Raw genomic sequence first — 55698 nt, forward strand, 5'->3', positions numbered from 1 at the left:
TCAGCCGTTTCCGCGCGCTGACGCCGGAGCAGGAATCAGTTCTTCTTTCCGCCAGTAAACTGTCGGGCTGTTATACGGAAGGCGTGGTGCTGGCGAAACGGATCGAAGCGCTGTTTCGTGCCGTGCCGCCCAGTCTCTTCCTGGCACTGGGCATGACGGAAAAAGAAGAGAAAGCTGAACGCCGGGCGCTGATGAATGAATTTCACTGCAGCGAACTGGAGGCGGCAAAACGCGTCGCGCAGAATCTGGACCGTCTGCGCGGTCTGACGGAGAAAGAACAGGAGCCTGCCACGGTATGATGACTCTGAAGTACCCTGAACCCGCCATTCATGAGCACAGTGGCGGTGCGCTATTCACCCTGTCGCCTCAGGGAGAGCCCGGCGTGCTCCCGGCGACACATCAGCACCTGGTGAGGCTGCGGGCGATGCTCAGGCAGCGCCTCACCGGGCCGGTTAAAATGACCTGTCACCCGCACAGGGTGGGACTCAGCAGCAGCGTGGCCATCTATCTTGAAGGAAAGCTGAAGCAGGCGGTGAACATCCTTATCACCGTGACGGGGCAGACAAGCTGGCCGCAGGAAGAGGAGTATGCGCATCCGCGCTGGTATATCACGGTGCCGGATTCGGCTGACCTGGTGTATCTGCTGCTGTGGATTAACGGGCTTGACGTGTAACGACAGACTTGCCTTCACCAGGGGCATGATTACAAAAAGAAAATAACAATATTGCATACCGGCTGCCAGGGCCGGTTTTTTTATGCCCTGTTAGTTTTTTAGTAAGGCCGTAATGAGCAAAAAGCTGCTTTTTGTAAAGGGGGGGGTACGAAGTCACAACTTACCCTTACAGAATATGCCCAGCAAACCCCCTTTGTCGCTCGGTAAAACACCTATCAGTGGCTTGATCATTTTCGAGTAATGACGTAGATTTATTCAACTAATGACGAATCCGTCAATAGTAAATGTAGACCTACGCATACTCGTAGCCTTTTCTCCCTAGCTGGAGAACGCCGGAGAGGTGAATTACACCCACGGTTTAGTTGACCGCAGCAACTGAAGAGCTCGCGGTTTTCGCTGTAGAGGCCAAAGCGCCCACAGCTAAGGTGGACACATGCACGACGTACTGAACGAAAAGCGTTCAATTCAGACAATTCGTGATCATACCAGCATCATTGCCACGCACGCCTTCAAGCAGCATTTGCTCCAGGTGCGCACTCTTGACAATGTAGGCATGGTTGCGCCTGAAGACTTTCACTTCATCGTCACTTTCAAGGATGATGTGGACAACGCTGATGCCACAGTTAAACCGCTAGCAGAAGCCGTTCTGCTCGGTGATCGCGTCCGTTTCATCGTTAAACCTGCAAAACAGTACCCAGAGCTGACTAAAGCAATGGCCGGCTTTGTTGAGGTTATTGAACATTCTATTCGTCGTTTCTTTGATACTAATGGTAGAATCATAAGCACCAGAAAAGTTAATGGTTCTGCTGAGAGATGGCACCTACACTGATAGCATCCTACGCTAAAGATTTAAGAGAGTGGCCTCATACTGGAGCCACTCTCTTTGTTCGTTCTGGCTTCCTCCTTGCCTCCACCTCTCTTTTCAAAGTTTCAGAGCATGAAATCCTTGCTCCTGAAGATGACATTGTTCGATATATTCTTATTGAGCGAGTGGGCGCACGCATCGGGGATGTAGAGCTGAGCAACCTCATTTTAGATCATGAAGATGACGGTTTGGATGAACAAAGCACCATTCAGGAGCTTTTTCGCGCCGGGATTATTGATCAGACCCAGAATGTCACCGCTGGTCGGGTAGGGCTTCGAAACTACAGCTTTGTAGAGGGCGGTCAGCGCATAGACTGCTTTCAAGTCGCAGGGGCATACATTCAGCCCAAAAGCCATCGCAAGGGCATCATGAGCAGGACTTACCTTTTCTTGCTTAACTGGTATGAGCATTTGGTTTGTGATGATATGCAGACCATAGCTGGCGCACAAATTTGGGCTGGCCCGATGGTTCGTGCTGGCGAGGTGCGGATCTACAACGAGAAGGGTGAATCGTTTGAAGATGTTCTTGGTGAGAAGGGGATTGGCAGACATACCGGTTTCTTACCATGGAATAAAGGACGTATGTTTGACACATCTCCTTGGGACCCGAATAAACTTCAGACTACAGTACAAAAATTCATTGTGCTAATCATATCCCGCGACTCCTGCCAGAGAATTGGTTTCATGCCCTGAATAAAAATTACTGTATGGCCCGCTTCGGCGGTTTTTTATTGTTCATAGAAACCTCCCATTTAGACTGATAATTCCGTAAAGCTTCCTGCTTTAAACCGAGTATAAAGCTCGGTTAATAAACTCTCTGATTAATTTTTGAGTCAGCATAGTGAGTTTATTACGGCTTTTGTGAACGACCACGGGCACGCTGTCAGGCGATTCAGTCTGACGGAGTCCCGATTCATGAAACTGACCTCCCTTGTTTTCCTGCCGGCTCTGCTGCCGGCATCCGTACTGGCCGGCACGGTCGTCTTCACCGACAGTCAGCATCTGCCGGCAAACCTGCCGCCGGACGTGCCGGTGGTCCTTCTTGATGGTCCTGACCGGCTGCAGTCCGAGATGTTCGGGGAACTGCCTGCAGACCCGCAGCAGGCCGAAGCACAGGTCAGGCAGGTTATGACATATCCTGCCTGGCAACAAAAACAGCTGCAATTAAACGATTCTTATCGGCAGGTGGTCCGGGCCTGGGAACTGGGCATTAAAAAAGTGCCGGCCGTGGTGTTTGATGACCGCGATGTGGTGTACGGCACCACGGATGTGGCCGTGGCCACTTCCCTGCGTAACCGGGGAGGTGGTCAGTGAACACAAAACCTTCCCGCGTTCGGAGCACGCTGTGCTCGCTGGCGGTTGCCACGGTACTGGGTACGGCAACCGCGCCGGCTGCTGTTGCCGCACTTAACACCGCGCAGATTATTGCCAGCGCCGTGTCGCAAAACTGTATCAGCTGGCGTGTGAGCGGCATCTGTTACTGGCTGTTCTGCACACCCTTTGGCTGCAAGGTGCGCACGTCTGTCAAAGTCACCCACTTCATCCCCCAGACAGTCGTTTCGACCTATGTCGCTCCGGGCGGCAACCCGTGGCAGGAAATGTCATTTGTCAGCCAGACCGCCGGCGGGCTGGAGAGTGCCGTGACCAGCGGGCTTTCCGGTGTTTCTGCCGGCGGAGCCAATCCGGCCGACATGAAAAATCCCGGCCAGCGCAAGTCCGCCGTGCGTTTCAAGTATGCCGATGCGATTGGCCACCCGGCCACCTCCCTCATTGGCGGCAGTATTCCGGGCTATTCCTGTGATACCGCAGCCACCCCGTTAATGCCTTACTTCCTGAGTACGCTGGATTCGGCGGCCTGGCGCACGGGCGTGCCGGAGTCCCTGTATCCGGAAGCGCTTGTGCCCGGCCAGCGGGAAATCGGCAGTCAGGCAGCAGCCAATATGTGGGGCAACATCTATCCCCGCTCCGGGTTTATCAGCCAGACCGATGATGACAAAGCCTCTGCCGTGGTGGCGCAGCGTGTGGCAGACATTATCACCCGCGTCGGGCAGCCCCATGTTTATCAGGTGCTCAAAGGCAACCGCCATGACGGGTACTGGCCACCGGGCGAGGTCACGGAAAACACCGGCACACGCAATCACAAATGGCAGCGGCTTGCCCCCCATATGACACAGTCATGTGCCGTCTTCCCGGACGGGAGCTATACCGCCGCGAGCGATAACAATGAAGCCTTTGCGCTCTGGCAGCCCTACAGCTGCTGCAAAAAGCGCGGGCAGAAATTTCTGGGCAGCACTGATATCTGATGAGGAAAATCGTGAAAAAATCACCTTCATTTTCAGCCGTTCGCGTAAGCCTGCTGCTGACCGGCTCCCTGCTGACTGTCCTCCCGGCCGCGCACGCGGCCGATGATGACAATACCATCCTGGGCATGTCCCTGCCGCAGGTGAACAACAGCGCTATCGGTTACGGCAAGTCCGTCGATGGTGCGGTGTCTGACAAACTGTTCTACACCCTCGGGGGCGGCTCGGTCATTTCCCAGCCGGCCACGCGCGGCAATATGCAGAAGCTGGGGCTGAATACCGGCTGGAGCAGTGACCTGATGTGCGGCAACTTTGACCTGAAAACCACCGTCGGCAACCAGCTCAACGGCGTCACATCCGGCTTTAAAAACCTCATGGGCGACGTGATTCAGGGGGCCACCGGCGCGGTGGCCAGTCTGCCGGCGATGGTCATTCAGCGGGCCAACCCGGGTTTGTATGACATGCTCACCAACGGCGTTCTTCAGGCCAATGTGTCATTCGACAAGGCACAGCTCAACTGCCAGAACATGGCGAAAAAAATGATGGACTTCAGCGACAGCAGTAACTGGACGCAGCAGGCCATGATGGATGAATACAAATCCATCGTAAACAGCGGTGATGCTGACGCAGTTCGTGTTGATGACGCAGGTCGTAAGGCCAGCGGCGCTTCAGGCAGTAACTGGGTTGGCGGCCAAAAACGTGGGGGAGCGGGGCAGCCCGCAATACGTGTCACCCATGACCTTGTCGCTGCCGGCTACAACATGATGAACGGTCTGCCCGTCACGTCTGATTCGACCGTGGGCGAAAGCAGCTGCAACGGTGGCGCATGCTCTAAATTCGGCAGCGCGGAAGAGGCGGCGGCCATGACAGTGAAGGTGCTGGGCGATCGCTCGATGCGCACCTGTGCCAACGCGAGTGAATGTACCAGCGGTGATGCGGATGACCAGCCCGGCACGACCGTTGCCGGGACCGGCTTTGCCCCACTGCTGGAAGAGGCAACCAAAGCCAACGCTGAGCAGCTGGTCAGGCTCGTCAACGGTACGGAAAAGCCCACGGCCGCGAATCTGGCGAAGCTGAAAACCGGCGGACTGCCGGTGACGGCCGGCGTGATTAAAGCCCTGCAGCGTGATCCGGATAACGCTGCCCTGACCGCCCGCCTTGCAGGCGAACTGGCCATGTCTGACACGGTGGAAACTGCGCTGCTCATGCGCCGCATGATGGTTACCGGTATGTCGGAGCCGAATGCTGCTGCCCAGCCAAAGGCCATTGATACAGCCGGTCAGCGTATCGAGGCGCTGGATCGGGAAATCGCGGCGCTGAAAAACGAGATGGAGATGAAGCGTGAACTGTCACGTAATTCGGTGCTGACCATTATCGACAGGGAGAACCAGCGCGTCGAAACCAACCCGCAGACCCAGTCTGATGACAATACCGACAGCCGCTTCAACCAGATGGCTGCGCCGCAGTCGGCTGAATGAGGGAATAAGGATGCGTAATAAAACAACTGTCAGGAAAGTCCTTACCCGTGCCGGCATCTTCCTCGCCTGCATGGCACTGTTCATGGTGGTCTCGCTAATGGTGGCTGACACCGCCATGAAACACCCGGGGGAGGCTGCTGCATTCCGGAGCTGGATGCAGTCGACGCGCTACGGCTGGCTGATATGGCGGCTGGCGCTGTATGCGCTGGTTGCCTGGGGGCTCTGGAAAATCCGGCATGCGCCGGGTTTTCGGGAGGAATACCGGCGGCCGCTGCAGCGCATCAGCGTGGCCAGTGTGCTTTTTATCGCGTTGTGTGAGTACGCGATGCTTACCGGTCCGGGAGCCTGACGATGACGACAAACAGCTATCTTGAGTATTTTCTCACGCTGCTCGGCTGGGTGATCAATAACGGCCTGTGGAATGTCCTGCTTGGCACCGGCCTTTTTGTCCTGCCACTGGCGTTTAAGGTGGTGGGTATCTGGCTCAGGGTCCGTGAAGAGGGGGAGGATGAAGGCAACAAGGGGATGCTGTCGCTGCCCCGTATCGAGAACGCGCTGTATGCCGGTTTCCTGGTGATGATTGCCTGCTGCGTACCGCTGATTAATGTCAGCCTCAGTACGATGCAGTACGACACAACCCGGGCAAAGAGCTGTGGCGTCTGGACGCCAAAAGCGCCGGATGAAAGCGGCTATGCCGGTGTGGTCACCAGTCTCAACGACCAGACGGCCGCAGCACCGGTGTGGTGGGTGCTGATTCATAAACTCTCAAAAGGGGTCACCCAGGCGGCCGTGGCCACCATTCCCTGCCGCCCTGACATGCGGCAAATCCGCTTTGAAGTGCAGCATACGCGTATTGACAACAAAGCGCTTGCGCAGGAGCTGCAGGACTTCACCAACGACTGCTATTCGGTTGCGCTGTATCTGTGGAAGCAGCAGGATCAGGGCCAGACAAAGGACAAAACCACGCTGCGTGATATCGAATGGATTGGCAGCAGTACATTCCTGGGCCGGTATTATCCTTCACTGCAGTCCAAACTGCCCCGGGCAGCATTCCCGTGGAGCGACAGCCGGGACAGCGGCCGGCCCAATACCGGAAGAGGAGGCTACCCCACCTGCAGCGAGTGGTGGAACAGTGCTGATACCGGACTGAAAGCACGGGTGAAGGACCAGGCCGACCCCGATATGTGGCTGCGTATCTCGGCCGCAATGAAAATGTCAGGCTTTAACGACAGTGACTATCAGGAAGCCGTCATCCGTCGTCTGGTCAGCCCGGAAAGCCTGACGGTTTCACAGAATGGTCACGTATATGCCGGCTATGGCGGCAACGCCGATTTTACCCTGGATAATGCCGCGGCGCGCGTGGCCTCCATTGGCGGTACGGCCCTCGGCAGTCTGGCCGCGTTCCCGGCGTTCGATGCGATGCGGCAGGCGCTGCCAATGGTGCAGGCCATCCTGCTGATGGCAATATATGTCATGCTGCCGCTGATTCTGGCATTTGCGGCTTACGAATTCAAAACCGTTATTACGCTGACCTTTGTGATATTTGCCCTGAACTTCCTGACGTTCTGGTGGGAACTGGCGCGCTGGCTCGACAGCTGGCTGTTAACCGCATTGTACAGTTCGGATACACACAGTCGGTTCAATATGGCGGGACTGCAGAACAGTACCGATGACCTCATTATGAATCTGGTGATGGGAGCGATGTTTATCGTACTGCCTGCTGTTTGGCTAGGCGCTTTATCATGGGCAGGAGTCAATATCGCTCAATCGCTAAGCAATGCTTTTGTAAGCGGTACGGCTGAAAGCAAAAACTCAGGAGGGAAGTTAGGCGAAGCGGGCGCAAATTTGGTTGTTAATAAAGTAGGAAAATAAAAGATAAGACGGCGACTGATGCTTTAGTCGTCGTCTTCAAGTTTTATACCAGAAGCATACCATCCAGAACCTGCATCTCCATGAGTCCTGTATTCCATAGTTGGCTTTTGACCGGATATGGGATTGTTTTCATCCATATCCTTAGTTGTTGATGAACTAGATAAGTGAGCTGAGCCAACAAAAACTAGCCCTCCCAAAAGTAGTGCCGATCCTGCGATAAGTATTCCGCATAATATAAACGCTAAAATAACCAGGGAAAATAATAAAACCGCCGGGATATTTCCAACCCAGCCGGGCATATTATGGTTAGCGGCCCATGAGACAAGCTTATGATTCAAATGGAAGAAGTTTCTTTTTAGGGACTTCCAATAAAACGCAATACGTTCGCCTCGGCAGCTGGCTCGTTCCTCTTGGTTCAGATGCATTTTAGGCTCCTGTCCTGAGTTAGAGAATTATTGTGCGACTATAGCGGATTTTTTGAGCAATTACTAATTACTGCTTCAGTACCCAGAGCTACCTAATAAATTCTCTAAAAATCATCAGGTTAATTTTTTCCGATGCGTTACGACTTGTCATCACTAAAAATGCATCATTATACTGTTTTTATATACAGTAAAATTTGAGGGGCGAACCATGCCGATTCCTTTAGAGCAGACGATGTGTTGGGATAAAACTTCGCAGAAAAATTCAGCCATCACACCGGTTTTGATGATGGCGGCGATCGCCAGACTTACAGGTCGCAATCCGTCACTGGCATGCGTTCCGTTGTTTGGCGATGGGGTTTCATGTGGCTTCCCTTCTCCCGCTCAGGATTATGTCGAAAAGCGTCTTTCCCTGGATGACCTTTGTATCCGCTATCCAGAAAGTACCTACCTGGTGAGAGCAGAAGGTGACTCAATGCGTAACGCCGGTATCAGAGACGGTGATTTACTTGTAGTTGAATGTATTCGTGAGGCTAAACACGGTGACATTGTCATCGCAGCTGTAGATGGAGAATTTACCTGTAAGAGGCTACAACTACTGCCATCGCCGGCCCTGGTGCCGGCTAATCCCGCGTATTCAGCTATACCACTGAATGACGATATTGAAACAGTAGTCTTCGGTGTGGTACGCCATCTTGTGCATTCATTCAAGTTTAGAGATGCTTGACAGTGTTCGCCCTTGTCGACGTTAACTCATTTTATGCTTCCTGCGAGACCGTTTTCAGACCCGATCTCCGTGGCAAACCTGTGGTGGTGCTATCTAATAACGATCTGAATGGTGAGAAGTGTTAGTTAGTTTCGAGCGTTCAATTCTTCAGGTTTGAAGAAATAAATGGTCCGTTATGAGCGAAAAGCGGATATTCAAAACTTTGTTACTTAGCGCTACCTAAGTCACGGTCACTTTCCAGACCTTTAAGCATCATTGTGGCTTCTTCGATACGAATAAATCGTCCTGAATCATCAGTTTCAGCGAACATATAAACCTCCATTTCTACCTTTTCACCATTGCGCTTAATGCAAAATACACGATGCCTGGTAGCATAGAGATTGCCTTCGCGAAGTTCGTCGTGAACCACAATTCTGCCGGAAGCTATGATTTCCCGAAGTTTACGTGCATGGCGGGCAAAGCTATCTAAGCCCTCCCATTTGTTATCAGTGCGCTGCCGATAATCGGGACTAAAATGGCGATTGAGAATCCCCTCAAGTGCTATCTCCTGTTGGTTGATAATCTCATCCAGTACGTTAGCAATCGAAATCATATTCATGGTCATTCCTCATTAAAAGTTATGAGTATTCTACAATTGACCCAATGACCTCAGTACGGTATATAAGACAAGAAATACCTCAAATACGCCAATATGAACGATCCATTGATTCCATTCGCTCGGGCTCTTTCTTCAGATGGACCCACTTTGATTGTCGCGGCTCGTCAGTCTGCGGCAATAAGGGAAACACCACGGCATCATCACATACGCGGACAGTTACTCGGCGCTGAGCATGGGCTGCTTACGATCGATGCCGAAAATTGTCGCTGGGTTGTACCGGCAACGCATGCCGTATGGATACCTCCAAATGTTCCGCATGGTCTTTGCTCGCACGGCCCATATTCAGGATGGAATGTTTATATATCTGCCACGGCCTGTGACGAATTGCCAGATAAGCCTGCTGTCCTCTCAATTACAAATCTGCTACGTGAGGCGATAATACGAGCAGCCTCATGGGAAAATGCAGAGCTTAATGCACCTCAAAAACGTTTATCTGGCGTTATCCTCGATGAAATAGGAACTCTTCCTAAGGTTAATCTTGGGCTGCCAATGCCGCAGGATTTTCGGCTCCTCAGAGTTGCACAGGCGCTGTCAGTTAACCCAAACGACGGTCGGAGAATGGAGGAGTGGGCAGACTGGGCGGGAGTGTCATCACGCACACTCACACGTCGATTCAGCGCTGAAACCGGTTTTAGCTTTAATGAATGGCGCCAGCGCATACGGTTACTCAAGGCTCTTGAACTTTTGGCTACGGGTAAGCAAGTGACGACGATTGCGTTAGAACTTGGATATGACAATGTGAGTGCATTTATTGCCTTATTTCGAAGGGTATTTGGTACCACACCCGCGCGGTTTAAAGTTTAATATGCATGGCAATATTTAACGTCCACTTCTGGCAAACAACGGACGGTGACTGATCATTTCCTTTTGAAGATGCTTCTCATCGGATTCGCTCTAAAAGTTGCTAACTGATGTAGCCCTCCGAGCCTTAACACACAGAAAAAGTTAGTAATTCAATACTCATAAAAATCATGACGTTACATGTTACTAACTGTTAGCGCCATTCAGATACAACGATGGCTGCATAATAGCCCGTTCAGCAGCTGCGAAGTCACTTGGATTAAAAATGGGTGACCCTTGGTTCAAGGTTGGCCGCGAGGCGGAAAAAAGAGGAGTTGTTGCCTTCTCAAGTAATTATAGCCTGTATGCTGACATGTCTGACAGAGTGATGACTATTTTGCAGATGTTAACCCCCCGCGTAGAGATATACAGTATTGATGAAGCTTTTTGCGATCTTGCGGGAGTAAGCAATCTTTTATCACTTGATGCTTTTGGCCATCAGATACGTGAGCAGATCAGGCGCAGGACTCACCTGACTGTAGGGGTAGGTATAGGCCCAACCAAAACGCTGGCGAAACTGGCGCAATATGCAAGTAAACGCTGGCCAGCTACGCGAGGAGTAGTGGACCTCAGCAATATAGGGCGACAGCGAAAGTTGATGGCTTTAGTGCCAGTGGAAGAGGTCTGGGGAATTGGCCGAAGGCTCGGTAAAAAATTGCAGTTGATGGGTATCAACAATGCACTACAGCTGTCCGAGTTGTCTCCCGCATTTATTCGTAAGCAGTTTTCCGTGGTGGTTGAACGAACGGTAAGAGAACTTAACGGCACGCCCTGTCTGGGCCTTGAAGAGTTCACCGCACCCAAGGAACAAATCATATGCTCCCGCTCTTTTGGAGAAAAACCTACAGATGAAGTAAGCATTCATCAGGCCGTCTGCGCTCATGCCGAGCGTGCAGAGGAAAAGCTACGCGCTGAGCACCAGTTCTGCAAACGGGTAGCGGTGTTCATCAGTACCAGTCCTTTTGCTGAAAATGAAACATTCTATAAAAAACAGGCTGTGACGGAGCTTGCTGTTCCGGCCCGTGATTCCCGGGATATTATAAAAGCGGCAGTAAGAGCTCTTGATACAATATTCATACAGGGACATCGTTATCAACGTGCAGGTGTGATACTCACCGATTTTCGCAGCGCAGCAGTGTCTCAACTTACCCTGTTCGATGACTTTCAGCCTTATCGAAACAGCGAAGAATTAATGACACTCATAGACAGCATTAACAGTTCTGGTAAAGGTTCAGTCTGGTTTGCAGGGCAGGGCATAAAGAGTGACACCACAGGCTGGAAGATGCGAAGAGAAAGGCTTTCGCCCGCTTTTACAACAAGGCTGGCAGATATTATTAGGGTCAAATAATCTCCTCCTTGCAAATTTAAGCGTGGCAGAATCATTGACATTACAGACTCTATCCGGCAGGGTTTACAATCTGTTACATGGTGAATAAAACCAAACATACTGTTGCAGTGCTGGGTATTAAAAAAAATCTTGGAGGAAATGGATAGTGAGGAGTTTGACCGCCATATTGATACTTCCTGCTTTTATTACAGCTTGTAGCATGCAGGAAATAGCAGATACAAATCAGAAAATCAGTGATGGTGCTTCAGGTATAATGAGCTCTCTGAGAGGGCACTCTGACACATCAGGCAATGGCATGAAATCAATGCCAGTGTCTCAGTCATTAAAAAAAGAATCCAAATCTAAAAGTTATACTGTGGCTGTTGATGTTGATACCGCTGCCGCCAGAATCAAGAGGCATTATAAGTTCATGTCAAGTCAGGAGTTGGATAGTCTACGTAACAGCTCAAACGACGGGGACTGGAAAGCAGCTGCTGAAGATGATGCACATCCCGTTTGGGAGGCTATGCCTGGTAGCTATTACAAAATGGGATCTGACTGGAATAATAACGATCACTTAGATGTGGAAATAGAAAAAAATGGGAGTGGGAGTAAACTCTATATAACATATTCTTCGGCATCTCCTGAAAGACTATCGGGTACAGGTGTTAAGAAATTGATGAAGGAAATTCATTCCGTGGCTATTGGCGAATAATGTTTGTCGGTAAAAGGTAGTTATCATCATATGTTAACGATAACTACCTTTTCAAGTGAGTTTATTTTAACTCAATATAGAGGCCAAGCGCGATACAAAAAGCATGCAACAGAATTGGTAAAAGAAGTCCTCCGCTTTGATATCTGGCTCCGCAGAATACTACAGAGAGTGCAAACATTTGAACTTGCGTGGGCAAAGAATATTGTGTGTGTATAATTGCAAATAAAAAAGAAACAGTCAGCCCACCAATAATATAGCCCGTCTTTTCACCAAGAGCGTTAAGAAAAGAACTCAGGATAATGCCTCTGAAAACTAGTTCCTCCAGAAGTGGGAAAATAATAATAGTGGCTGCAATTTTTACAGCTGCCATTTCGTGTGACAAACCTTTAGTAAAATCTGTAACGAAGGGTTCTTTCGGCGTAAGGTAGTATGAAGCAGCGTAAGTAATAATTATGAGTGCAAGAAAAACAAATGACTGCTTACTAGGTTTCCCCCAGCTTAATCCTTGATAAAGCGAGGTGTTATTTAATAAGTGAGCTATGGATAAAAATATTAAAAGCATGATTAGAGGCTTAATTATCTGCAAGTGTAGTATTGAGAAGTTAAGTCTGCTCATTAAGAATATATTTAGATCAATAGAGGTTAATAGTAAATAAAAAAAGAGAAAGTTAGATAATCCGAAAGTCAGGATCAGAAGGCGCTGCTTTAAAATATCCATATCAACCACTTTTAACGGAGAAAACTACATGTTAATCACCAAAAAAAACGGTGTCTACATCCATTTGACGTCGTATTTCCCTGTTGGTACTATCAAATTGTTGTACTGTCGCACTGTCGACCACCAATGCTCTTGTAGCCTGTGATGAGCGCCTTCGGGTGGCTACAGTCGCACTTAAGCTGCGACCACCAATGTTCCGGCAGTCTGTGAGGAGCGCCTTCGGGTGACTGCACAACAAAACTCTCTAAGCCTGAAAGGGAGTACATCAAAAATGTGGCAAATCTGCTCACCTTTGAAAGCAGATATCGTCTATGAAAGCGCACTATGACGCGGCGATGAAGGTTTACTGTGTAGCAATGCTGCCAGTTTCAATTCACTTCCGTTCTGTGAACGGCATCAGTTCAACGTCTTCTCAATTTGCATTGATACGCCCTGAGTTTCGTATGACTTTTGCACCGACGTATAAGGCCATTTGCTACATTTGGCCGCTTACGGAGTTGCATTAGGAGCACGAAACTGCGCGGCGTCACTTGTGAAGTGGCGAAGACACTACCAAGTGACGCGCGCAGCGCATAACGACCAAACCCACGTACAGTGCGGTTTTCAGCATGCTGGCGAAATCTGACGTGCACGTATTACGTGTTTTTAGATGCTCGACTGGCTATTTATCAACCATGACGCGACGTTAACGAACAACCCGTTAAGGGCGTTTTATCAGAAGGAGAATGATCGACTCGGTATCGATGGCGACATCAGGAAACTGGTGTACGGAGGCAGACTGACTGACGTCAGCACGGCGCAAGCCGCAAACAGGTCAGAGACCTGGGGAGCCTCGCAAGAACTCAACATTTCGCCGCCCCGATGCACAGATACCAGTCGAGACGCAGGAAGCGCAAAAGCAACCGTGTCGTCGGGGAAGAGATGTACAGATTCAGAGTCACACTGCTGTGGGGTTGTATGCCTACAGCAGTGGATTCTGAAAGGAGATATGCAGTGTCTGGAAAATTAGGTAAACAGCTCGTCACGCTCGCACGTCAGGGCGGAGGAAGTTTTAAAACGGTTTCTGATCGTTCAAAGATTGCCAGTCGCTTTTCGGAGCGACTGGCAACCCTTAATATTCAGATTCGGGACGTAAGCCATATTAAAACCAAACATGTCGAAAATTATATTCGTAGTCGTCAGGATGAAAATATTTCTTCACGCACCCTGCAAAATGAAATGGCCGCTATACGTTCAATCCTGTCACAAGGCGGCCGTCACGTTCTGGCTAATCCCGCGCATGATAAATTGAGTAATCAGGCGCTGAATATTTCCGGAGCCAGTCGGGAAGGCACTAAAGTTGCCATTTCGGACGAGCGTCTGAGAGAAATTGTTTTAACGGTATCAGAAAAAGACAGGGGGGTTGCGCTAGGGGTTCAGCTCGCCAGATATATCGGGTTACGTGCAGAGGAAACCGTTCAGTCGGCAAAGTCACTAAATACCTGGCGAAAAAGTTTAGAAGACGGAAATAATAATGTGCGCGTTGTGTTTGGTACTAAAGGTGGGCGTCCACGTGATGCAACCATTTTTGAGAAGCAGAAGGTTGTTAACCTGTTAAATGAAGCTATCCGGCACATTGAAAGAAATAACGGAAAGCTAATCGATAAACCAACACTTCATCAGGCACTTGGCCGCTACCATAGAATATTATTTGAAAGTGGAATGACTGGAATTCATGCCCCGCACAGTCTCAGGTATGCTTATTCACAGGATGCCGTAAATCATCATTTAGAAAATGGCATGAGTCGCAAAGAGGCTGAGGCTTTAGTTTCAATGGATCTTGGACACGGTGATGGACGTGGTGCTTACGTTGCCCGGGTTTACAACCGGATAGATGAGTCAGATGAATAAAGGGCTCTTGTAATTTGCCTTAAGCAAACGCTATTATTAAAACGCTTCTTACGTTGTCCTCGGACAACCACCAATGGTCTGTAGCTTGAGATGACCGCCTTCGGGTAGCTGCAAACAACACTCCTGTAGCCTGAAAGGGAGAACACATCAGTGTGGTAAATCTGCTCGCCTTTGGAAGCAGATATCGTCAATCACGGCTCCTACTGCCTGGCGATGAAGGTACATTCAACCATCCGGCTCCGGCCTTCGTCCTTCGGGGAAACATTCCCGACAGGGCAAATGTTTCTCTTTTTTTCTGGAGAAACTATGTCCATAACCCGCTCGTTTCTGAATGAGTTGCGTACGCCATTCGATCTGGTCCTTTCCGTTGCAACCCGCGTTGCATCCGAATGTCCAGACCTTAAGGCTGCACTCAGGGGAACATCGTGGCTTGCTTCACCTTCCGGTCATTATGAGTTTCGTTCCCGCGTCTGGTTTGACGATCAACGTTATCACGCCATTGTTATGGCAAGAACGTTGATTGCAGGCCAGCCAGGCGATGAGTTCATTTTCAGCCGGCACGGTGAGCATTTTACACATAAAGCTGCAGCGAAAGCCGCTCAGCATGCCGCGTCTGATGCTGCGACTTTCAGGGTGTTCACCGCTCAGAAGTAACAGCACGGTCGTCTTAACCATACATTCGCTATGCGAATGCCCATCGGGAAACATCTTCCCGACAGGGCAGGTGTTTCCCGCTCGACAGGAGAAACACCATGCATACCCTTTTATTACCAACCTCCCTTTCCATAAAAGGCATCTTTTCAGCAGTCTCTGCTGCAGCGTCATCCCTGCGGGATCGCGTCGCGGCCGGCAAAAAAAAAGAAGAGTGGATAATGAACCGGGCTGGCTCACTCAGCTTTAAGGTTCAGGTTCATCAGTTATCGTCAGGAAAATGGACGGCCGGCATACTTACACGTTCCGGCACGTTTTACGGTAATCACCGGTTTGGATCTTTGAAAAAGCCGGATGAGGTATTCCGCTCTTACCGTCAGGCTCGCCGTTTCGCACTGAAGCTGGCGAATCAGATGGCAAACCTGCGTTATGCATATCAGTAAGGGAAAATGGAATATGACTATTTCAACAAACCTGACAGATATGCTGCAGTTAGCTAACTACGAGGGCGACATGCTGACGGCACTAGCCTATCAGCGATTTGGTCTGGACGACCTTGACGAGCAGGTGCACCTCTGTGGTGAGCTGCCAGTCACTATGTCCGTTCAGATTAACGTTATTTACAACCTTGAATTCGGTATGGTTCAGGACCGTTTTCTCAGTCCTGGCTGTGCTGATTTGGTTGAATCCATCCGTGCCATGAGCATCAGGCTCGACCGCGCTTTACATGAACGGATTTCCTTAAATGGACGTTCTGAAGGCCTGGGCGATCTGGCAATTGGCCGATTAGAATCTTTCTAATCTGACTTAACCCTGTGGGGATTTATTCCCCATCAGGGGGATAAATCCCCTTTTTTTGAGGATTTATCATGACACCAATCTCCGTACCGCCCCAACACGTTACCTATACCGTGAAGCAGAGCGGATGGATATCACCGAGCCAGTGGCACAGTTTTACCCTGGCAGTCACTGAAGCATTCTGGCTGTTACCGGTACATCTCCGTCCTTGCTCGCCAGGTGACGGTACTCGTCTGGAACGCGCGTCCATGATGTTTACTCACCCCGAGGCTTTTGAATTCGTTGGAAAAGACGAAGGGAATTACATTGCCAGAAGCGTGATGTTTACCCTGGATATGAGCCCTGATTTGCGTATTGAAACGGAAGGTCAGCCCATCGACTTCTTCACGCGGATTGCGCTGATGATGCTATATCACCATTGCTCAGGCTGCTTTGAGATAACGTCATCAGCCGGCGGCGTCAGCTGGGCGCTTCCGGTTCGCTGGGCAATACGGCACCAACTGATTGCGGACAGTGATACTCCTCAGCCTTTCAGCACGGAAGGTTTCATTACCGGCGCAGCTGATGAACTGCTAATCAGAAGCGTTTCCGGGGGGGAACGTCCGTTTACGACGGCTGACTGGGGGCTGATTTCAGAACTTGAGTTCGCGCTCGAAGAACTGAAAGCCGGCAAACGCTGATCCGGCAATCGATCTAACTTAACCCAACGGGGATTTACCTCCCTGTGGGCGGTAGATCCCCTTTTTAATGGAGATTTACCATGGCACATACACCAACCGAGCCTCTGGTCCTTCCGGGTGTTTACCAGTTTGAGCAGGGAGCGTCCATAAATGATGAACAGTGGTTCAGATTTACCGACGCAGTTAAAGAAGCCTTCTGGCTTCTTCCCGCTCAGCTCCGGCCTTATAAGCAGCTGGGTTTTGACATGAACCGCGCTTCAGAGCTTTTTGACGAAGAGGGTTCGGTCACGTTCAACCATAAGGACGGCGAAGGCTACTGCCTCAATCCGTTCTATCTCAGGCAGACGCTTTCGGATAATTTTCGGCCATACCGTAAAGTGGAAAGCCAGCGATGCAAACAGGATTTATTCGTGCGCATCGTGCTGGTTCTTCTGCATAACCTATGCCCCGAAAGCTATTACATAACCAGTTCCTGTCCGCAAAGCTGGCGTTTCGCGCAGCGATGGTTGGCATGGAATATGGATATGTTTACCAAAGCACCTGAAAACATACCGGCATCGTTTGTTATACCCGGTGCAATTGAACACCTGCTGCTGGTAAAAACCTCCGGTCCCGGCAAGCAGGTCACCACTGAAGAGTGGGAAGCCATATCAGGCATTGAGTTCTGGCTTGCTCAGCAGCACAACAGCTGACCTGTTTACCCATCCTTCCGGGATTTGCTCTCCGGAAGGAGACAGATCCCGCTATTACAGCAGGTGATCCTATGTTTACTTTCAACAGTGACGCGCTCGCGCAGCTGTTTCATGAAACTTACCATCAGGCTATGTCAGTCAGGCTTGTTATTTGTTCGCAGGAAGGTTTGTTCCTGGAGTTCAGGAACGGATTACCCGGTCAGCTTTTCTACCGCAAAGAGCGCATTTATGCCCTTGAATACAGCGGTGGGAGTACCGATCCGGGCGTGCAGGTAGAACTGAATTTTGGTCAGATCTCTGAGACGTTCGATCTGACTGTAGATGACCCGGCCTTTTTCAGTCCCATAACGCCGGCAGACAGGGTGGTTGTTCTGTCTGTCCGTTCACCCTATCAGCTGAAGCGCAAAACCATCAGCTGGCTCAGTCAGCGTAAACTCGCGCTGTTCTGTGAACGGATCGACCTGATGAGGACTTCGGATTTTTGTGACTGCAGCTGCGATGAAGAGCGGGCCCGGTGGTTCGGTTCGGCAGCTTCAATGCTTGAAGAAGCAATGTTTACTGACAGTAAGCGGCATGACCGCCACGCGTTCTATCATTCAAGGCGGCAACTCCGGTTGCGGCTGAACAGCATAACCGCCGACGGAAAGATTATTTCACCGGTGCGTTAACCACTTTCCCTGACGGGCGTATTTCTCGCCCGTAAGGGGAGGGATGCGCCCTTTTTTCATTTAAGGAACATCCCATGACCAAACCAACCAAAACCCGTCGCACGAAGAAAACTGAGAGCGTCGATCTGTACCAGAAGGTCACTGACCGTATCGTTGAGGCACTGGAGAACGGCGTCGCGCCATGGAAAAAACCGTGGCGCACTGCTTGCCGCTACGCTGCAGCGGGTCCGTTACCGGTTAATGCCTTAACCGGTAAGCCTTACAGCGGCGTGAACGTGCTGCTGTTATGGCTGGCCGCAGAGGAAAAAGGATACAGCACCGATCGCTGGGTAACGTATCGTCAGGCGCAGGAGCTGGGCGGTCAGGTTCGCAAAGGTGAAACGTCATCAGAGGCCATTATCTTCAGACCTTTTGAAAAGCAGGCTGAGGATGCCAGCGGAAACAAGCTGTTTGATTCCGACGGTAAGCCGCTGATGGAATCGCGGGCCATGATAAAGCCTAACTTCCTGTTTAACGTCGGGCAGTGTGACGGTTTACCGGACAGTGTTGCGGCTGTACCGCATGAATCTCCCGTAGCTGAATACCCCGGCACGATCGACTGGCCGACGGAAAAACGGATATGTGAGATTGTGCATATGGCGGGCGTTAAGGTTGAGTTCAGATTACAGAACCGGGCCTGTTACGCCAGACACACTGATTCCATACTGATGCCGAAGGCTGAACAGTTTTTTACCCACGCCGACTACTTCAGCACGCTGCTGCATGAAGTTGTACACGCCACCGGCCATGAGTCACGACTGAACCGCGAAGGCATAACCAAACCGTCGAAAACGTTCGGTGATCCGGTGTATGCGTTTGAGGAGCTGATAGCGGAGATGGGCAGCGCGTTTCTCTGCGCCCGGCTCGGTGTGTTTGGCGATGTTCAGCACGACAGCTACATAAAATCGTGGCTTGAGGTACTGAAGTCGGACAAAAAAGCACTCTTTCGTGCCTGCCGGCACGCGAGAGAAGCGTCAGAGTTTTTACTGCAGTTAGATCAACGTGCGGCTGAAGCTGCATAACACACCAACCCGGCATCGTTAAGTAAACACGTTGCCGTCCCGTGAGGGCATTGTTCCTCACGGGACAGTGCCCTCTTTTTTTTGAAAGAAGAGGAATTAACCATGTCAGACTGGTGCCATAACCGTTTAGAAATCACCGGAAAATCCGCGCTCATCAGCATCATGGAGGAGTGGATCAGCGGTGAAGCCGTACCGCTTTACCGTCACGCCGTCATGCGCAGCATAAAGCTGTTTCTGGCGGGGTGTGGCGGCCTGCTACGCCCGGTTAAAACGGAGTCATTTCCTCCGTTTCCCGGGTTAATGCAGAGCGGAACGGGACAGGGCACGCCAGCCAACCTGGCGTTTGAGCAGTGGCTCGGTTTACTGCGCAGTGACGTACCGCTTGACGGGGAGCATCTGCGTAAAATTGAGCGGCTTTACCATCAGTCGGGTATCGACGCGATCCGCTGGGACAGTATTCCGGACGTTTCACGCAGACACATCGCGCGACTCATTGAGGAACGCTATGCAGACTGGTTTGGTATTGCCACGCTTTCACGGGAAATCGATCCGGGTCAGTGCTGGGAGCGACTGAGTCAGCTGCCTGACAGGGCGCAACCCTGCGATATGCTGCAGATAATCCCGAGCCGGCTGGCTGCCGAACTGAACGGAAGTGGCGGACTCCTGTCCGGGGCGTCTACGTCCTGCAGCTTCTATTGCCGGCAGTACGGTATGGAGTGGCCGGCAGGTCACAATGTCAGCTGGGAACGTGATGGCGTCAGCAGCATAAAACTTGCGTTTGATTCCGCCTGGTTCCCGCCTGCAGCAGAGGTCATCGCGGCACTGTCATCGACCTTTGACTGTGAAATTCGGCACTGGTACAGCGAGCCTGTTCACGATCTTGACGGTTATGACTGTTACGATCGGGGCGAGCACGTCTGCAGTGCTGAGGCGATTATTGACGAGCTGGACGACGGCAGGCCCGGGCTTCATCTGGTGCCGGTCACTGAACCTTATGAACCAGAAGGTGCAACATCCGTTCACCAGGCGGCACAGGGATGAGCGGCAACAGTGAGTACCTTCGCTGCCGCGTTATTTCGACGGCTCACCTCAGCGCAGAAGACAATGCGCTGCTGGATGAAATCACGACCCGTGAAGTTGGTAACGGTGAGTGGGTCCACTATATCGGCGGGGGCTATCTTCTGCGGCTAACCGCGTGTACCGCGCCGGTTCTGCGGCTGAAAGAAGCCGGGTTATCGAAAGAAGCCCGCCGCGTGATCGCTTCACTGATGCGTTCGGATGCCGTGGAAATCCTGATTTTTGAATCAGGGGCTCCGGAGGCGGAAGGATTCACCACGTACAGCTGGTAACCAGAAAAGGCAGGCCGTAGGGCTTGCCTCACACCCTGAGGGGAACACCTCCTCAGGGGCGTGTTCCCCTTTTTTTTATGGAGAACACGCATGACTTTTATCAACCATCGCAGCGCATTCCTGAGGATTTTTAACACCACGGCCCGTTATCATCACCGGCACAAAGTGTTTGAGGACTTCGTCAGCTGCGCGGCCATTGCGCTGCACAACGGCGTTGCGCACGATGCAGAGCTGGAAAAGCAGTATCTGAGCATAATTGCCGGCTACGAGAAGGAAGACGTCACCCGGATGGCTGAGTTACTGGGTCACGTCGTGATGGCGCTCGATCAGGAACGTTGTGATTTTCTCGGCAGCGTTTTTATGGAGCTTGAGCTGGGAGATAAGTATCGCGGCCAGTTTTTCACGCCGTGGGACGTATCGCGAATGATGGCATCAGTGCAGCTTTCCGGCATCGATGCGCTGATGCAGGGAAAAGATTTCATTACCCTGCAGGAACCGGCGAGCGGTGCAGGTTGTATGGTCATCGCCTTCGCTGAAGAGTTTGCTCAGCGCGGTTACACGGTCTCAGAACAGCTGTGGGTGTCGGTGACGGACGTTGATCCGCTGGCCGCCAGTATGTCCTATATACAGCTCTCGCTCTGCGGCATTGCGGCAGAGGTTGTGACCGGAAACGCGCTGACGCTTGAACGGCGTCGCACGCTTTACACCCCGCTGCACTACACCGCCAGGTGGGCAGCAAAACTCGGCAGTGCAGAGCAACGCGCAGCCTGACCATAACGCCTCTCCGGAGGCGTTTTTTTTTGCGGGTCAGTATAGAGTTTGCGGTGGATACCACCTCCCCGGCAGGGCATGGTTCATGGCATGACGCTGACGGAGGTACTGAATACATGCAACCCACGCAGGAGCAGGCACAGATCATCGCCTGGAAAGGCACAAAACTTGTCGTTACGGCGTTTGCCGGCACGGGCAAAACGTCAACGCTTGAAGCCTACGCGCTGGCAAACCCCACGGAGCGGATGCTTTATCTCGCTTACAATCGCGCGATCAGGGAGGAGTCCGAGCGTCGTTTTCCTTTTAACGTCGAGTGCAGAACGTTTCATCAACTGGCATGGCCGACGTTCGGGCGGCACTTTCAGGCGCGGCTAACCACGTCTCTGCGCGTAACGGATATTGCGCGGCTGCTCAACACCCGTCACTGGCTGCTGGCACGCACTGCGCTGAACACGCTTAACACCTTTCTGTACAGCGCCGACGGGGAAATTTCATTTCTGCATCTGCCCGATGAGAGCGATCGGGGCGGGCTGGACACGGGCAAAATACTCGGCGCTGCACAGGTCATATGGCACGAAATGACCCGGATGGATTCACATTTTCCGGTAACGCATGACACCTATCTTAAGCTTTATCAGCTGTCCGTTCCGGAGCTGAACAAGAAATGGGACGTGATCCTTTTCGATGAAGCGCAGGATGCGAATCCGGTGACCAGTCAGTTTGTTCTCAGCCAGCCCTGTCGCATTATCCTTGTCGGCGATCGTTATCAGCAGATATATCGCTTCAGGGGAGCGGAAAACGCTCTCGTTTCTCAGCAGCTGGAGACTGCAGACAGGCTGTGGCTGACGAACAGCTTCCGGTTTGGTCCGGCGGTCGCAGACGTTGCGAATACCCTGCTTGCCGGGGCGGGGGAAACCCGCCGGATCTGCGGCCTCGGCGGTGAGGACCAGGTTGTAGCCGAACTGCCCGCCGGAACCGCGCACTGTTGCGTTATCAGCCGGACGGTAGCGGGCGTGATTGGCTCAGCTCTTGTAGAGAGCCTGACGGGTAAAAAGGTGTACTGGGTGGGCGGCATGGAGGGATACCGCATTGGTGAACTGGAAGATTTATACTGGCTTTCGGTCGATATGCCCGATCGCATTCAGTCGCCGCAGCTGACGCGCGATTATCGTGACTTTGAAGAATACCGAACCATTGCCAAAGCAACAAAAGATCCGGAAATGGGGCAGGGTGTACGATTGCTGGACATGTACTTTCCACTGCCAATGCTGCTGGCTGTGTTAAAAAAGCAGGCGGTGACGCGCGAAAGCGATGCTGATGTGACGGTCGTGACGGCGCACCGCAGTAAAGGGCTTGAGTGGAACGCGGTCAAAATCAGCGACGATTTTGTTGATATTACCGATCCCCTTTTAAACCCGCGCGAAAAAGAAGATGAGCTGAATCTTCTGTACGTATCGGTGACGCGTGCGCGCAAAATTCTGGTGCCGAATGAGCTGGTCTGCATCGTGACCGGCTGCCTCGATGCACTGAGCGAAGACTCTGAAACGCCGGTCGGAAAGGACTCAGAGAGCGCAGAGGCTGCGCTTACTATCAGCAATGAAGCTGAAATACCAGGGAGCCAGAATGTTCAGTAAGCTCATAACCATGATATCCGGGGGGCAAACTGCGGCTAAGTCAGCGCAGGCTGGCGGTAAGGTTCCGCCGGGATATTTCGCGCCACAGTCAGCCGCAGAGCTGCTTTCTTCCCCGCATCGTAAGCTCCTTCTCAGGCAAATCTGGGATAACACGTCATTGCCTGAGGAGATTTATAACCGACTTTACCTGGCACCGCTGAAAAGACTCGCTGAGTGCGTACAAAACGTGCCGGCCAACCGTGGCTGACGCCATGCGCTATGCCCTGAAGCAGTCCGGCTACTCGCTTTGTCAGACCGGTCCGGCTAACGGCGTGTTGTACCGTCAGCCGCTGCCGGCCGTCCAGTTCCAGCTCGGCCCGATGCGCCTTCGCACCGCGCTGCAGGTACTGGCGGGCCCGGCATGGGAGCTTGAAGTTGATGACGTACAGCGTGTGGTCTGTCACAGCCTGCGTGCCGGTTATCAGTTGCCCGTGACACAGCTGCCGCCGCGTCCTGCCAGCGCCTACGCACCGGCTGCTGGCACTCCATCTTCTGCCAGTTCCTCTCAGGTGATCGCCCCTCGTCCCATTCAGGCCCAGCCTGCTCACGGAGGATGGCTGACAAAATGACCACAGAAACGTCCTTCCCTCACGAAAACGCTGATGACGTTGTTCCGTCATCAGGCGGCAGGTTCAGCGCCGTAAAACGCCGGCTGCCGGCTATAGGACTGACCACGCTTTCCATTGCCGCACTGGGTCTCGCATTCATTTCGCTTCGCGCCGTTGAGTCGCAGGAAAACCGTCTCAGCTACGTCGAGAAACAGCAAAACGTGGTTTACACCCAGGCAGTGGCTAAAACCGATCTTGAACCTCTACAGGCAAACATCAATACGCAGGCCGGGGCGATAAAAAGGCAGCAGGTTCAGCTTGATGCGGTCCGTAAATCGCTCGAAGCCTGGTCTGCCAGAGGATTATCTGAAGCAGTCGGTCAGTTTCGCCAGTCGATCGGTGAGCTGAGCGATTCGCAGACTGCACTGCAGAGCCGTCAGGCTGCACTGGAACAGTCAGTTACTGCGCTGCAGCACCCGCCTCAGAAAGCGCAGCAGGCCACAGCTGAACCCAAAGCGGCAACGCCTGTAAAAAAGCCGGCACCCGCTAAGCCGCACCGGGCAGTCAAAACCGTGGCCCGCAAAGCGCCATTTGTACTGACCGGCGTTGAAAAGCGGGGCACGGAGTCGTTTGCGGCCATCGCGCCGTCGGGATTCAGCTCGCTGGCTGAAGTCCGCCTGATCGGCGAAGGCCAGACCGTTAATGGCTGGACACTTGTTCACGCCGGATACGGGCAGGCTCAATTTCGCGTAAACGGTCGCTTAACGACTATCAACGTTCGCTAACGGAGACGATATGAAGCTAAAAATAATCAATCTTGCAGCGATTATGCTTTGCTGCTCTGCGCAGGCCAGCGTTCAGGTTCAGAATTCCAGGGGCGAACCAGTGGGTGCGCCGGCGCAGAGCGTGCAGCAAAGCAGCGTGCAGGATCTGAAACAGCAAGCCGGTCAGTGGGGGCTAAGTCAGGACGATTATGAGCGCTATCAGTCGCTGATGAACGGTCCGCGCGGCATTCAGTCACCGGGTCTGGATCCGTTGTCAACGCTGGGTATCGAGGCGCGGAGCCAGGCGGAGCGTCGTCAGTATGCTGAGAAATGGGTAAAGGAAGAGTTTGCGCGTACGCAAAAAGAGCTGGATTTCCAGCGCGAAGTTACCGCCGCATGGAAGCGGCTCTATCCGGAAACGCTTGCGGTAAATATGGGCAACGCAGCCGGCATTGCGCACGACACCGGCGGGCGGCTGGCGCTGTTCGTTAAGTCAGCGGGCTGCGGGCAGTGTGACGCCCGGCTGGCAGCGGTATTAGCCGATAACAGGCCGGTTGATATCTACCTTGTGGACAGCCAGGGCGATGACGGGAAACTTCGCGGCTGGGCAAAAGACCATCACATTCCGCTGGACAGGGTGCGCAGCCGTCAGATCACACTGAATCACGACGGCGGTCGCTGGATGCGGTTCGGTAACGGCATCATGCCGGTCGTTCTGCAGCAGGGGGAAGACGGATGGCAACTCGCCGCATTCTGACCGGCGCGGCGCTGCTGCTGCTTTCATTTTCCACGTTCGCCGGTGGCAAACAGACCGTTCCGGATGGGTACGTGCGCGTGGCGCAGGCTCACAGCGTGCCGCCTGAATCGCTCTACTCCGTCAGCCTGCAGGAATCATCGCGCAGGCTGCCGCAGGGCGAACGCCCGTGGCCGTGGACGCTCAACGTCGCGGGTAAGGGCTATCGCTATAAAACCCGTCTTGAAGCCTGGCAGGCGCTGCAGGTGTTCATGAAAACGAACTCACTGAAGCGCATCGATGTCGGTATTGCCCAGGTTAATCTCGGCTGGAACGGCCAGCATTTTACGTCAACCTGGGAGGCGCTGGATCCCTACGTGAATCTCAACGCGGCTGCCGCCATCCTGCGCGAGTGCTGGGACCGGAAACCCGGAAGCTGGCTCGATGCCGCCGGTTGTTATCACCATCCCGCAGGCGGCGCACCCGCTGCCCGCTATCGCGCTTTCGTTAAAAGCAAGCTCGCCATGCTCCAGTCCTCGCCGCATCTGCCGGCGGCTACCGCAGTTGAACAGACAGCGTCCGCATCGGTGCCGGATAACGGCCTCGTCTGGATAAATCCACGGAGTCAGTGATCATGAATCTGAAAAACCTCATCGTTACCGCATTTATCGCCTTTTCGCCTGCCGCGCTGGCGGAGCTCAACGTCATTGCAGACCTGGGCGGACAGAGCACGCAGGCTGTTTTCGAGGCCGTAAACCGCCAGGATACGCCTCCTGCGCCTGCTGCAGCTCCTGAACAGGGGGAAGCGGCCATGCTGCCCGTTATTACGCCAGAACTTTCCCCCGGAAAGGTGCCCCCCCGGGCGCTGCAGCTGCCGGGCATCGGCGCGCTGTTTATCATGGGTGATGACAGCTATTCACGGCAGTGGCTGCAGCAGAACGCACAACAGCTTTCGGCCAGAAATGCAGCCGGCCTCGTTGTGAACGTTGAAAGCATGGCATCGCTGGAATCCCTGCGCGGTCTCGCGCCCGGTCTTCAGCTGGCTCCCTCATCGGGATCTGAATTTGCCCGCCGCCTGCAGCTGACGCATTACCCCGTACTTATCACAGACAGCGGCCTGTCTCAGGAGGTAGGGCAGTGATATCAGCTCCTTACATCGCTGTACTGTTGATGGCAAATCCGGTCCTCCTGGCCGTCCTGCTGGCCGTGATTATCTTTCTGCTCTGGCATTTTCGCCGGCAGTCGGTCAGCGAGCGGCGGCACCGCCGGTATCGCGCAACGGCAGAGCGCGTCTTTACCCGCCTTCGCCAGCTCAGCGGAGACGGGCAGCGCATGAGCTATCTGCGCAAGATTAATCCCTACGTATTTGAGGAATTACTGCTGCTGGCATTTGAGCGTCAGGGCTATGCCGTACAGCGCAATGCGTCGTACAGCGGGGACGGCGGACTGGACGGACGCGTACACATAAACGGCGAGTGCTGGCTGATTCAGGCCAAGCGCTACAGCCGGGCGATCGCGCCGGCGCACGTCCAGGATTTTGACGCGCTGCTGACGCGCATGGGGCAGCGCGGTCTGTTTATTCATACCGGCAGGACCGGCCAGAAAAGCAGGGCTTTCGGGAGCGGTTCACAGCAACTGATGATTATCAGCGGACAACGCCTTCTGGCTCTGCTGGCAGGTAAACCCTTTAAGGAGTTCTTTCTGTGAGTGATAAATACGTAATTGAAGCCCTTCTGCGCCCGGCTGTTGAACTGAATACAGCGGTCGCAGCGGGCACTGCCGCCATCGTCTGCGTGACAGCGCCCTGGGCAGTCGCCCTGGCACCCTCCGTCAGCTACGTCACCGCCGGCGGATTCGCCGTGCTTTCTGCCATACGCGCGCGTCAGGGAATACAGGTCATTCGCTACCGCCGTAATCTTCGCCGTTTACCGCGCTACGTAATGACGTCAAAACAGATCCCCGTGAGTAAACGCCGGCTTTTTCTGGGCCGTGGGTTTCGCTGGACCCAGAAACACACTCAGCGCCTGCGCGATACGCTGCGCCCGGAAGTGGCCCACTATCTTAAGCCGTCGAAGCTGTATCAGCTTGCCCGCCAGTTAGAGGAAGCGACAGAAAGCAGTTTGCCGGCGATCGGCAAGCTGCTCAGTGCAGATTCGCCAGTCAATCCGGTTCGCCCGCTTCCCCCGGTTGGCGGTAATCCGGCCGTACACGGCATTGAGCCGGATGAAACTGACGTCACGCTCGATTTACGTGAGCGGGTCGGCCACACGGTTGTCTACGGGACAACCCGCGTGGGCAAAACGCGCCTCGCTGAGCTGTTAATCACTCAGGATATACGTCGTGGAGACGTCACCATCGTATTTGATCCGAAAGGCGATGCGGACCTGCTGAAAAGGGTCTGGGCGGAAGCGAACCGGGCGGGGCGGGGCGATGAGCTGACCGTTTTCCACCTGGGCTGGCCTGATATTTCCGCGCGGTATAACGCCGTAGGACGCTTCGGGCGCGTATCAGAAGTCGCTACGCGCGTTGCCGGCCAGCTCAGCGGCGAAGGTAACAGCGCAGCGTTTCGCGAGTTTGCCTGGCGGTTCGTGAATATCGTTGCCCGGGCGTTGGTTGCTTTAGGTGAACGCCCGGATTACACCCTTATTACCCGCTACGTGAACAACATCGCCAACCTGTATCTGCGTTACGCCGAAAAAATCATTACTGAGAAACTGCCCGAACTGAACAGCCAGATCGAGAACAACGCCAACGCGTTCAGTGATGATGACGTGCCGCGCAACATGCAGGGGCAGCCTGAAGCTATCCGGATTTGGGCAGTTGAAGTGGCGCTGAGTTCGGACGCAGGAAACGCGCTGTATGACCCGATACTTGACGGATTGCGCTCTGCCGTACGCTATGACCGTACCTACTTTGACAAGATTGTGGCGTCACTGCTGCCGCTGCTGGAAAAACTGACTACCGGTAAAACAGCGGAGCTGCTGTCTCCCGATTATCTGAACATGGAAGATCCGCGCCCTATTTTTGACTGGGAGCAGGTTATCCGTAAAAAAGGCATCGTTTACGTGGGGCTTGATGCACTCAGCGACAGCGAGGTTGCCAGTGCCGTAGGTAACAGCATGTTTGCCGATCTGGTGAGCGTGGCCGGGCACATCTACAAGCACGGTATTAACGGCGGCCTGCCGGGTTCAAAAGAGGGAAAAGACCCCATTAACCTGCACTGCGATGAATTCAACGAACTGATGGGCAACGAGTTTATCCCGCTCATCAATAAAGGCGGCGGTGCGGGCATGCAGGTGACGGCCTATACGCAGACCTCATCTGATATTGAAGCCCGCATCGGGAGTGCGGCCAAAACCTCTCAGGTTCAGGGTAACTTCAACAACCTGATCATGCTGCGCGTGAGAGAGAACCGGACGGCAGAGCTGCTGACCTCACAGCTGCCGCAGGTTGAGATCTACAGTAAAACGCTGGTCTCAGGTCATCAGGACTCAGCTGACGTCACCGTCAATCACGACTTTACCTCCAGCACCCAGGATCGCGTGGGCACCATTAAGGTGCCACTGCTTGAGCCTGCCGACATTGTCACGCTGCCTAAAGGTCAGGCTTTTGCGCTGCTTGAGGGCGGCCAGCTCTGGAAAATTCGTATGCCGCTACCGGCGGGCGATGCAGGTGACGTGCATATGCCTGAGAACATCGCGCGTCTTGCAGAAGAGATGCGCCGGAATTACCACAGCAGTGAAGGGTGGTGGGACAGCCGCAGTTCAGCAGCTGCGCCAGTGAAGGGAGATAATAATGGCTGAGGCACGTCGTACCGCACCGCAGCAATATCCGCAGCAGCACCCCGCGCAACCGCGTGAGCACGGCCTGCTCTATAACCTGGTCTGGGGCTGGCCGTGGAAACTCGTTGGCGTGATCCTGGCTTCACTGATGGTGAGCCTTGTCATTGAATATGTCGGTATTGCGTTCTTCTGGCCTGAAATGGGTGCCGCGCACAGCCAGGCGGTGATGAATACCGAGTTTGGCTATCTGTCTTCTGATTTTACCCGCAGCCTGCTGCTTTCCGAGCCGGCTGCAACGGTGACGCGCTGGATAACGGATGCCTATCAGTGGGCGTTTGTGGACAGTGGGATCATCGGCTGGATACAGGAAAAATATCAGGCCGAGATGAACAGCGGCAATGAGGTATCGCGCAATCTTAAGGGTGCCAGCCGCTGGATGGGGAATTATCTGCAGCAGTACATGCTGGCAACGGTATATGTCTCTATCGTGACGCTGATCCGCGTCACCATCATTGCCCTTTCTGTACCGCTGTTCGTACTGGTTATATGCGTTGCCGTGGTTGAAGGGCTTGGCCGACGTGATTTGCGCCGGTTTGGTGCCGGTTATGAGTCATCTTTTCTGTACCACCGCGCGAAAAGATTGATCAAGCCAGCTGTTTATCTGCCGGTGATGGCCTACCTCTCATGGCCTTCTGCGGTCTATCCAAACCTGCTACTGCTACCCGCAGCATTAATGCTGGGGCTTACCATTACGGTTACAACTGCATCGTTCAAAAAGTATCTTTAATGGCCATATACCAAAGCCTGTAAAATGCAGGCTTTGCTAAATTTCCTTACTAAATAAGATAAAGGTAAGATCACAGTAAACTTGTGCGATAAGTAAGATACGGACATCGGTTTAATGCCAAAAATGTTATTTAGTGATCGAATTTCACTATTAACAGCCGGTGAAATGCTCAATTAGCCGAAAAAACAAATGCAATTTTAACCAATACAACCGTCAATCCTTGCGATCTACCTTCCTGCCAGGAACCTGAGAGCACCCGGAAACCTGCGTTTATAAAGACAAGTCTCTTTTCAGGTTTCGCTGAGTACGAAAGTGATAACTTTGCGTAACATATCCCTGTCGAGAGCCTCTCCGAATGCGGGATTACGTACCGAACGCACAGCCATCCCTTCCAGTAAGGAGGTGATGATTTCACATTTTGAAATGACGTCTTCAGAGGCACCGCCCAGAATATTATAGAAATCCTGAAAGACGTCTTTATCGTATTCCTGGATCAAGTGCGCTATAGACGCATTGCGTGAAACCTCTGCTGAAATTTCCATTTTCAGCGCCGCGGTTCCTCTGTCTAAAAAGCGCTGCTCATCCGCAAGCGTGGCATCAACGAGCGCCTCAACAGCGTTTTTGGTTTTCATCGAGGATTTCACGTTAGAAATATAGGTTTCAATCTGACTCCTATCTCTGGCGACGATTGCCTCAACGATCCCCTCTTTGCTGCCGAAGTAATGATAGATATGACCGGAGCTCATTCCTGCTGCGGCTGAGATCTGAGACATGCTCGTTTTGTGGAATCCCTGAAGCTTAAAACACTCAACAGCAGCCTCCAGAACCTGCTCTTTGCGTCTTTTTGCTATATCAGAATCACCGCCATTTTTTTTAACAGACATACCTGAACCTTATTGTCCTGAAAATTATCTTCGCGAAAGGTGGACGTAAACATCACTGACCAGAAAATCAACCATTTAACAACGCAAGCGATTGATAAATATACATTTAAATCATATGGCACGCCGTAAAGACTAACATCATTTTCTGAATGTGTGGCGTGATTTTTGCAAAACTGTCAAGAGCTCCACAATTAATAAAAACTTGAATCACAACTTTACATTTTTAGGTCGGTCGTTCAACCTACAACGCGCTATGCCGCAGGTTCGTGCGCTTAATCATACGCTAATAAAAGATTGGTCAACCAACCTAGATCACAATTCGGGATAAAAAATGTATTATTTTCATGATATTAAAAAAAGAAAACAGCTGGGCAACTTCATTAACCTGGCGTTAATGATCGGCGCTACGAGCCTCCTCAGCGCGTGTGATGACGCACCGGCTTCCACGCCTGCTGCAGAACCACCCGTGGTAGGCGTGTATAAAGTCGAGCCCAGCAATGTCCGCATGCTGACGGAATTACCCGGACGCACCAGCGCCTATCTGATAGCGGAAGTCAGACCGCAGGTAGGGGGCATCTTATTAAAGAGGGATTTCACCGAGGGTACGGACGTAAAAGAAGGCCAGACCTTATACCATATTGACCCAGCGCCTTATAAAGCGACGCTTGCCAGTGCTGATGCAAGTCTGGAATCGGCTAAGTTACTGTTCTCACGGTACAGCAAACTCGCGTCCTTAAATGTCGTCAGCCAGCAGAATCTGGATGACGCGAAGTCCCAGTATCTGCAGGCAAAGGCCAACGCCGACAATGCCAGAATTAATCTTAACTACACCGAAATTAAATCCCCGATTTCGGGAAGAATTGGGCGTTCCAATGTCACCCAGGGAGCGCTCGTCACCGCCGGGCAGACAAATGAATTAGCCACGGTGCAGCAGCTGGATCCGATCTACGTGGATATTTCACAGCCGGCATCGGCCCTGGTTCAGATACGTGAGGATCTGGAAAGCGGTCGCCTCAAAAGTGATGACGAAGGCCGGGCAAAAATCAGCCTGGAATTTGACAACGGCACAAAGTACAAACAGACCGGCACTCTTCAGTTCTCCGAAGTCAGCGTCAATGAAAGCACCGGTTCGGTAACCCTGCGGGCAGTTTTCCCTAATCCTGACGGCGTTTTGCTGCCCGGTATGTTTGTGCGCGCGCAGCTGCAGCAGGGGATCCGTGAAAACGCCATTCTTGTGCCACAGAGAGGGGTGACGCGGGACACTCAGGGTAAAGCGGTCGCGTTAGTGGTGGATGCTGACAACGTTGTGGAACAGAAGAACCTTACAACGGATCAGAGCATTGACGGGAACTGGTTAATCAGTGCCGGACTTAAGCCCGGCGAGCAGGTCATTGTCGATGGTTTACAGAATGTGACTCCTGGAATGATTGTTAAGCCTGTTCAGGCTGCAAAAAATTCATCCGAAGGCAGTTTATCTAAGACGTCAGATCACAAAGATAATACGGATATTTAAGGGAGCAGCATGTCCAGATTTTTTATAGATCGGCCTATATTTGCATGGGTCATTGCCATCATCGTCATGATCGCAGGTGCGCTTGCAATTTTAAAGCTGCCCGTTAATCAGTATCCCGATGTTGCACCTCCGGCAATAGGCATTACGGCTTCCTATCCGGGCGCCTCGGCGCAGACCGTTCAGGATACGGTGACTCAGGTCGTTGAACAGCAACTGAACGGCCTTGATGGCCTGCGATACATTCGCTCTGAGAGCAATTCAGACGGCAGCGTAAATATTGTTGTGACCTTTGAGCAGGGGGTTGACCCGAATACCGCACAGGTTCAGGTTCAGAACAAACTGCAGCTTGCCACACCAATGCTTCCTCAGACCGTCCAGCAGCTGGGCATTCGCGTCTATAAGTACCAGATCAACTTTATGTTGGTGGCCACGCTGATTTCAGAAGATGGCCGACTGGATAACAACGCACTGGGCGATTTGATTGTATCGCAGCTGCAGGATCCCCTCAGCCGTACGTCAGGCGTTGGCGATTTTTATGTCCTGGGCGCTCAGAACGCGATGCGTGTCTGGCTGGACCCGATTAAGTTAAACAATTACAAGTTAATGCCCAGTGACGTGATGGCCGCCATACAGGCACAAAACGTTCAGGTCTCCTCCGGTCAGTTAGGCGGACGGCCGTCAGCAGATACCTCAAGATTAAACGCAACGGTAATCGGCAAAACACTCTTCACCAGAGCCTCTCAGTTCCAGGACATACTGCTCAAGGTAAATCCGGATGGCTCACGCGTCTTATTAAAAGACGTCGGAAACGTCATGCTGGGGTCGGATAACTATGACTTCAATGCCAAGCTGAACGGTCACCCCAGTGCAGGTATTGCTCTGCGTTTAGCCACCGGCGCGAACACCATCGACGCCGTCAGCGCCGTGCGTTCAACCCTGGATCAGTTAGCTAAAACGCTGCCGCCGGGCGTTAAAGTGGTGTATCCGTACGATACCGCTCCGGTGGTAAAAGAGTCTATTAAAGGCGTCGTGCATACATTAGTTGAAGCGATCGTCCTGGTTTTCCTGATCATGTTCCTGTTCCTGCAGAACTGGCGCGCCACGCTTATCCCAACGCTGGCCGTGCCCGTCGTTCTGCTGGGCACCTTCGGCATCATGTCAGCCTTCGGCTTCACTATTAACATACTGACCATGTTTGGTCTGGTGCTGGCAATTGGTCTGCTGGTTGATGACGCCATCGTGGTCGTGGAAAACGTCGAGCGAATTTTATCTGAAGAGGACATCTCGGCGGTTGAAGCGACCCGTAAATCTATGGATCAGATCTCCGGTGCGTTAGTAGGCATCGGGTTGGTGCTGTCCGCCGTATTTATACCGATGGCGTTTTTCGGCGGTTCCACGGGCGTAATTTATCGTCAGTTCTCGTTAACTATCGTTTCTGCAATGGCGCTATCCGTACTCACCGCGCTGATCTTCACGCCTGCACTCTGTGCAACGCTGCTGAAGCCGGTCGGTAAGGATCATCATGATAAAAACGGATTTTTTGGCTGGTTCAACCGCGTGTTCGAAAAAAATGCGCGCCGGTACGAAAATGGCGTGTCCCGGGTAATTACAGGCAAACGCCGGTATTTAATGCTGTTTTTATTCATTGTGGTGGCTTTAGCAGTGCTGTTCCCCAGACTGCCGACCTCGTTTTTACCCGATGAGGACCAGGGAACGATGGTTGTTCAGGCAGAGTTACCTGCCAACGCCACTATGGATCAGACCGATGCCGTGCTGGATAAGGTGCAGAAATATTTCGCCGAACAGGAGAAAGACAACGTTCAGGCGGTATTCGCCGTCAGTGGGTTCAGCTTTGCGGGGCGCGGCCAGAACTCAGCGCTTGCCTTTGTGCAGCTCAAGCCCTGGGATGAGCGCAAGGATACCGTATTTGATCTTCAGCGCCGGGCTATGGACTACTTCGGCACAATAAAGGAAGCCAGGGTCCTGGCGTTTGCACCGCCGGCGATCATGGAGCTTGGCAACGCCACGGGGTTCGATGTTTTCCTGCAGGACTTCAGCGGACACAGCCATGCCGAGCTGATGAAGGCTAAGGAAAAAATCCTCTCAGAAGCCGCTAAAAATCCGGCACTCAGTATGGTGCGTGCTAACGGTAAAAACGATGAGCCGCAGTACAAAATCGAAATTGATGATGAAAAAGCGAGCACGCTCGGTGTCAACCTGGATGACATCAATACAACCATGTCGGCCGCGTGGGGCTCTTCTTTTGTCAATAACTTCCTGGATCGCGGACGTATCAAGCGCGTCTACATTCAGGGTCAGCCTCAGTCCAGGATCACGGAGAAGGATTTCAGCCAGTGGTACGTGAGAAATTCATCCGGTGAAATGGTTTCATTTGCCTCCTTCGCTTCAGGAAAGTGGGAAATAGGTTCGCCTAAACTGGAGCGTTACAACGGTGTGCCTGCTGTTGAGCTTCTGGGCCAGCCTTCACCGGGTTACAGCTCAGGCGATGCCATGGCTGCAATGGAAGACATTGCGAAAGATTTGCCATCCGGCATGAAGCTCTCCTGGACGGGCCTCTCCTATGAGGAGAGATCCTCGGGTTCACAGGCTCCGGCCCTGTATGCGCTGTCAATCATCGCCGTTTTCCTGTGCCTTGCAGCGCTCTATGAAAGCTGGTCCGTACCATTCTCGGTAATACTGGTCATTCCGCTGGGGGTTATTGGTACCGTGGTTGCCACGATGATGCGCGGCCTGGAAAACGATGTTTTCTTCCAGATTGGCCTGTTGACGACGGTGGGACTTTCCGCCAAAAACGCAATTCTGATCGTTGAATTTGCCAAGGAGCTGTACGAGAAAGAGGGGAGAACCTTATCTCAGGCGGCCATTGAGGCAGCACGTCTCCGACTGCGTCCGATTATTATGACGTCTCTGGCATTTACAATGGGGGTCATACCGCTGTTAATTTCCAGCGGCGCAAGCTCAGGAAGTAAACATGCCATTGGTACGGGCGTCGTAGGCGGCATGGTGACGGCGACGTTCCTGGCCATATTCTTCATCCCTCTTTTTTACGTTTTAGTGAATAGCCTTAAAAAGCGTAAAAATAATACTGACACATAAAGACCATCTGAGCCGGCTGGCAGGAAATCCACATCTTGCCGGCCGGACAGTTCCTGTAAAAGTAAATAGCAACGAAAGATCATGAGGTATTTATGCTGTCAGACTATTCAAACATTACCGTATTTTTTGATGCTTCCCCTGAAGGATTGAGCGTACTCGCCAGATCAGGAGAATTAGCATGTGTACAGAATTCTCATCTGATAGGCGTGACGTCTATGCGCCATGAATCTGGCGTCCCGGAAGAGTCCTTTTCAAGAGGGGATGCCATCATTGAGGTAATAAAAAAACATCAGCTCGCAACAGCCAGTAAATTACTGGAGCTGCATCATGGCATACAGGATATTTCCGATAAGCTAGGCGTGCAGGCTGAACTTCGCGTTATACCGTCGACGGAAGATAATAAAAATGCAATTCAGCATGCTTTATACAGCGATCTGGTCATTTTTAATTATCCGAGCATGAGTGGATTACCGGAGGGAATGACGATCAACTCGTTCATTTCCTACTCCGGCCTGCCGATAATTGTCGTTCCTGATAGCTGGCTGGGAGAGGGGATCGGAAAAAGAGTCACCATTGCGTGGAACGGCAGCCGGCAGGCGTGGCGGGCCGTATCTGACTCTCTTGGCCTTTTAATCAGTGCGGAAGAGGTTCAGCTACTGATTGTGGATGCACACCACAGTCAGGGCCTTCACGGTGAAGACCCCGGCGCTGACATGGCGGCTTACCTTGCACGCCATGGCGTCAGAGTCGACCTCGTCAACGTCGAGTCCGACAGAAGAGAGGTTGCTGACGTCATTATAGAGCACACGACCGCTCACGCATCCGACCTGTTGGTAATCGGTGCCTGGAGCCGGCCACGCCTGTCCGAACTGATCCTGGGCGGTACCACTAACAGCCTCCTTAAAGATGTGCGGCTGCCCCTGTTTATATCCCGCTGACTGGAGGTTAACTTGGTCAGAAAAACCAAGGAAGAAGCTTCCATCACAAAAGAACGCATAATAAAAGCGGCGGAGGAATGCTTTTGCGAACACGGCGTTTATCTGAGTTCTTTCGATATGGTGGCGAAAAAAGCAAAGTGCACCCGGGGAGCTATTTACTGGCATTTCCGGGATAAAAACGAGCTGCTTTACCACGTCACTCAGAGCTTCAGATGGCCTTTAATGGCCGAACTGAAAGGGCTGTCGTCAGGCGATGAGCATATATTTAACGCGCTTGTTTCCATGTTCAGGCGCTGCATTAATGATTTATCTACGGAAAGTCAGGTGCAGCACTACCTGAAATTAATGATTTATCGCTGTGACGAGGCCGAAACTTACAAGCCATTGCAGCTAAGCCTCTCAAAATTCATGTGTGATTTTGAGAAGTTAGTAAAAGATGCGATGTGCTTATCCATAAGTAAAGGCGAAATAGATGGGGAAGACAAGTCCGTAATCATAACAAATATCCTTCTTTACTCTTTTTATGGTGCCGTCAGAAAATTTTTTATCACGGGGAAATCCCAGAAGCCATTAACAGAGTTTATTGAAATCCTTGACCACATTCTGGGGGAGTTCGTCATTAACAATAAGAATTATGTTTTAGATGAGAGCTCTGACTAATCCTGCACCTTGCTATTCTGAGAGGAAAATCGTGAGAAAATTCACGCTAGAATTATTACACTGGATTGAACAAAATCTGGGAAGCTCCCTGACGATACAGAAGATCTATCGTAAGTCCGGATACAGCAAATGGCACATCCAGAGGCTGTTCCGGGAAGAGACTGGCATGCCATTAGCCACCTATATTCGCAACAGAAGACTCGCCAGGGCGGCTCAGGTACTGAAGTTAACGAACATGCCTATTATTGAGATTGCAGAAGCGCTGGGATTTGGCACACAGCAGGCATTTACACGGGTCTTCTCAAGGCATTTCAGAACGCCACCCAGAGTCTACCGGGATAGCCGTATGTGGAACTTTACCGGGATCATCCCCAGTTCGACAATGGTAAGGCATCCCCTGCCTCCACCTGATTATGTGAGTCTGGATATCAGCCTCAGCCATCACCACAGTTTCACTAATGATGTTGATTTTCATAGCATAGAATGTATGAGCGATAAGATTACCCGCTTGTCTAATCTTGAAATGACAATGCTCGAACAGGCTGAAACCATTTACTCGGTTGTCCATTGCGAACCTGTAGGCAGATTCGGGGATGCCAGGCTTAATATGTTACTGTGCGACACGACTCATTCCGACGAATTAGAAAGTATCAGGATGGCAGGCAGTTACCTGAAATTTAACCTGCTTGGGAGTTACGATGAATTCAGGCACATGATTTCAACAATCTATCATTTTGAACTGCCGTTAAGAGAAGAAGTCCGGAGTGAAGGCCCGGACCTGCTGGAAATTAAAAGCATAAAAACTTCTAATGGTTATAGTTATTTTTCAGGGTGCTACTACATTCCGGTCGCATCAAAGAATAGCTCTCCGGACTCTGCTGTTCATTAAGAGAATCAGGTTCAGTGATTTATCGGGTTCGCTTATATCAGCGGATGAAAACCGGCCCGAAAAAACAAAGGCAATCACCGACTGGTTGCATTGTAAATGACGTATTGCAAGAAGGCTTAATAAGTAGGGTGTTAATTTTTCATATGAACTTTTATACGCTATGCGTACTGGCATTTGATATCCGCATGATTTCAATGAACAAATTACTGATCACATATTGATGATGCAAAAAATGAAAGACAACAGAAAAAAGAAACTGAATAAGAAGACCAATTTTACGGAGTTCGACATGATTCGCTTTGTTTCGCTTCTCACCCGGGAGTGTTTATTCCTGCTATTCGCATCGGTTTTTATCCTGCTGGCAATGTCAGCCATTTACGTTGACGTTTACTTTATGGACAACGCTCTTCATGAAAATTCCGTGACTGAAATCCTGCAGGAAACCATACTGGCAGGCATAGCCGGGCTGTTTTTCTGGTGCGCGACAAAGCGCCCTGAGGTCCGCGGGGGGCTTATCCTTATCGGGGGTTTTTACCTATGTATGCTGATCCGGGAGCTGGACGGGATTTTTGACATGATCAGGCACGGCAGCTGGCTCTGGTTTGCTCTTACAACCACCGTCGTGTGTATTGCACTTTCCGCGCTCATACCCGCAAGCACCGTTACAGGTCTGACTGATTTTATTCAGCACCGTTCGTGGCTGATGACTGCGACGGGGTTGATCATAATATTAATATTCTCACGTATATTTGGCATGAATCAGCTCTGGGAGCATCTTATGCCTGACGGGTATAACCGGGAAGTTAAAAACCTGGCGGAAGAAGCGACGGAATTACTGGGATACAGCGTATGCTTTCTCTCCTCAGTGCTTTATCTGGGAGAAACGCGTGAAAAATTCACTGCTCTTCGGAAAAGCTGGACCTGATACGGATAATCTCGGACTGTCATTTTAATACAGTTAGTTATCAAGATGACGAGGCTGAACTTGTCTTCGTCATCACATTTCAATAACCAAACTGACCCAAAGTAGGGCTGTTTCCTTTCTTCTTCCTTTACCCACTCAAACCATTCATCGCCAAACTTCACGGAGCGGCCGTGGTTCCATAGCGGTTTAAACATACGGCTTGAGGCGGCTTCTTGTCCCACCATTCTGGTCCGTAACCCCAGTACACCGGATCAATTTTCAGTTCGCCGTTGCGCTCGCTCAGCTGTAGCACGTTGGTTCCTGACGCTAAGTTGTAACGGCCGATGGGTTCCGGATCATGCACGTAATCGCTGTCGGCTGCGCCAAGGGCGTCAAAGTAAACGTCCCGGCTTTTATACTGCGCAAACCGTCCGCACATAGTGTCTTTCTCTTTCTGCACGATACCTGTTAACGCGCGCTATGCCTGATTTTACTCATCATTCAATATTAGTCGGCGAAACCGCAGATTAAATTTTGCGTTCGGGGAATTAATTTAATGTCTTACGCTGGTCCCCCTATCAGAGCCGGACGGAGGCACCTGAAACTTGTTTTCAGATGCCGGCCGTCAGCAGGCAAGGCGTACAGCGCCGCGTCAGAGCACTTGTTTAGTTACAACAAACAATAAGCTTTAGATTCACTTTAATCAGCATTCGCGCTGCTTTCTAAATTTTTATTTTTCCAAAAAGAGTTAACGGCTGAACCCGGCAGCCAGATTTCGCATGCTTACCGCACTCAACAACCACTGGAGGTGCATATGAAATCTCTTCGTCCGGCAACACAACTTCTGTTATGCGGCGGTGTGCTGGGCCTGACCTTTCTCGCGTCCTCTCCGGCGTCTGCATCTGAGAAAGACGAGCTGGCATCCGCTCAGCGAATGATCGTCCAGGTTCAGGCTTCGCTGGAACGGGCGCGGGTTACCCGAACGCAGCCGGCAAGATGCTGAATATGGCAGAGTGGTGGATCTGCCTGACGATGCCGAAAAAAGAGGTGGAGGATATTGCCCGCTTCCGGACGCTTTCAGAAGAGCAAAAAGCCGTGCTGCTTTCCGCCAGTAAGCTCTCACGGTGCTATACCGAAGGCGTGGTACTCTCGAAGAAAATTGAAGCGCTGTTCCGCGCTGTTCCGCCCAGCCTTTACCTCGCGCTCGGGATGACGGAGAAAGAAGAGAAAGCCGAACGTAAAGCGCTGATGCGTAAACATAACTGTTCTGAGCTGGATGCTGCTATTCTCGTAGCGAAAAAACTGGATCGTCTGCGTGGATTGATGACGGAAGATGCGGCCGGGATGCCCGAACACAATGATAAGAGAGAGATGCTGACCGCATGATTAAGCTCAAGTATGCGCAACCTCTGACCCAGCGCCCTGCGCCGGACGAAACGCCAACCCCTGCTATGTTCAGCCTGCATCCGCAGGGAGAGCCCGCGATGACGGCAACAACGGCAGAGCGACTGACCGCCATGGAGAACGCGCTGAGGTCAAGGTTGCAACCACCGGTAACGATCACCTGTAACCCACATCGTATCGGTAAGAGCTGCTGCGTGTCGGTTCATCTTGAGGACAGCAGGGGCAAGCGCGCGGACATTCTGCTGACGCAGGAAGGCCGCGCCGGACTCCCGCTGGATCACGAATTTGATTCACCGCGCTGGCATGTAAACGTGCCAGATGCCGCCGACATGATTTTTTTGACTCTGTGGATTAATGAGTTATTCAAAGATTAAGCGAAATACTATCTGTTCCCGGCTCTTTGAGCCGGTTTTAAAAAGGAGATCAAATGGCACTTTCTATATCGCTTGCTGCATTCAAAGTAAACGCCGGCGGGGAAAGCATCACCAGCTTTGAAACGCTGAATCCACCTGGAATGGCTGAGTCTTTCTGGAGTCTACCGGAGGCAAATCTTTACCTGGTCTGTATGGCAAAGAAAAAAGGTGATCTTCGTGATGTTAAAGCCGGGATCGCGGTTTTAACGAGCCATACTCACCACGACAAAGAATTTCAGGACGCTGTCATGGGTTTAATTCGTACCAGCCCTGTTCTCAAGCCTATCAGCGAAAAATCCAATATGTCGCTGTTGCCAGCTCGGCTATCTGTAGAGGGTAAAATTCCAACAGAAAACGAGCTTAAAGGTGTTTTTTTCCAGCAGTATCTTAAGCACAGTAGCGCTGGTAGTGCCTAATTTTACTGAGCGGGGTATTCCCGCTTATCACCCTCAGCAACTCATTGCTAAATTAAAAGGTGTATGCTGTTCTAGTTAAAAGTCTATCTTCATAGTTTTCGAATATCAGTGTCCAATCCTCATCTCCAGGATACACTTGGCAAACTCGTTCAGCTCGAAACAACTCTGGGTCTATTTTATTTTTTGCAAATGGGTTGTGAAAAATCATAAGCCCATCAGTTATTTTTTCTTCATAATCTGAAGACCATTTTTCTATATGCTTCACTTTCCCATCCGGTGGGGTTGACCATGTCGAACTGATCATTATTTTTTCCCCTTTTTTGTTTGCTAAAGCCTGCAACTTGCTGAAAGTGGCTGCATTATTAAATATTACAGCACTTAAACATTCATATTGATTGTCATTGAAAATTCCAAGGGGTATTTCAGCCCCATTTTCCTTTTCTACAAAACCCAGGTTTTCTGTTGGTGGGCCATCAGGGTATAGCTCCGGATGGTCTAATGCTAAGTCTTCGTTAACATATTCATCATATAGCACGGCTCTGATAGGACGATCATTTTGAAGGTTGAAAAACCTCTGTTCAAAAGGGGCCAGCGCAATAACAAATGGTTTTCCTTTAACATGTGACAATTTGCTGTAACTTTTTTCATATTTTTTAACTTTTGATATAATTGAGTTATTAATCCTTATCATTGCCTCCTTATTTAGCTCCCAGAACCTTTTTGGAATTGAACGTTGGTAATCATCCGTTCGGTCCCACTCTGGAACTTTTCCGAGCGCTGAATTGCAAATCGTCGCTTCAATAATAATATCAGAACAACATTTATTTATTAGGAAATCAGGAGTAGCGTTGGAAAGATCAATTTTAAAATCCATTTCTTTAAATGCTGCATAAAGATAAACCTCCCAAAATGTTGAGTTAAAAGTACTTTGAAACTCTTTAACCAATTTACCATCTCTGTCACTGAAACCAGAAGCCCAATCATTGAATAACCTCCTTGCATTTATATATTTTTCAGGCAAAAGCCTCTCAAAATTAGGGTGATATTCTTTTGAATCAATTACAGGGTTAAAAAAATCTATTTCCATGTTGCCTCCCTTAACGTGATGACAAGTTGTATATTCAGTAATTACGTATTAATAAATTACTCTTTTTAATCTTTTTCTAATAGCGTTTTACTTGAAAGAGCTAAATTTTTTACTTTCGAAAAAGAGTTTACTGCTGAAAGCCAGACCACGCGCTGCCACTCTGACGGCCTGTTACCGTAACGGAGATCCGCTATGCGACTCAGGCTATTACACTCACTTTTCCTGTTTATACCGTTTCAGCTGATGGCGGGCACCGTTGTGTATACCGATGCTGAACACCCCCCTCAGAATCTGACTGATGACAGCTCGGTTGTTTGGCTTGATGGCCCCGACCGCCTGCAGGACTCCATTTTCGGCCAGCTGGCAGCCGATCCGCAGCTGGCCGCTCAGCAGGCCCGCGAAATCATTCAGTCGCCGCAATGGCCCGGACAGCAGGAGCAGATTGCTCAGGCATACCGACAGGTTGTACATGCCTGGGAGATCGGGCTACATAAGTTCCCCGCCGTCGTTTTCGATGATCGGGATGTGGTTTATGGCACGGCCGACGTTGCCAGGGCTACCACGCTTCGCAGTCAGGGGGGTAAATGATGCGCTTCTCCCCCGGAACACACTTCAACGCCGCCGGTGTTGCCACCGTGCTGGTAGCAGCCGCGACTCCCGCCACGGTTTCCGCTATTAATACTGCCGGCATCATTGCCAGCGCCATTACCCAGGACTGCATCAGCTGGCGCGTCAGCGGCATCTGTTACTGGCTGATGTGTACGCCCTTTGGCTGTTCGGTGAAAACCTCCGTCAAGGTGACGCACTTCATTCCTGAAGTGGTGGTGTCCACCTACACCGGCCCGGGCGGTAATCCCTGGACAGAAATGGCGTTTATGAGCGGCGCGTCCGGTACGATCGATAACGCGCTGACCAGCGGTGCGCCAGCCGGCGGCGGTAACGCCGCGGATATCAAGAATCCCGGGCAGCGCAAGTCGAACATCAAGTTCAAGTACGCTGATGCGATAGGCCACCCTGCCACCTCCGTCATTGGCGGCAGCATTGCCGGTTACTCGTGCGATACCGCCGCCACGCCATTCAATCCCTACTTTCTGAGCACGCTGGATTCACTTGTCTGGCGATCGGGACTGCCTGAATCGCTGTATCCCGAGGCGCTGGTTCCCGGCCAGCGCGAACTGGGCAGCCAGGCCAGCGCCAACATGTGGGGCAACATTTATCCCCGCTCCGGCTTCGTCAGCCAGACAGACGATGACAAAGCCTCCGCCGTGGTCGCGCAGCGGGTCGCCGACATTATCACCCGCTCCGGGCAGCCTCACGTTTATCAGGTACTGAAGGGCACGCACAAGGCCGGCTACTGGCCGCCAGGAGAGGTGAAAGAAAACACGGGCACGGCAAATCATAAATGGCAGCGCCTGTCGCCCACGCTTTCCGCTTCCTGCGCCGTCTTTCCGGACGGCGCGTACCCCATTGCTCAGGACGGTAACGAAGCGTATGCGCTCTGGCAGCCCTACAGCTGCTGCAAGCGACGCGGCCAGACCTTCCTCTATTCAACTGACTTCTGAGAGGCACAATGTCACCAGTTCAATTTAAATCGGCCGCGCTTGCGCTGTGCATCGCGTCCGCAGCGGCACCCGCACAGGCGGCAGACGATGATCAGTCCGGCGCATTCGGTATTTCACTGCCCTCCGTAAACAACAGCGCCATAGGCTACGGCAAGGACGTCAGCGGCGCGGTTTCTGACAAGCTCTACTATACGCTCGGCGGCGGCTCAGTAATTTCACAGCCGGCAACGCGCAGCAGCATGCGTAAAATCGGTATGAGCGCAGGCTGGAGCAGCGACCTGATGTGCGGCAACTTCGACCTGAAAACGACGGTCGGTAATCAGCTCAACGGCGTAACAAACGGCTTCAAAAACCTCATGGGCGACGTGGTGCAGAACGCCACCGGTGCCGTCGCCAGCCTGCCGGCAATGATTATCCAGCGTGCCAATCCCGGCCTGTACGACATGCTCACAAACGGCGTGCTGCAGGCAAACGTCTCTTTTGATAAAGCCCAGCTCAACTGCCAGAACATGTCGAAGCGCATGATGGATTTTGCCGGCAACAACAAATGGACGCAGGGCGCGGTCATGGATGAATACCGATCGCTTGTTAACAGCGGAGACGCTGATGCTGTCCGCGTGAATAACTCAGCGGACAAGCTGCAGGGCAACTCAGGCCAGAACTGGATCGGCGGACAGAAACGGGGCGGTCAGGGGCAGCAGGCCATCCGGCCAGCGCATGATTTAACCGCTGCGGGATTCAACATGATGAACAGCCTGCCGGTACTGAGTTCTGACTCAGTCAGCAGCAACAGCTGTAACGGGGGGGCCTGTGCAAAATATGCCAGCGCTGAAGAAGCGGCTAAAGCTGTGGTGCAGGTCGTGGGGGACAGCTCTCTGCGCACCTGCAGCGACGCATCACAATGTACCAGCGGCGATGACGAACAGCAGCCGGGTGCCACTCAGGCCGGCACCGGATTTGCGCCCATCCTGGAAGAGACCACCAAAGAGAACACTGAACAGCTTGTAAAACTCGTTAACGGCACCGAGCAGCCTAACGCGACGAACCTGGCAAAACTCAAAACCGGCAGTTTACCCATTACTGCAGGCGTCATCAGAGCACTTCAGAGGGATCCTGACAACGCCGCCCTGACCGCCCGCCTCGCCGGCGAACTGGCGATGGCGGATACGGTTGAAACCGCGCTGATTATGCGCCGCATGATTGTTACCGGCATGTCTGAGCCTAACGCTGCCGCGCAGAATGCGGCCATTGAGGAAGGCGATCGTCGCGTTGCGGCCATCGATCGCGAGATCACCGCATTACGCAACGAAATGGAGCTCAAGCGCGAGCTGTCCCGCAATTCAGTGCTCACCATTATCGATCGGGAAAACGGGCGCGTTAACAGTAACCCGCAGACGCAGAGCGATGACAGCACCGACAACCGTATTAACCGCCTGGCCGTGCCTGAGACGGAAAACAACTGATGAGAGCGCATCCTGTGAAAACCGAAAACGGGGCGCAACGCGCCTCATTTCTCCGCCGGCACCCCGTGCTGTTTCGCGTGCTGTGTACTGCCGGCGCTCTGCTGGTATTCCTGCTGGCCGGGCTCATTGTCGCGGACCAGGCTGTAAGGAATCCTGCTCAGGCCGCTGCATTTCGTGACTGGATGGAGCATGCCCGCTATGGCTGGCTGATGTGGCGCCTGGCGGTTTATGGTGCGCTGGCGTGGGGTTTTGTGAAAGTATTTCGTGCGCCGGGCTTCGGCCCGCAACACCGCCAGCCGCTTATCCGCATTGCGGCCGTCAGCGTCATTTTTGCCGTCGTCTGTGAACTGGTGCTGCTCGGCGGCACGGGAGCGTCCTGATGCTGACTAACAGCTACCTGGAATATTTCCTTACCCTGCTTGGCTGGGTTGTAAACAACGGACTCTGGAATATTCTCATCACAACGGGTCTGTTTGCCGCGCCTGTCGCTTTCCGGCTTATCGGCATCTGGCTGAAAGTGCGTGAAGAAGGTGAAGATGAGGGGAATAAAGGTGCCCTGTCCATACCCCGCATGGAACATGCGATTTACTCCTCTTTTCTGGTGATGATTGCCTGTTGTATGCCGCTGATGAACGTCGATATGAGCACGATAAAATATGACACGTCGCGAGCGCAGAGCTGCGGGACGTGGACGCCAAAAGCGCCCGATGACACGGGATATTCACCGGTCATATCGAGCATTAACGATCAGACGGCTGCCGCGCCGGTATGGTGGTATCTGATTCACAAGCTGGCAAAGGGCATCACGCAGGCTTCTGTTGCCACAATCCCCTGCCGTCCGGACATGCGTCAGCTCCGCTTTGAGGTGCAGCACACGCGGATTAACAACAAATCTCTTGCGGAAGAGCTGCAGGACTTTACCAACGACTGCTATTCGCTCGCGCTGTATATGTGGAAACGTCAGGATCAGGGGCAGACAAAAGACAAAGCGACGCTGCGTGATATTGAGTGGATAGGCAGCAAAACCTTCCTCAGTAATTATTACGGCAGCCTGCAATCCAAAACGCCCCGGGCGGAATTTGCCTGGAACGAAAGCCGCGACAGCGGAAGGCCGGATACCGGCCGGGGTGGCTACCCAACCTGCAGCGAATGGTGGAATAAAGCAGATACCGGACTGCAGGCCCGTGTTGTTGATCAGGCTGACCCTGGGTTGTGGACGCGATTATCCGCTGCTATGACAATGATCGGGGGCAACTCAGCAGACTATAAGGAGGCCATTATCCGCCGTCTGGTCAGCCCTGAGAGTCTGACCGTATCGCAGGGAGGACACGTCTATGCCGGCTACGGAGGCAATGCCGATTTTACGCTTGATAACTCTGTTTCTCGCGTGGCTGCGATCGGCGGCACCGCGTTAGGCAGTCTGGCGGCATTCCCGGCGTTCGACGCCATGCGCCAGGCGCTGCCAATGATCCAGGCTGTTTTGCTCATGGCCGTGGTAGTGGTTCTGCCGCTTATTCTGGCTTTTTCAGCGTATGAGATTAAAACGGTTATCACGCTGACGTTTGTGGTATTCGCCCTTAACTTCCTGACGTTCTGGTGGGAACTGGCACGCTGGCTGGACAGCTGGTTGATGACGGCGCTGTACAGTTCTGACACACACAGCAGCTTTAACATGGCGGGTTTTCAGAACAGTTCAGATGATCTGATTATGAATTTTGTTATGGCGACAATGTTTCTGGTACTGCCAGCGTTCTGGATGGGGGCGCTGTCATGGGCAGGCATTAGAGTGGGTGGCGCACTTGATGGCGCACTTAAAAACGGAAGTTCTGATGTGCAAAAAGCTGGCGGTAGCGCAGCTGAAACCGCTAAAAGAGCAGTGAAACTGTAACCTTAATGAAGATTAGAGGCGTTAAATCTCTAATCTTCTTCATCCTCGATATCTACACGATAAGATGGGCCAGGGCCATGTTCTGGCCCTGTATAAATTCCAGTCCCCTCACTACCGTTGCGCCACTCAGTCCCATAAGAAGGGGCATGATCATCGCTGTAGTCATCTTCCTCGCTAATAGTTATGTTGCAAAGCATATAGATGAATATAGCTGCTAAGACGATTATGCTGCCTATCAGCAAGCCGCAAAGAAGAGCCGTTATTAACAAACAGAAAATGGCTATTGGAACAGGCAGACGCCCTAAAATCTCTGGTAGTTCTTTTTTATGAACCCAGTTTAGACAGGAGTCATTTGATAGCCTGACTGTTTTTGAAAATCGCTTAAATAAGCCAGCTGCATGGACCCCGCGTTCAAATGCTGTTTGCTTCATCATCTACCCCCTTCCCTTCAGGATCACTGTTACTGAGATGGCGCTGCGTAATCCTAATAACCTGACGTTCTGAAATTCCGCAGATTGAAGCAGTCTCCCGAATGCTCATACCATTATGCAGCCGAAGTTTAATAACATTTTTATGCATCAATATGTTCGGCTGACGACCTTTGAATTTTCCACCCTCAACTGCCTTTACTATGCCTTCACTCTGACGGCGACGTCGATCCTGATAATCCTTCCGTGCAATGGCTGCGAGCATATCTAGCATCATGGAGTTTATAGCCCGCAACATAGCTGCCGTAAATTCGTCTCCACGATGATTTTCGAGCGCAACGTAACTTGTTGGCAAGTCCAGGCTGATAATCGATATGCTTTTACTGCTTATGAGCTCCTTAAGCAATTTCCAACCATCGTCATCAAGGCGAGATAAGCGATCGACCTGTTCAATCAATATCGCGTCACCCGGGGCCGCATTTTCAAGCAGTCGCATCAGCTCCGGACGCTGAAGGGAAGCACCTGAGACATTTTCAATGTACCAGCTGGCAATACGGTGCCCACGCTCTGTAACGAACTGCTGAAGACGGTTTTTAGCTCGTTTAGCGTCCTGCTCTCGCGTCGAAGCTCGGAGATAAGCAAAAATGTACATTTTTCACTCAAGCGTGACTTTTAGGTTATGACTTATTATACCATGACTTTTATATGATGACTTAAAGGAAAAAATGGGTGCTTTTAGGCTATGACATTTGGGTACACCCATTTGATACCACAGTTGACATAAACTCCATTTGCTCTGAAAATGAAAAGGCTTAAACGTTGCTTTTGCAACCACCAATGATTCAGTAGCCTGTGAGAATCGCCTTCGGGTGGCTACAACAAAAGCTCCTGCAACCTGAAAGGGAGCAAACTTTGGTAAATCTGCACACCTTTGAGAGCAGATATCGTCAATTTAAGCGCACTATGACGCGACGATAAAGGTTCCTTCTGTACTAACCAGACAGTCAGAATGTTATTTTTTCTGACTCCCCGACGGGAAACACTTCCCGGTCGGGCAGGTGTTTCCTTTTTTTATGGAGAAACACAATGTCTGTCATCTCTTCTGCGGTTTTCCCTGAACATCTCCTAACTCAGCTTCAGCAGTCTGCTGACGCAGCGGTCCGGAGACTGAAATCTTTCATTTATCTGCATCGCAACAGCAGCTGGTATGTCAACGGTTCGGGCAATTATGCCGTCCGTGCGCATATCACCTCTGTCAGAGACCAGGGCATTAATGTCTTTCTTACCGTTCGTACAGGTTGCCACCGCGCTGAGTATGTTTTTCACCGCCTGCCGGTTTCCTTTCCTGAGGGAATAACAGGTCGTCGAAACGCATACCACCATGCCTGCCGTCAGGCACAGCATCTGGCACACCTGCGCTACCGTTTTCTTTCCGGAGGGCATTCTCATGACTGAAGCACTGCACGATGTCACTTTCCGTATTCTGTCAATGTCTGAGGCGAGACGGGATGTATGTCCCGCTCAGTATGGCCCCTTAAGTGGCGTTTTCATCCGGGGCGAAATCCTCAGAGATAACGTCTCCTGTGGCGAACAGGTTTTTGTCGCACCGCTCGGTGATTGTGATCCGGCTGACCCCGAACTCTGTGTATGGTGTCAGTATTACGGATATTCTCCCCGGGTGGAGGCTGGCGACATACTGGATGGCGTGGCCGTTGCGGGCATAAATTCCGTAGATCCACTGTTGGTAGCTGCGTTGAAAAGCCTGCGCTTTAATCCTGAATATGTGTATCAGGAGCAATCTGATTCATATGCACTGAACTGATTGGTTGATGAACGCCGGTCAGAAAATGTTGTGGACCCTGACGGGTATATCTCTCCGTCGGAGGGGATATCCCGTTATTTACCTGAGGATATACCCATGCACACAGACGTTTATACGCTTAAAACTCCACTGGACACGCTCAGCTGGCTTTGCCTGCTTGAGAGTGAAATTCTGAGCATCAGGGCATTCCAGCGTCTCGATCTTCATACGGACCGGGATGAACCGAATGAACTGACGTTTCTGGAAGATTCCATCATTGGCACCGGCACAGCTTATGGCTGGTTTGTCTTTTTACTCGGGGAAGGCGATATTCCGCCTTTGCCTGATACGTCTAAAAATCTGCTCTTCACGCTGGACGAGCTGGGAAAAGAAATTAACCGGCCCTTCTGGGAGAAGGCCGTGGATGAAGTTATCCAGGATGCCCGGTGTGATCGGGCTATAGCTGCTCACGAACGGATGTAACCAGCAGACAGAACACACCCTGACGGGGATTTACTCCCGTCCGGGGGATAAATCCCCCTTTTTGTATTCGCGGAGGATTTATCAATGAGAAACCTGCCTTCTTCGCCGGCCTTCATGCCGGTTGTCTACACCATCGAGCACGTCAGCACGGTTCCGTTGCGACACTGGCATGCTTTCGTTCTGGCCGTCACAGAAACTTTCTGGCAACTGCCGGTGCGCCTGCGTCCCGGAAATACGTATCTGCCGTCGCTTAATCGCGCGGCTGATTTGTTTCCGGTTGCAGATGTCATGGCGTTCTGTGGCGATACGGGTGGCTGTTTCTGGCCGGTTAACATGACCATTGAACGGGAGCGCAACCTCAACACGCTGAGTATTCAGGAGCTGGATTTTCAGCATCAGTCCTGTGATTTTTTCGCGCGTATAGTGATGGTCCTGCTGCATAACCTGTGTCCGGGCAGCTTCCGGATACATTCTTCTGACGAAGGCCGCAGCTGGGCGTTACCGTTACGCTGGATTGAAAAACATCTCGGACTGCCTGAGCAGCCGACGCTGACCACGCCTCAGCCAGTACTGAAAACGCCGGTGCGTGGAGGCGCATTTGACTCCCTGCTGCTGCAACTGCTCTCCGGTGGTGAGCGGGTACTGAGCAACGACGACTGGAATGCGTTTACGGAGGCTGAATTTCAGCTGTATGAACTGAAGCGGGTCGCGGAAAAAACTGACGCGCTGTAAACAGTACTGACTTTAACCCCGTCGGGAGAGATGACTCCGGACGGGGCGGCTCTCCCGTTTTTACAGGAGAGCCCCATGCTTTTTTTCGACAATAAAGACCTGACGAACGTCCTGCTGACCGCCCGCATGCAGGGGGGGCAGCTTCACCTGGCAAAGGATGAGGGTGTTTATCTTATGCCGGCCACCGGAGCCTGGCAGGGCAACGATCCGGTGCCGCGTATTGCGTATGCCGCAGGGTGTCACCCTCAGAAAAATGAGGACTGGTACGAAACGGCACGCCTGCTTGCCGGCGGCGATGATTTCATTGAATCACTGTCAATAAGCGACGCGGTAGCCACCTCTGTACTGTCCGGCAGGACGGACCTGAGGATCCTGATAACCGACACACAGATACAGCTGCTCACCGCAGCGACTGACCGGGTGAAAGTGGCGCAGTATCGCCAGAAGGCCGATCAGCTTTTGGCGAGTGCGGTCTGTCACTTCAGTGCCTGTGTCGCGCCTGATGAACTCTGCCGCTGGCGTGAAAACGCCGTGCGTCTGCTGACGCAGGCGGCCTTCATCAGCTGTAAGCGGGCGAAGCCTGAAGATCATCAAACCTTTCTGAACGCCTGTGGCAGGCTGCAGGCCAGGTTATCGCAGGTGACCCCGCAGGGGGCGCTGCGAATAACCGGACGTTAACTCACCCCGGCAGGGACTTTTCCTGCCGGAAAGGTTCCTGCCTCTTTCTGAACCGAAGGAGGCCCATATGGGACTGGATATTTTTCTCTACAGCCAGCACAGGCAGATCGTTGCAATACCGGCACCGTATCATCCGGTGTGTGAACTGAGCCGCGATTTTTCACTGGTTACATGGGTGGATAAGCACGTCGGTGAGGTGGAAAACTCGACCTGTCTGGAACTGTCACGCGAGCATATTCAGCAACTGAAAGAGAGGCTGGACTGTGCGATTGCGATATTTACAGAGGGTAATGAGGATAATCCGCTTCTTCAGCGCCGGCTACAGTACGTTTTCACCCTGCGTGACAGGCTGGAAAGCCTGCTCAGTGATTTTGACTTTGAACATGAATACCTGTGGTTTTATGCCGCATGGTAACTGACTTCTGAATTTCCCGTCGACGGGCGTATCTCTGCGCCCGCCGGCGCAGGGGTATGCCTCTGATTAAAGGTATATCTCATGAAAAAAACGACTTCACACAAGGCGGCCCGCCGCCCGGCAAAACAGACTGACCTTTATCGTCAGATCACCGACCGTATTGTTGTCGCGCTGGAAAACGGCGTCGTGCCCTGGCGTAAGCCGTGGCGCGCGGCTGCCGGCAGCGGTCTGGCCGGTTTGCCCCTGAATGCCACCACCGGACGTCACTACAGCGGCGTGAATGTCCTGCTTCTCTGGATGTCAGCGGAAGAGCAGGGTTTTTGCAATAACCGCTGGATGACTTACCGGCAGGCGCAGCAGGCTGGCGGGCAGGTGCGTAAGGGTGAGAAAGCCACCCTGGCGGTGGTTTATAAGGACTGGACGAAGCAGGCGGAGGATCGCGAAGGCAACCGCCTTTATGACAATGACGGCAAACCGCTGACGGAAACCGTGCCGATGCTTAAACCCCTGCAGCTGTTCAACGCCGAGCAGTGTGAGGGGTTGCCGGCAGAGATTGCCGCTTCACCTGAGCAACCGCCGACGGTGGATGAGGACGGTATACTCAGTCCGGACGTGATGAACAGGGTGATCCGGATGTTTAACGCCACAGGGGTTAAACACCGGATGCTGCCTCAGAACCGGGCTTATTACCGCCCGCTGACGGATGAAATTGTGATGCCGATGGCCGGGCAGTTTTTTACGGAGGCGGACTGGTGGTCCACGCTGCTGCATGAGCTGGTACACAGTACCGGTCATGCGAAGCGACTTAACCGGGAGGGGATAACCTCCTCATCCCGGCAATTCGGGGACCCGGTGTATGCCCTGGAGGAGCTCATCGCCGAAATGGGCAGTGCGTTTTTGTGTGCTCAGCTCGGCGTGTCCGGTGAGGTTCAGCATGACAGCTATGTGGACCACTGGCTGAAGGTGCTGAAATCTGACAAAAAGGCCCTGTTCCGCGCCTGCCGGCATGCCCGGGAAGCGTCGGAATATCTGCTGGCACTGCCTGAACGTCAGGCTGTGGCGGCGTAATTAACTTATCCGGTGGCGGTTATTCCGTAACTGTCACCGTCCCGTGAGGACACCGCTCCTCACGGGGCTGTGTCCTCTTTTTTTATCAAAAGAGGAGTATCAACTATGTCCGAATGGTGTCATAACCGCCTGGAAATCACCGGTAAGTCCGTTTGCATCGATGTCATGCTGCAGTGGATAAACGGCACTGACGTCCCGCGTCACCGCCAGGCCGTGCAGCAGAGCATACAGCTGTTTCTGGCCGGCGCTTCGGGGATACTCAAGCCGGTGCGCACAACGTCGTATCCGCCCTGTCAGGGGCTGGTCCGTGCAGGAACAGGGCTTTCCACTGCGGCCAATCAGGCGTTTGAAAGCTGGCTGGCGCTCCTGCTGAAGGATGCTGTCCTCGATACGGAAACCATCCGGGCCATTGACCGGCTTTATCACCAGTCAGGTCTGGGCGCGCTGAAGTGGGAAAATATACCCGTCCCGGCACGTGAGATTATGGCGGAGCTGATTGCCAGGCAGTATACCGACTGGTTTGGTCTGGTCAGCGCCGGCGATGAGTCTGATGCCGCAACTGCCTGGGAACGCCTCAGTCAGTATCCTGAACGTTCCCAGCCCTGCGACATGCTGGCCGTCATACCCTCACGGCTGGCTGCAGAGCTGAACGGAGCCGGTGGACTGATGTCAGGCGTGTCGACCACAACCAGCCTCTACTGCCGGCAGTACGGCATGGAGTGGCCGGCCGGGCACAATGTCAACTGGCAGCGGCATACACCAAACAGTCTTACGCTGCAGATGGATACGCCCTGGCTCCCGCCATCAGGTGAGGTTGTCGGGGAAATATCAGCGGTATTTGACTGCGAGGTGCGTCACAGCTACAGCGAGTCCGTGAGCGGTCTCAGCGGTTACGACTGCTATGATGGCGGCGAACATGTCGACGGACACAAAGGTGCATACGGAGCATCCCGGCCCGGCCAGGTACTTTATCTCGTCAGCGATGAGCCTGCATCACCGGCTCAGGAAGCTGCATCTTATCGTGAGGTACGGGGTTAAAAGCCTGCTCCTCCGTTAACCCGGCCACGGCAATGCCGTGGCTTTTTACCCTCAGGGGACACGTCCCCTGGTCAGGGTGCGTGTCCCTTTTTTTATGGAGAAACGCATGCCTGACATGATTAACCACGAAAAAGCCTTTGTTAAATTGTTCAGTCAGACGGCCCGGTATCATCACCGGTTCAAAGTGTTTGAAGACTTCATCAGCTGCAGCGTCATCGCGCTGGAAAACCGGCTTCACTTCAGTGAAGTGCGGGAGCAAAAGTATCTGCGTATAGTCGGTGGATACGAAAAGGAGGACGTCACGCGCATGGCGCAGCTGCTGGCCCACGTTGTTTACGGGCTGGGTGACGCGCCGGGAGACTTCCTTGGCCGCGTCTTTATGCAGCTGGAGCTGGGTGACAAATACAGGGGGCAGTTTTTCACGCCCTGGGACGTGGCCAGAATGATGGCGGCCATGCAGCTGGGCGACACGGAAGCGTTGTTCCGTGACAAACCCTTCATCACCCTGAGTGAACCTGCGTGCGGTGCCGGCTGCATGGTGCTGGCATTTGCTGATGTTCTGCAAAAGGCGGGGTGGCCACCGCACCGGTATCTGTGGGTCTCCGCGACAGATATCGATCCGCTTGCGGCCGGAATGGCTTATATACAGCTGTCCCTGTGTGGGATTGCCGGGGAAGTGGTGGTAGGTAACACCCTGGCGAATGAGCGACGCCGGATACTCTACACGCCCGGGCATTATCTCGGCGGCTGGCCTGTTCGTCTGGATCCTCGGCACACTCAGGCTGCATAATTAATACCATACGCTCCCGACGGGAGCGTTTTTTTTGTGAAGCATGAAAGCTGTTTCTTTTTCGAAGTAAGTGCGGAGTTTATTATTTTGTCTGAATCTCCATGTGAGCAAGCTGCACAGAGTTTTGAAGTCCTCGCTGAATGAGCCCCTCCGTTAGCGATAGTGAACTCAATGAGGAGCAGTTAAAGAAATGCGGTAACAATATGTATTTGAGAATTGAACCGAAAGTCATATCCCAGTCTAATGATAAATGGTGAATATATCGTGTCGCATCTTCTCACAGCAAAACTCGCCCAGCGCGCAGGATCACAGGTCAGCTTTGTGCCAGAAACAGTAGTTCATTCAGCAATTACCTTAGTTGCGTAATGAAATAGATGACGAACAGTGTTTTGTTTATGTAAGGTAAATGCTCATTCCTCAGCCAACAAAAGGACTAAGCATGGGCAGGTTTCAGGGTAAACGTATACTGATCACTGGTGGTACAAGTGGCATGGGGCTGGCAGGCGCGCAGCGCATTATCACTGAAGGTGGTGATGTAGCTATTACAGGACTGAGTGAAGAAAGACTGGAACGCGCCCGTACTCTGCTGCCTAAAACATCGCTTATTTTGAAAAGTGATTCTGCCAGCGAAGCTGACATCAATGCGCTAAAGGAAGCTATTACTGATTGGGGTTCACTTGATGGATTATGGCTCAATGCCGGCTTCGCGGAGGTCAGCTCTCCGGAATCTGTAACGGCGGATTCTTTTGATCGCATGATGAACGCAAATGTGCGCGGCCCGATGCTACAGCTTGCCGCCCTATCAAAATCACTTAATTCAGGTGCATCCGTTCTGGTTACTTCGTCCTCTTCAACTTACGAAGGTGCGGCTATGACAAGCCTGTATGCAGCGACGAAAGGCGCCGTTATCGCTATGGTCAAAAGCTGGGCATCTGCTCTGGCCGAACGTGGCATTCGCGCCAACACTTTGGTGCCAGGCCCAATTGAAACTAATTTCAGGCACTTTATGCCAGAGGAGTCGCGTCAGCAGTTTGAATATTTCGTGGTAAGCCAGGTTCCTTTAGGTCGCGCAGGCACAGCAGAAGAAGCCGCTGCGGTTGCACTCTTCCTCCTGTCCGATGACGCATCCTATGTTACTGGCAGCCAGTATGCTGTAGACGGCGGGCTGGTACATTACTGATGTGTCTAGAAGGGGTTATGAAATCTATCGAATAGATTCAATAAAGTCTGCTATTCGCTCACAGCGGACATGTCAGCCCACTGGACTGGCCGCTTCGTGTCAAAAGCAGACTTTAACTCTTACAATTTTACACCATGTAAAAACCGGTTGTTTCTTCGTTTCTCCCCCTCGCTGCTGACTGTATTAAAAAACCCTCTGCTAACATCATCAGAAACATCAATAATGCGTTTTAACGCAGAAAGCGTCTTAAATTGACTGCTAGTTAAGCCTGCCTTATCAAGCACTAATTGCTCGTCGCTTACATCTTTTAAGTAAGAAAAATACTTACCAAAAAATCCTGCGATAACATCAGATAGTTGGACAGCCACTGAATTGTGGGACTTAACGAATTCATGATTATGTATTGGCATGCCATTTTCAGTTAACGGGAAATCTTTAACTGACTCCCGAATGCTTTTTTCTTCATCAAATATGTGAATGGAATTTTTAAATAGATACAAATTTCT

64 protein-coding genes and 5 pseudogenes (2 of these 69 only partly in view) are annotated in these 55698 nt (G+C 52.1%); 60 read left to right on the top strand and 9 right to left on the bottom strand.

All coding sequences use genetic code 11. The annotated features are described in order from the left end of the window. From IAE27_RS03390 to IAE27_RS03430, 9 genes are all read left to right on the top strand, one after another. Positions 1-299, top strand: partial view of a conjugative transfer ATPase gene (locus IAE27_RS03390; RefSeq protein ID WP_200091869.1) — the end only. 2542 nt of this gene lie to the left of the window's left edge; 299 of the gene's 2841 nt are visible here — the last part of the coding sequence; its start codon lies off the left edge, out of view; the stop codon is at positions 297-299. Next, a complete protein-coding gene (locus IAE27_RS03395; RefSeq protein WP_117108914.1) occupies positions 296-673 on the top strand; it encodes an acetyltransferase in 378 nt (125 codons plus the stop codon). Before IAE27_RS03390 ends, IAE27_RS03395 begins: the two co-directional genes overlap by 4 nt. Positions 674-1106: 433 nt before the next feature. Further along, positions 1107-1502 (top strand): hypothetical protein, encoded by a 396-nt coding sequence (locus tag IAE27_RS03400; protein WP_200091871.1) that lies wholly within the window; start codon positions 1107-1109, stop codon positions 1500-1502. After that, positions 1487-2230: a hypothetical protein gene (locus IAE27_RS03405; protein ID WP_200091873.1), complete on the top strand. Its 744-nt coding sequence runs from the start codon at positions 1487-1489 to the stop codon at positions 2228-2230. The genes IAE27_RS03400 and IAE27_RS03405 overlap by 16 nt, the downstream gene beginning before the upstream one ends. 222 nt (positions 2231-2452) lie before the next feature. Then, the gene (locus IAE27_RS03410; protein WP_200091875.1) at positions 2453-2851 is read left to right on the top strand and encodes a TIGR03757 family integrating conjugative element protein; all 399 of its coding nucleotides are present in this window, start codon (positions 2453-2455) and stop codon (positions 2849-2851) included. Next, positions 2848-3840: a TIGR03756 family integrating conjugative element protein gene (locus IAE27_RS03415; RefSeq protein WP_200091877.1), complete on the top strand. Its 993-nt coding sequence runs from the start codon at positions 2848-2850 to the stop codon at positions 3838-3840. Before IAE27_RS03410 ends, IAE27_RS03415 begins: the two co-directional genes overlap by 4 nt. Beyond that, positions 3840-5315, top strand: coding sequence for an integrating conjugative element protein (locus IAE27_RS03420; RefSeq protein WP_200091879.1), 1476 nt, complete (start codon positions 3840-3842; stop codon positions 5313-5315). Before IAE27_RS03415 ends, IAE27_RS03420 begins: the two co-directional genes overlap by 1 nt. 10 nt (positions 5316-5325) lie before the next feature. Further along, positions 5326-5664: a hypothetical protein gene (locus IAE27_RS03425; protein ID WP_200091881.1), complete on the top strand. Its 339-nt coding sequence runs from the start codon at positions 5326-5328 to the stop codon at positions 5662-5664. A 2-nt stretch (positions 5665-5666) separates the two neighbouring features. After that, complete coding sequence (locus IAE27_RS03430) at positions 5667-7187, top strand: conjugal transfer protein TraG N-terminal domain-containing protein (protein ID WP_200091883.1); 1521 nt, start codon at positions 5667-5669, stop codon at positions 7185-7187. Positions 7188-7210: 23 nt separating this feature from the next. Here the strand turns inward: IAE27_RS03430 and IAE27_RS03435 are convergent, their stop codons facing one another. After that, positions 7211-7612 carry a hypothetical protein gene (locus tag IAE27_RS03435; protein WP_200091886.1) on the bottom strand — a complete coding sequence of 134 codons (402 nt, stop codon included), beginning with the start codon at positions 7610-7612 and terminating at the stop codon, positions 7211-7213. A gap of 208 nt (positions 7613-7820) precedes the next feature. On the opposite strand from IAE27_RS03435, the gene umuD reads away from it, so the two are divergent. Both umuD and IAE27_RS03445 read left to right on the top strand, forming a co-directional pair. Beyond that, entirely contained in the window at positions 7821-8336 is a 516-nt protein-coding gene (umuD, locus tag IAE27_RS03440; protein WP_200091888.1) for a translesion error-prone DNA polymerase V autoproteolytic subunit, read from the top strand. Between the two features lie 2 nt (positions 8337-8338). After that, positions 8339-8440: pseudogene (locus IAE27_RS03445) on the top strand (hypothetical protein); the annotation flags it as partial. A gap of 101 nt (positions 8441-8541) precedes the next feature. On the opposite strand, the gene IAE27_RS03450 reads toward IAE27_RS03445, so the two are convergent. Further along, a complete protein-coding gene (locus tag IAE27_RS03450) occupies positions 8542-8928 on the bottom strand; it encodes a nuclear transport factor 2 family protein (RefSeq protein ID WP_200091968.1) in 387 nt (128 codons plus the stop codon). A gap of 99 nt (positions 8929-9027) precedes the next feature. Between IAE27_RS03450 and IAE27_RS29965 the strand changes: the two genes are divergently transcribed. The 3 genes and pseudogenes from IAE27_RS29965 to IAE27_RS03465 all read left to right on the top strand — a co-directional run bounded on the left by IAE27_RS29965 (position 9028) and on the right by IAE27_RS03465 (position 11876). Then, entirely contained in the window at positions 9028-9798 is a 771-nt protein-coding gene (locus tag IAE27_RS29965) for an AraC family transcriptional regulator (protein ID WP_227685222.1), read from the top strand. A gap of 208 nt (positions 9799-10006) precedes the next feature. Beyond that, positions 10007-11182, top strand: a pseudogene (gene umuC, locus IAE27_RS03460) (translesion error-prone DNA polymerase V subunit UmuC); the annotation flags it as partial. A gap of 145 nt (positions 11183-11327) precedes the next feature. Beyond that, entirely contained in the window at positions 11328-11876 is a 549-nt protein-coding gene (locus IAE27_RS03465) for a hypothetical protein (protein WP_413785471.1), read from the top strand. 61 nt (positions 11877-11937) lie between these two features. On the opposite strand, the gene IAE27_RS03470 is transcribed toward IAE27_RS03465, so the two are convergent. Then, positions 11938-12594: a CPBP family intramembrane glutamic endopeptidase gene (locus IAE27_RS03470; protein WP_200091890.1), complete on the bottom strand. Its 657-nt coding sequence runs from the start codon at positions 12592-12594 to the stop codon at positions 11938-11940. 957 nt (positions 12595-13551) lie between these two features. Between IAE27_RS03470 and IAE27_RS03475 the strand changes: the two genes are divergently transcribed. The 21 genes and pseudogenes from IAE27_RS03475 (at position 13552) to IAE27_RS03575 (ending at position 29441) form a co-directional block, all read left to right on the top strand. Continuing rightward, complete coding sequence (locus IAE27_RS03475; protein WP_200091892.1) at positions 13552-14484, top strand: integrase domain-containing protein; 933 nt, start codon at positions 13552-13554, stop codon at positions 14482-14484. A gap of 306 nt (positions 14485-14790) precedes the next feature. Continuing rightward, the gene (locus IAE27_RS03480) at positions 14791-15138 is read left to right on the top strand and encodes a hypothetical protein (RefSeq protein ID WP_103061283.1); all 348 of its coding nucleotides are present in this window, start codon (positions 14791-14793) and stop codon (positions 15136-15138) included. Positions 15139-15236: 98 nt separating this feature from the next. Next, a complete protein-coding gene (locus IAE27_RS03485) occupies positions 15237-15578 on the top strand; it encodes a hypothetical protein (protein ID WP_103061282.1) in 342 nt (113 codons plus the stop codon). Between the two features lie 13 nt (positions 15579-15591). Continuing rightward, the gene (locus IAE27_RS03490; RefSeq protein ID WP_103061281.1) at positions 15592-15936 is read left to right on the top strand and encodes a hypothetical protein; all 345 of its coding nucleotides are present in this window, start codon (positions 15592-15594) and stop codon (positions 15934-15936) included. Between the two features lie 68 nt (positions 15937-16004). Beyond that, entirely contained in the window at positions 16005-16613 is a 609-nt protein-coding gene (locus IAE27_RS03495; protein ID WP_103061280.1) for a hypothetical protein, read from the top strand. Between the two features lie 80 nt (positions 16614-16693). Next, a complete protein-coding gene (locus tag IAE27_RS03500) occupies positions 16694-17305 on the top strand; it encodes a hypothetical protein (RefSeq protein ID WP_103061279.1) in 612 nt (203 codons plus the stop codon). A gap of 71 nt (positions 17306-17376) precedes the next feature. Continuing rightward, positions 17377-17973, top strand: coding sequence for a hypothetical protein (locus IAE27_RS03505; protein WP_103061278.1), 597 nt, complete (start codon positions 17377-17379; stop codon positions 17971-17973). 74 nt (positions 17974-18047) lie between these two features. Next, entirely contained in the window at positions 18048-19034 is a 987-nt protein-coding gene (locus IAE27_RS03510; protein WP_103061277.1) for an ArdC family protein, read from the top strand. Between the two features lie 102 nt (positions 19035-19136). Further along, positions 19137-20075, top strand: a complete 939-nt coding sequence (locus IAE27_RS03515; protein ID WP_103061276.1) for a DUF1281 domain-containing protein — start codon at positions 19137-19139, stop codon at positions 20073-20075. Then, complete coding sequence (locus tag IAE27_RS03520) at positions 20072-20383, top strand: DUF5983 family protein (protein WP_103061275.1); 312 nt, start codon at positions 20072-20074, stop codon at positions 20381-20383. The genes IAE27_RS03515 and IAE27_RS03520 overlap by 4 nt, the downstream gene beginning before the upstream one ends. 90 nt (positions 20384-20473) lie before the next feature. Next, entirely contained in the window at positions 20474-21154 is a 681-nt protein-coding gene (locus IAE27_RS03525) for an N-6 DNA methylase (RefSeq protein ID WP_103061274.1), read from the top strand. Positions 21155-21270: 116 nt separating this feature from the next. Then, entirely contained in the window at positions 21271-22788 is a 1518-nt protein-coding gene (locus IAE27_RS03530; protein ID WP_103061273.1) for a UvrD-helicase domain-containing protein, read from the top strand. Between the two features lie 10 nt (positions 22789-22798). Then, the gene (locus tag IAE27_RS03535; RefSeq protein ID WP_227685230.1) at positions 22799-23035 is read left to right on the top strand and encodes a TraI domain-containing protein; all 237 of its coding nucleotides are present in this window, start codon (positions 22799-22801) and stop codon (positions 23033-23035) included. Next, a pseudogene (locus tag IAE27_RS03540) lies at positions 23019-23396 on the top strand (pilus assembly protein PilL); the annotation flags it as partial. The gene IAE27_RS03535 and the pseudogene IAE27_RS03540, both read left to right, overlap by 17 nt. Further along, positions 23393-24160: a hypothetical protein gene (locus IAE27_RS03545; RefSeq protein WP_004181868.1), complete on the top strand. Its 768-nt coding sequence runs from the start codon at positions 23393-23395 to the stop codon at positions 24158-24160. The pseudogene IAE27_RS03540 and the gene IAE27_RS03545, both read left to right, overlap by 4 nt. A gap of 10 nt (positions 24161-24170) precedes the next feature. Next, positions 24171-24896, top strand: coding sequence for a TIGR03759 family integrating conjugative element protein (locus IAE27_RS03550; protein WP_004181870.1), 726 nt, complete (start codon positions 24171-24173; stop codon positions 24894-24896). Continuing rightward, positions 24875-25504 (top strand): lytic transglycosylase domain-containing protein, encoded by a 630-nt coding sequence (locus IAE27_RS03555; RefSeq protein ID WP_004181871.1) that lies wholly within the window; start codon positions 24875-24877, stop codon positions 25502-25504. Before IAE27_RS03550 ends, IAE27_RS03555 begins: the two co-directional genes overlap by 22 nt. A gap of 2 nt (positions 25505-25506) precedes the next feature. After that, on the top strand, positions 25507-26013 hold the full coding sequence (locus IAE27_RS03560) for an integrating conjugative element protein (RefSeq protein WP_004181873.1): 507 nt from the start codon (positions 25507-25509) through the stop codon (positions 26011-26013). Next, positions 26010-26579, top strand: coding sequence for a restriction endonuclease (locus IAE27_RS03565; RefSeq protein ID WP_004181874.1), 570 nt, complete (start codon positions 26010-26012; stop codon positions 26577-26579). The genes IAE27_RS03560 and IAE27_RS03565 overlap by 4 nt, the downstream gene beginning before the upstream one ends. Beyond that, positions 26576-28675, top strand: coding sequence for a type IV conjugative transfer system coupling protein TraD (gene traD / locus IAE27_RS03570; protein WP_004181875.1), 2100 nt, complete (start codon positions 26576-26578; stop codon positions 28673-28675). Before IAE27_RS03565 ends, traD begins: the two co-directional genes overlap by 4 nt. Next, on the top strand, positions 28668-29441 hold the full coding sequence (locus IAE27_RS03575; protein WP_004181877.1) for a TIGR03747 family integrating conjugative element membrane protein: 774 nt from the start codon (positions 28668-28670) through the stop codon (positions 29439-29441). The genes traD and IAE27_RS03575 overlap by 8 nt, the downstream gene beginning before the upstream one ends. A gap of 290 nt (positions 29442-29731) precedes the next feature. On the opposite strand, the gene IAE27_RS03580 is transcribed toward IAE27_RS03575, so the two are convergent. Continuing rightward, a complete protein-coding gene (locus IAE27_RS03580; RefSeq protein WP_004181878.1) occupies positions 29732-30325 on the bottom strand; it encodes a TetR/AcrR family transcriptional regulator in 594 nt (197 codons plus the stop codon). 331 nt (positions 30326-30656) lie between these two features. On the opposite strand from IAE27_RS03580, the gene IAE27_RS03585 reads away from it, so the two are divergent. The 6 genes from IAE27_RS03585 to IAE27_RS03610 all read left to right on the top strand — a co-directional run bounded on the left by IAE27_RS03585 (position 30657) and on the right by IAE27_RS03610 (position 38367). Further along, positions 30657-31838 carry an efflux RND transporter periplasmic adaptor subunit gene (locus IAE27_RS03585; RefSeq protein WP_077258305.1) on the top strand — a complete coding sequence of 394 codons (1182 nt, stop codon included), beginning with the start codon at positions 30657-30659 and terminating at the stop codon, positions 31836-31838. A 9-nt stretch (positions 31839-31847) separates the two neighbouring features. After that, entirely contained in the window at positions 31848-34955 is a 3108-nt protein-coding gene (locus tag IAE27_RS03590) for an efflux RND transporter permease subunit (protein ID WP_004181881.1), read from the top strand. Positions 34956-35047: 92 nt separating this feature from the next. Beyond that, a complete protein-coding gene (locus IAE27_RS03595) occupies positions 35048-35893 on the top strand; it encodes a universal stress protein (protein WP_004181882.1) in 846 nt (281 codons plus the stop codon). Positions 35894-35905: 12 nt separating this feature from the next. Beyond that, the gene (locus IAE27_RS03600) at positions 35906-36553 is read left to right on the top strand and encodes a TetR/AcrR family transcriptional regulator (protein ID WP_004181884.1); all 648 of its coding nucleotides are present in this window, start codon (positions 35906-35908) and stop codon (positions 36551-36553) included. Positions 36554-36584: 31 nt separating this feature from the next. Further along, complete coding sequence (locus IAE27_RS03605; protein ID WP_004181886.1) at positions 36585-37442, top strand: helix-turn-helix domain-containing protein; 858 nt, start codon at positions 36585-36587, stop codon at positions 37440-37442. Between the two features lie 232 nt (positions 37443-37674). After that, entirely contained in the window at positions 37675-38367 is a 693-nt protein-coding gene (locus tag IAE27_RS03610) for a hypothetical protein (RefSeq protein ID WP_227685223.1), read from the top strand. A gap of 98 nt (positions 38368-38465) precedes the next feature. Here IAE27_RS03610 and IAE27_RS03615 read toward each other — a convergent pair. After that, positions 38466-38785: pseudogene (locus tag IAE27_RS03615) on the bottom strand (SOS response-associated peptidase family protein); the annotation flags it as partial. 375 nt (positions 38786-39160) lie between these two features. Here IAE27_RS03615 and IAE27_RS03620 point away from each other — a divergent pair. From IAE27_RS03620 to IAE27_RS03635, 4 genes and pseudogenes are all read left to right on the top strand, one after another. Then, positions 39161-39349, top strand: coding sequence for a hypothetical protein (locus tag IAE27_RS03620; protein ID WP_320159728.1), 189 nt, complete (start codon positions 39161-39163; stop codon positions 39347-39349). Then, positions 39322-39732: pseudogene (locus tag IAE27_RS03625) on the top strand (conjugative transfer ATPase); the annotation flags it as partial. The gene IAE27_RS03620 and the pseudogene IAE27_RS03625, both read left to right, overlap by 28 nt. Next, entirely contained in the window at positions 39729-40124 is a 396-nt protein-coding gene (locus tag IAE27_RS03630) for a hypothetical protein (RefSeq protein ID WP_103061406.1), read from the top strand. The pseudogene IAE27_RS03625 and the gene IAE27_RS03630, both read left to right, overlap by 4 nt. Positions 40125-40177: 53 nt before the next feature. Further along, positions 40178-40579 (top strand): hypothetical protein, encoded by a 402-nt coding sequence (locus tag IAE27_RS03635; RefSeq protein WP_103061405.1) that lies wholly within the window; start codon positions 40178-40180, stop codon positions 40577-40579. Positions 40580-40631: 52 nt separating this feature from the next. Here the strand turns inward: IAE27_RS03635 and IAE27_RS03640 are convergent, their stop codons facing one another. Continuing rightward, the gene (locus tag IAE27_RS03640) at positions 40632-41666 is read right to left on the bottom strand and encodes a hypothetical protein (protein ID WP_103061404.1); all 1035 of its coding nucleotides are present in this window, start codon (positions 41664-41666) and stop codon (positions 40632-40634) included. Positions 41667-41858: 192 nt separating this feature from the next. On the opposite strand from IAE27_RS03640, the gene IAE27_RS03645 reads away from it, so the two are divergent. From IAE27_RS03645 to IAE27_RS03665, 5 genes are read left to right on the top strand one after another with little or no spacing between them, the layout of a single operon-like run. After that, complete coding sequence (locus IAE27_RS03645; RefSeq protein WP_103061403.1) at positions 41859-42254, top strand: TIGR03757 family integrating conjugative element protein; 396 nt, start codon at positions 41859-41861, stop codon at positions 42252-42254. Continuing rightward, positions 42251-43228 carry a TIGR03756 family integrating conjugative element protein gene (locus tag IAE27_RS03650; protein ID WP_409371602.1) on the top strand — a complete coding sequence of 326 codons (978 nt, stop codon included), beginning with the start codon at positions 42251-42253 and terminating at the stop codon, positions 43226-43228. The genes IAE27_RS03645 and IAE27_RS03650 overlap by 4 nt, the downstream gene beginning before the upstream one ends. Positions 43229-43236: 8 nt before the next feature. After that, entirely contained in the window at positions 43237-44691 is a 1455-nt protein-coding gene (locus IAE27_RS03655) for an integrating conjugative element protein (RefSeq protein ID WP_103061402.1), read from the top strand. Next, on the top strand, positions 44691-45071 hold the full coding sequence (locus tag IAE27_RS03660; protein WP_200091896.1) for a hypothetical protein: 381 nt from the start codon (positions 44691-44693) through the stop codon (positions 45069-45071). The genes IAE27_RS03655 and IAE27_RS03660 overlap by 1 nt, the downstream gene beginning before the upstream one ends. Next, on the top strand, positions 45071-46579 hold the full coding sequence (locus IAE27_RS03665; RefSeq protein WP_103061400.1) for a conjugal transfer protein TraG N-terminal domain-containing protein: 1509 nt from the start codon (positions 45071-45073) through the stop codon (positions 46577-46579). Before IAE27_RS03660 ends, IAE27_RS03665 begins: the two co-directional genes overlap by 1 nt. 29 nt (positions 46580-46608) lie before the next feature. Here IAE27_RS03665 and IAE27_RS03670 read toward each other — a convergent pair whose 3' ends face one another. Both IAE27_RS03670 and IAE27_RS03675 read right to left on the bottom strand, forming a co-directional pair. After that, entirely contained in the window at positions 46609-47013 is a 405-nt protein-coding gene (locus IAE27_RS03670) for a hypothetical protein (protein WP_133158626.1), read from the bottom strand. Next, on the bottom strand, positions 46991-47659 hold the full coding sequence (locus IAE27_RS03675) for a recombinase family protein (RefSeq protein ID WP_103061399.1): 669 nt from the start codon (positions 47657-47659) through the stop codon (positions 46991-46993). Before IAE27_RS03675 ends, IAE27_RS03670 begins: the two co-directional genes overlap by 23 nt. A gap of 434 nt (positions 47660-48093) precedes the next feature. Here IAE27_RS03675 and IAE27_RS03680 point away from each other — a divergent pair, with 434 nt between their 5' ends. The 10 genes from IAE27_RS03680 to IAE27_RS03725 all read left to right on the top strand — a co-directional run bounded on the left by IAE27_RS03680 (position 48094) and on the right by IAE27_RS03725 (position 55192). After that, the gene (locus IAE27_RS03680; RefSeq protein WP_200091898.1) at positions 48094-48462 is read left to right on the top strand and encodes a hypothetical protein; all 369 of its coding nucleotides are present in this window, start codon (positions 48094-48096) and stop codon (positions 48460-48462) included. After that, a complete protein-coding gene (locus IAE27_RS03685; RefSeq protein ID WP_200091901.1) occupies positions 48455-48829 on the top strand; it encodes a hypothetical protein in 375 nt (124 codons plus the stop codon). Before IAE27_RS03680 ends, IAE27_RS03685 begins: the two co-directional genes overlap by 8 nt. 96 nt (positions 48830-48925) lie before the next feature. Beyond that, the gene (locus IAE27_RS03690) at positions 48926-49291 is read left to right on the top strand and encodes a hypothetical protein (protein WP_200091904.1); all 366 of its coding nucleotides are present in this window, start codon (positions 48926-48928) and stop codon (positions 49289-49291) included. An 84-nt stretch (positions 49292-49375) separates the two neighbouring features. Continuing rightward, positions 49376-50023 carry a hypothetical protein gene (locus tag IAE27_RS03695; protein WP_200091907.1) on the top strand — a complete coding sequence of 216 codons (648 nt, stop codon included), beginning with the start codon at positions 49376-49378 and terminating at the stop codon, positions 50021-50023. A gap of 75 nt (positions 50024-50098) precedes the next feature. After that, entirely contained in the window at positions 50099-50701 is a 603-nt protein-coding gene (locus IAE27_RS03700) for a DUF3085 domain-containing protein (RefSeq protein ID WP_200091910.1), read from the top strand. A gap of 67 nt (positions 50702-50768) precedes the next feature. Next, the gene (locus IAE27_RS03705; RefSeq protein ID WP_200091912.1) at positions 50769-51116 is read left to right on the top strand and encodes a hypothetical protein; all 348 of its coding nucleotides are present in this window, start codon (positions 50769-50771) and stop codon (positions 51114-51116) included. An 81-nt stretch (positions 51117-51197) separates the two neighbouring features. Next, positions 51198-52184, top strand: coding sequence for an ArdC family protein (locus IAE27_RS03710; RefSeq protein WP_200091915.1), 987 nt, complete (start codon positions 51198-51200; stop codon positions 52182-52184). Positions 52185-52289: 105 nt separating this feature from the next. After that, positions 52290-53222 carry a DUF1281 domain-containing protein gene (locus tag IAE27_RS03715; protein ID WP_200091918.1) on the top strand — a complete coding sequence of 311 codons (933 nt, stop codon included), beginning with the start codon at positions 52290-52292 and terminating at the stop codon, positions 53220-53222. 106 nt (positions 53223-53328) lie between these two features. Continuing rightward, positions 53329-54012, top strand: a complete 684-nt coding sequence (locus tag IAE27_RS03720; RefSeq protein WP_200091930.1) for an N-6 DNA methylase — start codon at positions 53329-53331, stop codon at positions 54010-54012. Between the two features lie 439 nt (positions 54013-54451). Further along, entirely contained in the window at positions 54452-55192 is a 741-nt protein-coding gene (locus tag IAE27_RS03725) for an SDR family oxidoreductase (protein WP_200091932.1), read from the top strand. 119 nt (positions 55193-55311) lie between these two features. Here the strand turns inward: IAE27_RS03725 and IAE27_RS03730 are convergent, their stop codons facing one another. Continuing rightward, positions 55312-55698: the 3' end of a DUF3800 domain-containing protein gene (locus tag IAE27_RS03730; RefSeq protein WP_200091934.1), read on the bottom strand. Its footprint extends 726 nt past the window's final position; only the last 387 of its 1113 coding nucleotides appear in the window; the start codon falls outside the window, past its right edge; its stop codon occupies positions 55312-55314.

Origin of the sequence: Klebsiella sp. S69, from assembly GCF_016516145.1 — a bacterium.
Classification (GTDB): Bacteria; Pseudomonadota; Gammaproteobacteria; order Enterobacterales; family Enterobacteriaceae; genus Klebsiella; species Klebsiella oxytoca.

Coding starts and splice junctions, on each gene's coding strand:
- IAE27_RS03395 (WP_117108914.1), top strand. CDS start 296: ATGATGACTCTGAAGTACCCTGAACCCGCCATTCATGAGCACAGTGGC.
- IAE27_RS03400 (WP_200091871.1), top strand. CDS start 1,107: ATGCACGACGTACTGAACGAAAAGCGTTCAATTCAGACAATTCGTGAT.
- IAE27_RS03405 (WP_200091873.1), top strand. CDS start 1,487: ATGGCACCTACACTGATAGCATCCTACGCTAAAGATTTAAGAGAGTGG.
- IAE27_RS03410 (WP_200091875.1), top strand. CDS start 2,453: ATGAAACTGACCTCCCTTGTTTTCCTGCCGGCTCTGCTGCCGGCATCC.
- IAE27_RS03420 (WP_200091879.1), top strand. CDS start 3,840: ATGAGGAAAATCGTGAAAAAATCACCTTCATTTTCAGCCGTTCGCGTA.
- IAE27_RS03425 (WP_200091881.1), top strand. CDS start 5,326: ATGCGTAATAAAACAACTGTCAGGAAAGTCCTTACCCGTGCCGGCATC.
- IAE27_RS03430 (WP_200091883.1), top strand. CDS start 5,667: ATGACGACAAACAGCTATCTTGAGTATTTTCTCACGCTGCTCGGCTGG.
- IAE27_RS03435 (WP_200091886.1), bottom strand. CDS start 7,612: ATGCATCTGAACCAAGAGGAACGAGCCAGCTGCCGAGGCGAACGTATT.
- umuD (WP_200091888.1), top strand. CDS start 7,821: ATGCCGATTCCTTTAGAGCAGACGATGTGTTGGGATAAAACTTCGCAG.
- IAE27_RS03450 (WP_200091968.1), bottom strand. CDS start 8,928: ATGATTTCGATTGCTAACGTACTGGATGAGATTATCAACCAACAGGAG.
- IAE27_RS29965 (WP_227685222.1), top strand. CDS start 9,028: ATGAACGATCCATTGATTCCATTCGCTCGGGCTCTTTCTTCAGATGGA.
- IAE27_RS03470 (WP_200091890.1), bottom strand. CDS start 12,594: ATGGATATTTTAAAGCAGCGCCTTCTGATCCTGACTTTCGGATTATCT.
- IAE27_RS03475 (WP_200091892.1), top strand. CDS start 13,552: ATGCCTACAGCAGTGGATTCTGAAAGGAGATATGCAGTGTCTGGAAAA.
- IAE27_RS03480 (WP_103061283.1), top strand. CDS start 14,791: ATGTCCATAACCCGCTCGTTTCTGAATGAGTTGCGTACGCCATTCGAT.
- IAE27_RS03485 (WP_103061282.1), top strand. CDS start 15,237: ATGCATACCCTTTTATTACCAACCTCCCTTTCCATAAAAGGCATCTTT.
- IAE27_RS03490 (WP_103061281.1), top strand. CDS start 15,592: ATGACTATTTCAACAAACCTGACAGATATGCTGCAGTTAGCTAACTAC.
- IAE27_RS03495 (WP_103061280.1), top strand. CDS start 16,005: ATGACACCAATCTCCGTACCGCCCCAACACGTTACCTATACCGTGAAG.
- IAE27_RS03500 (WP_103061279.1), top strand. CDS start 16,694: ATGGCACATACACCAACCGAGCCTCTGGTCCTTCCGGGTGTTTACCAG.
- IAE27_RS03505 (WP_103061278.1), top strand. CDS start 17,377: ATGTTTACTTTCAACAGTGACGCGCTCGCGCAGCTGTTTCATGAAACT.
- IAE27_RS03510 (WP_103061277.1), top strand. CDS start 18,048: ATGACCAAACCAACCAAAACCCGTCGCACGAAGAAAACTGAGAGCGTC.
- IAE27_RS03515 (WP_103061276.1), top strand. CDS start 19,137: ATGTCAGACTGGTGCCATAACCGTTTAGAAATCACCGGAAAATCCGCG.
- IAE27_RS03520 (WP_103061275.1), top strand. CDS start 20,072: ATGAGCGGCAACAGTGAGTACCTTCGCTGCCGCGTTATTTCGACGGCT.
- IAE27_RS03525 (WP_103061274.1), top strand. CDS start 20,474: ATGACTTTTATCAACCATCGCAGCGCATTCCTGAGGATTTTTAACACC.
- IAE27_RS03530 (WP_103061273.1), top strand. CDS start 21,271: ATGCAACCCACGCAGGAGCAGGCACAGATCATCGCCTGGAAAGGCACA.
- IAE27_RS03535 (WP_227685230.1), top strand. CDS start 22,799: ATGATATCCGGGGGGCAAACTGCGGCTAAGTCAGCGCAGGCTGGCGGT.
- IAE27_RS03545 (WP_004181868.1), top strand. CDS start 23,393: ATGACCACAGAAACGTCCTTCCCTCACGAAAACGCTGATGACGTTGTT.
- IAE27_RS03550 (WP_004181870.1), top strand. CDS start 24,171: ATGAAGCTAAAAATAATCAATCTTGCAGCGATTATGCTTTGCTGCTCT.
- IAE27_RS03555 (WP_004181871.1), top strand. CDS start 24,875: ATGGCAACTCGCCGCATTCTGACCGGCGCGGCGCTGCTGCTGCTTTCA.
- IAE27_RS03560 (WP_004181873.1), top strand. CDS start 25,507: ATGAATCTGAAAAACCTCATCGTTACCGCATTTATCGCCTTTTCGCCT.
- IAE27_RS03575 (WP_004181877.1), top strand. CDS start 28,668: ATGGCTGAGGCACGTCGTACCGCACCGCAGCAATATCCGCAGCAGCAC.
- IAE27_RS03580 (WP_004181878.1), bottom strand. CDS start 30,325: ATGTCTGTTAAAAAAAATGGCGGTGATTCTGATATAGCAAAAAGACGC.
- IAE27_RS03585 (WP_077258305.1), top strand. CDS start 30,657: ATGTATTATTTTCATGATATTAAAAAAAGAAAACAGCTGGGCAACTTC.
- IAE27_RS03590 (WP_004181881.1), top strand. CDS start 31,848: ATGTCCAGATTTTTTATAGATCGGCCTATATTTGCATGGGTCATTGCC.
- IAE27_RS03595 (WP_004181882.1), top strand. CDS start 35,048: ATGCTGTCAGACTATTCAAACATTACCGTATTTTTTGATGCTTCCCCT.
- IAE27_RS03610 (WP_227685223.1), top strand. CDS start 37,675: ATGAAAGACAACAGAAAAAAGAAACTGAATAAGAAGACCAATTTTACG.
- IAE27_RS03620 (WP_320159728.1), top strand. CDS start 39,161: ATGAAATCTCTTCGTCCGGCAACACAACTTCTGTTATGCGGCGGTGTG.
- IAE27_RS03630 (WP_103061406.1), top strand. CDS start 39,729: ATGATTAAGCTCAAGTATGCGCAACCTCTGACCCAGCGCCCTGCGCCG.
- IAE27_RS03635 (WP_103061405.1), top strand. CDS start 40,178: ATGGCACTTTCTATATCGCTTGCTGCATTCAAAGTAAACGCCGGCGGG.
- IAE27_RS03640 (WP_103061404.1), bottom strand. CDS start 41,666: ATGGAAATAGATTTTTTTAACCCTGTAATTGATTCAAAAGAATATCAC.
- IAE27_RS03645 (WP_103061403.1), top strand. CDS start 41,859: ATGCGACTCAGGCTATTACACTCACTTTTCCTGTTTATACCGTTTCAG.
- IAE27_RS03650 (WP_409371602.1), top strand. CDS start 42,251: ATGATGCGCTTCTCCCCCGGAACACACTTCAACGCCGCCGGTGTTGCC.
- IAE27_RS03655 (WP_103061402.1), top strand. CDS start 43,237: ATGTCACCAGTTCAATTTAAATCGGCCGCGCTTGCGCTGTGCATCGCG.
- IAE27_RS03660 (WP_200091896.1), top strand. CDS start 44,691: ATGAGAGCGCATCCTGTGAAAACCGAAAACGGGGCGCAACGCGCCTCA.
- IAE27_RS03665 (WP_103061400.1), top strand. CDS start 45,071: ATGCTGACTAACAGCTACCTGGAATATTTCCTTACCCTGCTTGGCTGG.
- IAE27_RS03670 (WP_133158626.1), bottom strand. CDS start 47,013: ATGATGAAGCAAACAGCATTTGAACGCGGGGTCCATGCAGCTGGCTTA.
- IAE27_RS03675 (WP_103061399.1), bottom strand. CDS start 47,659: ATGTACATTTTTGCTTATCTCCGAGCTTCGACGCGAGAGCAGGACGCT.
- IAE27_RS03680 (WP_200091898.1), top strand. CDS start 48,094: ATGTCTGTCATCTCTTCTGCGGTTTTCCCTGAACATCTCCTAACTCAG.
- IAE27_RS03685 (WP_200091901.1), top strand. CDS start 48,455: ATGACTGAAGCACTGCACGATGTCACTTTCCGTATTCTGTCAATGTCT.
- IAE27_RS03690 (WP_200091904.1), top strand. CDS start 48,926: ATGCACACAGACGTTTATACGCTTAAAACTCCACTGGACACGCTCAGC.
- IAE27_RS03695 (WP_200091907.1), top strand. CDS start 49,376: ATGAGAAACCTGCCTTCTTCGCCGGCCTTCATGCCGGTTGTCTACACC.
- IAE27_RS03700 (WP_200091910.1), top strand. CDS start 50,099: ATGCTTTTTTTCGACAATAAAGACCTGACGAACGTCCTGCTGACCGCC.
- IAE27_RS03705 (WP_200091912.1), top strand. CDS start 50,769: ATGGGACTGGATATTTTTCTCTACAGCCAGCACAGGCAGATCGTTGCA.
- IAE27_RS03710 (WP_200091915.1), top strand. CDS start 51,198: ATGAAAAAAACGACTTCACACAAGGCGGCCCGCCGCCCGGCAAAACAG.
- IAE27_RS03715 (WP_200091918.1), top strand. CDS start 52,290: ATGTCCGAATGGTGTCATAACCGCCTGGAAATCACCGGTAAGTCCGTT.
- IAE27_RS03720 (WP_200091930.1), top strand. CDS start 53,329: ATGCCTGACATGATTAACCACGAAAAAGCCTTTGTTAAATTGTTCAGT.
- IAE27_RS03725 (WP_200091932.1), top strand. CDS start 54,452: ATGGGCAGGTTTCAGGGTAAACGTATACTGATCACTGGTGGTACAAGT.